Source organism: Prosthecobacter sp. (assembly GCF_046154365.1).
GTDB lineage: Bacteria > Verrucomicrobiota > Verrucomicrobiia > Verrucomicrobiales > Verrucomicrobiaceae > Prosthecobacter.
The window spans coordinates 1-45,468 of the sequence record NZ_JBJXFV010000056.1; the positions used below are offsets into that span (position 1 = coordinate 1).

42 protein-coding genes and 1 pseudogene are annotated in these 45,468 nt (G+C 60.5%); 10 read left to right on the forward strand and 33 right to left on the reverse strand.

The genetic code is table 11. The features are described 5' to 3' along the window. The 4 genes from ACKVY0_RS05830 to ACKVY0_RS05845 all read left to right on the forward strand — a co-directional run. A partial coding sequence (locus ACKVY0_RS05830; protein WP_409213852.1) for a PmoA family protein occupies positions 1-891 on the forward strand: 891 nt, incomplete at its 5' end. A gap of 13 nt (positions 892-904) precedes the next feature. Further along, positions 905-1,300, forward strand: coding sequence for a hypothetical protein (locus ACKVY0_RS05835; RefSeq protein ID WP_409213853.1), 396 nt, complete (start codon positions 905-907; stop codon positions 1,298-1,300). A gap of 123 nt (positions 1,301-1,423) precedes the next feature. Beyond that, the gene (locus ACKVY0_RS05840) at positions 1,424-1,693 is read left to right on the forward strand and encodes a hypothetical protein (RefSeq protein ID WP_409213854.1); all 270 of its coding nucleotides are present in this window, start codon (positions 1,424-1,426) and stop codon (positions 1,691-1,693) included. A gap of 54 nt (positions 1,694-1,747) precedes the next feature. Further along, entirely contained in the window at positions 1,748-2,239 is a 492-nt protein-coding gene (locus ACKVY0_RS05845) for a c-type cytochrome domain-containing protein (RefSeq protein ID WP_409213855.1), read from the forward strand. A 29-nt stretch (positions 2,240-2,268) separates the two neighbouring features. Here ACKVY0_RS05845 and ACKVY0_RS05850 read toward each other — a convergent pair. After that, positions 2,269-2,619: pseudogene (locus ACKVY0_RS05850) on the reverse strand (sulfatase-like hydrolase/transferase); the annotation flags it as partial. Between the two features lie 20 nt (positions 2,620-2,639). Here ACKVY0_RS05850 and ACKVY0_RS05855 point away from each other — a divergent pair. After that, a complete protein-coding gene (locus ACKVY0_RS05855) occupies positions 2,640-3,791 on the forward strand; it encodes a M14 family metallopeptidase (protein ID WP_409213856.1) in 1,152 nt (383 codons plus the stop codon). Between the two features lie 7 nt (positions 3,792-3,798). Here the strand turns inward: ACKVY0_RS05855 and ACKVY0_RS05860 are convergent, their stop codons facing one another. From ACKVY0_RS05860 to ACKVY0_RS05870, 3 genes are read right to left on the reverse strand one after another with little or no spacing between them, the layout of a single operon-like run. Next, positions 3,799-4,086: a YunC family protein gene (locus tag ACKVY0_RS05860; protein ID WP_409213857.1), complete on the reverse strand. Its 288-nt coding sequence runs from the start codon at positions 4,084-4,086 to the stop codon at positions 3,799-3,801. Then, positions 4,074-4,256, reverse strand: coding sequence for a hypothetical protein (locus ACKVY0_RS05865; protein ID WP_409213858.1), 183 nt, complete (start codon positions 4,254-4,256; stop codon positions 4,074-4,076). Before ACKVY0_RS05865 ends, ACKVY0_RS05860 begins: the two co-directional genes overlap by 13 nt. Next, positions 4,253-4,888: a DUF1080 domain-containing protein gene (locus tag ACKVY0_RS05870; RefSeq protein WP_409213859.1), complete on the reverse strand. Its 636-nt coding sequence runs from the start codon at positions 4,886-4,888 to the stop codon at positions 4,253-4,255. The genes ACKVY0_RS05865 and ACKVY0_RS05870 overlap by 4 nt, the downstream gene beginning before the upstream one ends. A gap of 45 nt (positions 4,889-4,933) precedes the next feature. Between ACKVY0_RS05870 and ACKVY0_RS05875 the strand changes: the two genes are divergently transcribed. Together ACKVY0_RS05875 and ahcY are read left to right on the forward strand one after the other, a co-directional pair. Beyond that, positions 4,934-5,638: a hypothetical protein gene (locus ACKVY0_RS05875; protein ID WP_409213860.1), complete on the forward strand. Its 705-nt coding sequence runs from the start codon at positions 4,934-4,936 to the stop codon at positions 5,636-5,638. Positions 5,639-5,724: 86 nt separating this feature from the next. Next, on the forward strand, positions 5,725-7,128 hold the full coding sequence (gene ahcY, locus ACKVY0_RS05880) for an adenosylhomocysteinase (protein WP_409213861.1): 1,404 nt from the start codon (positions 5,725-5,727) through the stop codon (positions 7,126-7,128). Positions 7,129-7,189: 61 nt separating this feature from the next. Here the strand turns inward: ahcY and ACKVY0_RS05885 are convergent, their stop codons facing one another. The 7 genes from ACKVY0_RS05885 to ACKVY0_RS05915 all read right to left on the reverse strand — a co-directional run bounded on the left by ACKVY0_RS05885 (position 7,190) and on the right by ACKVY0_RS05915 (position 14,196). Next, positions 7,190-8,656, reverse strand: coding sequence for a glycoside hydrolase family 130 protein (locus ACKVY0_RS05885; protein WP_409213862.1), 1,467 nt, complete (start codon positions 8,654-8,656; stop codon positions 7,190-7,192). Continuing rightward, positions 8,653-10,938 carry a glycosyltransferase family 4 protein gene (locus ACKVY0_RS05890; protein WP_409213893.1) on the reverse strand — a complete coding sequence of 762 codons (2,286 nt, stop codon included), beginning with the start codon at positions 10,936-10,938 and terminating at the stop codon, positions 8,653-8,655. Before ACKVY0_RS05890 ends, ACKVY0_RS05885 begins: the two co-directional genes overlap by 4 nt. A gap of 88 nt (positions 10,939-11,026) precedes the next feature. Then, positions 11,027-11,182 (reverse strand): hypothetical protein, encoded by a 156-nt coding sequence (locus tag ACKVY0_RS05895; protein WP_409213863.1) that lies wholly within the window; start codon positions 11,180-11,182, stop codon positions 11,027-11,029. Between the two features lie 36 nt (positions 11,183-11,218). Then, positions 11,219-11,440, reverse strand: coding sequence for a DUF3185 domain-containing protein (locus ACKVY0_RS05900; protein WP_409213864.1), 222 nt, complete (start codon positions 11,438-11,440; stop codon positions 11,219-11,221). Between the two features lie 62 nt (positions 11,441-11,502). Then, positions 11,503-13,146: a DUF6600 domain-containing protein gene (locus ACKVY0_RS05905; protein WP_409213865.1), complete on the reverse strand. Its 1,644-nt coding sequence runs from the start codon at positions 13,144-13,146 to the stop codon at positions 11,503-11,505. A 41-nt stretch (positions 13,147-13,187) separates the two neighbouring features. Next, entirely contained in the window at positions 13,188-13,337 is a 150-nt protein-coding gene (locus ACKVY0_RS05910) for a lmo0937 family membrane protein (protein WP_409213866.1), read from the reverse strand. A 79-nt stretch (positions 13,338-13,416) separates the two neighbouring features. Further along, positions 13,417-14,196: a BON domain-containing protein gene (locus tag ACKVY0_RS05915; protein WP_409213867.1), complete on the reverse strand. Its 780-nt coding sequence runs from the start codon at positions 14,194-14,196 to the stop codon at positions 13,417-13,419. Positions 14,197-14,298: 102 nt separating this feature from the next. Here ACKVY0_RS05915 and ACKVY0_RS05920 point away from each other — a divergent pair, with 102 nt between their 5' ends. Beyond that, entirely contained in the window at positions 14,299-15,096 is a 798-nt protein-coding gene (locus ACKVY0_RS05920; protein ID WP_409213868.1) for a transglutaminase domain-containing protein, read from the forward strand. Between the two features lie 64 nt (positions 15,097-15,160). On the opposite strand, the gene ACKVY0_RS05925 is transcribed toward ACKVY0_RS05920, so the two are convergent. The 13 genes from ACKVY0_RS05925 to ACKVY0_RS05985 all read right to left on the reverse strand — a co-directional run bounded on the left by ACKVY0_RS05925 (position 15,161) and on the right by ACKVY0_RS05985 (position 31,669). Beyond that, positions 15,161-15,304 (reverse strand): entericidin A/B family lipoprotein, encoded by a 144-nt coding sequence (locus ACKVY0_RS05925; RefSeq protein ID WP_409213869.1) that lies wholly within the window; start codon positions 15,302-15,304, stop codon positions 15,161-15,163. Between the two features lie 36 nt (positions 15,305-15,340). Then, entirely contained in the window at positions 15,341-15,544 is a 204-nt protein-coding gene (locus tag ACKVY0_RS05930; protein WP_409213870.1) for a CsbD family protein, read from the reverse strand. Between the two features lie 124 nt (positions 15,545-15,668). Next, on the reverse strand, positions 15,669-15,869 hold the full coding sequence (locus ACKVY0_RS05935; RefSeq protein ID WP_409213871.1) for a hypothetical protein: 201 nt from the start codon (positions 15,867-15,869) through the stop codon (positions 15,669-15,671). A gap of 20 nt (positions 15,870-15,889) precedes the next feature. Next, positions 15,890-16,105, reverse strand: a complete 216-nt coding sequence (locus tag ACKVY0_RS05940) for a hypothetical protein (RefSeq protein ID WP_409213872.1) — start codon at positions 16,103-16,105, stop codon at positions 15,890-15,892. A gap of 79 nt (positions 16,106-16,184) precedes the next feature. Then, positions 16,185-16,889 carry a hypothetical protein gene (locus ACKVY0_RS05945; RefSeq protein WP_409213873.1) on the reverse strand — a complete coding sequence of 235 codons (705 nt, stop codon included), beginning with the start codon at positions 16,887-16,889 and terminating at the stop codon, positions 16,185-16,187. A gap of 208 nt (positions 16,890-17,097) precedes the next feature. Next, positions 17,098-17,352: a hypothetical protein gene (locus ACKVY0_RS05950; RefSeq protein WP_409213874.1), complete on the reverse strand. Its 255-nt coding sequence runs from the start codon at positions 17,350-17,352 to the stop codon at positions 17,098-17,100. 73 nt (positions 17,353-17,425) lie between these two features. Further along, on the reverse strand, positions 17,426-18,220 hold the full coding sequence (locus tag ACKVY0_RS05955) for an outer membrane lipoprotein-sorting protein (protein ID WP_409213875.1): 795 nt from the start codon (positions 18,218-18,220) through the stop codon (positions 17,426-17,428). Between the two features lie 21 nt (positions 18,221-18,241). Further along, on the reverse strand, positions 18,242-19,357 hold the full coding sequence (locus tag ACKVY0_RS05960; protein ID WP_409213876.1) for an ABC transporter permease: 1,116 nt from the start codon (positions 19,355-19,357) through the stop codon (positions 18,242-18,244). A 1-nt stretch (position 19,358) separates the two neighbouring features. Beyond that, on the reverse strand, positions 19,359-20,090 hold the full coding sequence (locus tag ACKVY0_RS05965) for an ABC transporter ATP-binding protein (protein WP_409213877.1): 732 nt from the start codon (positions 20,088-20,090) through the stop codon (positions 19,359-19,361). 23 nt (positions 20,091-20,113) lie between these two features. Next, positions 20,114-21,685, reverse strand: coding sequence for an esterase/lipase family protein (locus tag ACKVY0_RS05970; protein WP_409213878.1), 1,572 nt, complete (start codon positions 21,683-21,685; stop codon positions 20,114-20,116). Next, positions 21,682-22,623 carry a fatty acid desaturase family protein gene (locus ACKVY0_RS05975; RefSeq protein WP_409213879.1) on the reverse strand — a complete coding sequence of 314 codons (942 nt, stop codon included), beginning with the start codon at positions 22,621-22,623 and terminating at the stop codon, positions 21,682-21,684. The genes ACKVY0_RS05970 and ACKVY0_RS05975 overlap by 4 nt, the downstream gene beginning before the upstream one ends. After that, entirely contained in the window at positions 22,620-23,963 is a 1,344-nt protein-coding gene (locus ACKVY0_RS05980) for a condensation domain-containing protein (protein WP_409213880.1), read from the reverse strand. Before ACKVY0_RS05980 ends, ACKVY0_RS05975 begins: the two co-directional genes overlap by 4 nt. Beyond that, a complete protein-coding gene (locus ACKVY0_RS05985) occupies positions 23,963-31,669 on the reverse strand; it encodes an SDR family NAD(P)-dependent oxidoreductase (protein ID WP_409213881.1) in 7,707 nt (2,568 codons plus the stop codon). Before ACKVY0_RS05985 ends, ACKVY0_RS05980 begins: the two co-directional genes overlap by 1 nt. A 170-nt stretch (positions 31,670-31,839) precedes the next feature. Here ACKVY0_RS05985 and asnB point away from each other — a divergent pair, with 170 nt between their 5' ends. Continuing rightward, entirely contained in the window at positions 31,840-33,810 is a 1,971-nt protein-coding gene (gene asnB / locus ACKVY0_RS05990; RefSeq protein WP_409213882.1) for an asparagine synthase (glutamine-hydrolyzing), read from the forward strand. 1 nt (position 33,811) lies between these two features. Here the strand turns inward: asnB and ACKVY0_RS05995 are convergent, their stop codons facing one another. The 5 genes from ACKVY0_RS05995 to ACKVY0_RS06015 all read right to left on the reverse strand — a co-directional run bounded on the left by ACKVY0_RS05995 (position 33,812) and on the right by ACKVY0_RS06015 (position 37,168). Next, entirely contained in the window at positions 33,812-34,582 is a 771-nt protein-coding gene (locus ACKVY0_RS05995) for a tetratricopeptide repeat protein (RefSeq protein WP_409213883.1), read from the reverse strand. Between the two features lie 4 nt (positions 34,583-34,586). After that, positions 34,587-35,852, reverse strand: coding sequence for an amidase (locus ACKVY0_RS06000; RefSeq protein ID WP_409213884.1), 1,266 nt, complete (start codon positions 35,850-35,852; stop codon positions 34,587-34,589). 69 nt (positions 35,853-35,921) lie between these two features. Next, positions 35,922-36,536 carry a peptidoglycan-binding domain-containing protein gene (locus ACKVY0_RS06005; protein WP_409213885.1) on the reverse strand — a complete coding sequence of 205 codons (615 nt, stop codon included), beginning with the start codon at positions 36,534-36,536 and terminating at the stop codon, positions 35,922-35,924. 27 nt (positions 36,537-36,563) lie between these two features. Then, positions 36,564-36,902: a hypothetical protein gene (locus ACKVY0_RS06010; protein WP_409213886.1), complete on the reverse strand. Its 339-nt coding sequence runs from the start codon at positions 36,900-36,902 to the stop codon at positions 36,564-36,566. Next, positions 36,899-37,168, reverse strand: coding sequence for a hypothetical protein (locus ACKVY0_RS06015; protein WP_409213887.1), 270 nt, complete (start codon positions 37,166-37,168; stop codon positions 36,899-36,901). The genes ACKVY0_RS06010 and ACKVY0_RS06015 overlap by 4 nt, the downstream gene beginning before the upstream one ends. Before the next feature lie 221 nt (positions 37,169-37,389). On the opposite strand from ACKVY0_RS06015, the gene ACKVY0_RS06020 reads away from it, so the two are divergent. Continuing rightward, the gene (locus tag ACKVY0_RS06020) at positions 37,390-39,891 is read left to right on the forward strand and encodes a PAS domain S-box protein (RefSeq protein WP_409213888.1); all 2,502 of its coding nucleotides are present in this window, start codon (positions 37,390-37,392) and stop codon (positions 39,889-39,891) included. A 277-nt stretch (positions 39,892-40,168) separates the two neighbouring features. Here ACKVY0_RS06020 and ACKVY0_RS06025 read toward each other — a convergent pair whose 3' ends face one another. From ACKVY0_RS06025 to ACKVY0_RS06040, 4 genes are all read right to left on the reverse strand, one after another. Then, positions 40,169-41,272, reverse strand: coding sequence for a PRC-barrel domain-containing protein (locus tag ACKVY0_RS06025; RefSeq protein WP_409213889.1), 1,104 nt, complete (start codon positions 41,270-41,272; stop codon positions 40,169-40,171). A 134-nt stretch (positions 41,273-41,406) separates the two neighbouring features. After that, complete coding sequence (locus tag ACKVY0_RS06030; RefSeq protein WP_409213890.1) at positions 41,407-42,273, reverse strand: YihY/virulence factor BrkB family protein; 867 nt, start codon at positions 42,271-42,273, stop codon at positions 41,407-41,409. 3 nt (positions 42,274-42,276) lie between these two features. Next, entirely contained in the window at positions 42,277-44,175 is a 1,899-nt protein-coding gene (locus ACKVY0_RS06035) for an AI-2E family transporter (protein WP_409213891.1), read from the reverse strand. Positions 44,176-44,753: 578 nt separating this feature from the next. Then, positions 44,754-45,317, reverse strand: a complete 564-nt coding sequence (locus ACKVY0_RS06040; RefSeq protein ID WP_409213892.1) for a hypothetical protein — start codon at positions 45,315-45,317, stop codon at positions 44,754-44,756. Positions 45,318-45,468: the final 151 nt, after the last annotated feature.

Consider the following 45,468-nt stretch of genomic DNA (forward strand, 5'->3'; position numbering starts at 1 on the left):
ACGGAGACGGCCGACACCCTTCGCATCAGCCAGCGCGACAAAACGGTGCTCGAATACGTCAAGACCGCGAGGCCGGTGCCCGAAGGCATTGAGAAGCACTTCAGCCGCAGCGGCTACATTCATCCCATTTACACCCCGACCGGGCAGGAACTCACCGGCGACTATCCCGAAGATCATGCCCATCAACACGCGCTGTTCTTTGCCTGGACAAAAGGGGGCTACGACGGTCAGGAAGTGGATTTTTGGAATCAGGCGAAGGATCTCGGCCGAATCGAGTTTCGCGAGGTGGTGGACCGGAAACAGGAGGAGCAAAAGGTCTCCTTCAGCGTCAAACACGCGTTCATGGTGAAGGTCGGCGACAAGTGGATCGATGTGATCCATGAGGTCTGGACAGTCACCGTTCATCAAACCCCGGCGGACCATTTTCTCTTCGACGTCGTCAGCGTTCAGCGGTGCGTGACCGACAAGCCCCTGAACCTGGCCCAATATCACTACGGCGGCATGTCGATCCGCGGCAACTACCAGTGGCTGAAGGAAAAGGACGATCACAGCATCAAGCCGGGCGACTTGCAGTTCCTCACCAGCGACGGCAAGGACCGCTGGGCAGGCAATCACACCCGCCCCAACTGGGTCGCCCTCTCCGGCCGGATTGACGGCCAGGAGGTATCATCAGCCATCTTTTGCAGTCCAAAGAACTTCCGCGCACCCCAATCCGTGCGGATTCACCCGAACAAACCCTATTTCTGTTTTTCGCCCATGGTCGAAGGGCCGTTCAAGATCGCGCCTGACGAGGAATACATTTCACGCTACCGCTATCTGGTGACATCGAAGGCAGCCGACGTGAACCTGATCCAGAAACACTGGGACAAATACGCGGAAACCGAGAAGTGATGAATCGAAGCATTTGAGCGAGATTCAAGATGAGCGACACGTCCTACGCCGACGCCCCGCAACCGACGGCGAGGCCGCAAAGTGCAAAGCCAACCGCGCGGCGAAGAAGGCAGCGGAGGCGAAGGAAACCGTGCCGAAGTTCCTCACCGAGACGCTCCAAGGCACAGGCTGCCAGTGCGTGAAGCTCACCTTCTACAAAGACAACCACATGGGCGTTTATATCGAAGGCCGTCGCGGCACCGGAGCCTGGGAGTTCCTCGCCATCGACACCGAAAGCCCCTACATCGACCAACGCCCGCTGCTCGCCGCCGGAACTCCCGAAGTGCGCGAATACCGCATGCGATTCTGGGACAAAGGCACCCCCAACGGCGACTGGACCGATGTGGTGAAAGTGACGGTCTCGCCATAGGCGAGCCAGACAAGGAGATGGGGAGACGATAAGACAAGGAGACTGGCTCATCGCTCCCGCATCGGCCTTCGGAAGTGTCTCCTCTTCTCCCAGTCTCCAAGTCTCATTGTCTTCTGAACCGCCATGCCATTCGATCCTACAAAGCCCGCGAACAACTCGCCAGCTTCCAGCGCGGAGATGCGCAGCCAACTCACCTCGCTCAACGCCGACATCCAGCAACGAGCGACCTTTAACGATCTCAACAACGCCATCGCGAATGCCTTGGCCCAAACGAGCAACAACAGCAACGGCGTCGGCACACTCGGCCAAGGAGCCGATGGCAGCTACAACCAGAGTCAGATGCAGGATGTGCTGAACAAGCTCGATGAGCTGATCAATGCGCTGCGGCGGTAGATTTTCAGCGTGGTGACCGTTAAGGATCGTCCGTCACGACGATTGCCTTTTGCCATGCAGAAACTCCTCATCCTCCTCGCGACCTCGACGCTCAGTGCGGCTGCTTCGGACCTGCGTGGCTATCTGGAGACGCATTGCTTCGACTGCCATGTTTCGACTTCCAAGAAAGGCGGGCTCGATCTGGAAGCGCTGCCCATGCAGTACGATGTGGCGGAGCGTTTCGACGTGTGGGCCAAGGCGCACGACCGCATCGCCGCTGACGAGATGCCGCCGAAGTCGCGCCGCGAGCGTCCTTCCGGAAAGGAAAACGTCGATGCGCTGAAGCTGCTGGATGACCGCCTGCACGACGCCGATTCAGCACGCATCGCGAAGAGCGGGCGCGCACTTTTTCGCCGCCTTTCCGCGCAGGAATACGAGAACGCGTTGCGCAACCTGCTGCATCTGCCCAGCTTGCGCATCAAACACCTGCTGCCCGAAGTGGTGATGTCCGGCATGGTGGTGCGCAGCGTGCGGCCGATTTCAAAAATGCCGGTGGTGGCCGGATAGCGTCCGCTGAGCATGGCGATGCGCGAGGGCGAGCACAGCGCCTGCTGCACATAGCTGCGCTGGAAGACCATGCCGCGCTTCGCCAATGCGTCGAGGTTCGGTGATTTCACCGTCGTGTCGCCATAGCAGCCGAGCTGCGGGCGCATGTCGTCGCTGGCGATGAAAAGAACGTTGGGCCGCTCTGCGGCTAATGACGAATGCAGAATGACGAATGACGAAAGAAGGAGGAGAAGCAGTCGCATGGCACGATGGGTTGGCTGAGCCTGCTTAACGATGGGGGATTCTGCAAGTTTCATGTGGCCGTGAGGAAGCTGGCCACAATCGCCTTGCCGAGCCGCACAGCCTGCGATGGAATGCGTGGATGAATGTTTCTTTTTCATGGCGCGGTTTTTTGTTGGTCGTGTGTCTGGCCCTGGCCGCGTCGTGTTCTCGCGAGAAGACGACGAAAGAGCAGCGCTGGTCGTTTGCGGAGGAGGGTGTGGTGTTTGATGCGGAGTTTTTGCGGGCGCGGCTCAGTGAGTGCGAGCGGATTGGCCCCGGCGAGTATGGTATGGTGATCCGGCCGGAGAACATGCCGGTGAACAACAGCCCGTGGTTCGCCTTCAAGGTCAGCGCGGCGAAGGAACGGCCCATCGTGGTGCGGCTGCGCTGTCAGGGCGGCAGCGTGCGTTACCGGCCAAAGATCAGCCTGGATGGCACGCAATGGGTGACGCTGCCGGCGGAGGCTTATGAAACGGGACCGGGCGAGCATGAATGCACGCTGCGACTGGAAGCGGGACCGCAAACGCTATGGGTGGCGGCGCAGGAACTGGTGTCCACGGATGAAATGATGGCCTGGGCACGCACGCTGGAGCGGCTGCCGTTTGTGACGTACTCTCAGTTCGGCCAGTCTATCAACGGCAGGCCGATGTTTCGGCTGGATGTGGGTAAAACGGATGCCGCGCGGCATGTGTCGATCATTGGTCGGCAGCATCCGCCGGAGACGACGGGATCGCTGGCGCTGATGCGCTTCGTCGAAGAAATCGCGGGCGATTCAGAGCTGGCGCGTACTTTCCGGCAGGAATTTCATGTGCTGGTGATGCCGCTGATCAATCCCGATGGCGTGGACGCCGGACACTGGCGGCACAATCTGGGGCATGTGGACCTGAATCGTGACTGGGGACCGTTTGCGCAGCCGGAGACGAAGGCGGCGGCGGAGCAGATCGCCGCTTTGTCGAAGCCGGGACGATTGTTCCTGCACTTGGATTTTCATTCGACGTTCAAGGATGTCTTCTACACGCAGGCGGATGACGAACCGAGTTCACCAGCGGGTTTCACCGCACGCTGGTTGGAGGGCATTCAGAAACGTGTGCCTGAATACGCGGTGAATCGCGAGGCGTCTCCCACACCGAAGCCGACGACCTCGGCGTACTGGGCGCATCACACATTTGGCATTCCCAGCATCACCTATGAGATCGGTGACAACACGGATCGTGCCTTGTTAAAGCGTGTGGCGGCCAACGCGGCGCAGGAAATGATGACGCTGCTGCTGGAAATGAAGGATGCGAAGTGACGGCGCTTCACGCGCCTTGCAGCAGCTTCAAGGCATCACGCCCGCTCATGCCTTCGGTGACTCCAAGTTCACGAGCACGATCACTGAGCCGCACGATGGGTGCGGCGAGCAGTTGGTCGATGTCTTTGACGCCAGTGACGATGGCCACGGCATCGCCGACACGGTTTGCCACAGTCACATCGAAGTAACCGCAGCCGACGAAGCCGCTGGCGGCTTTCACCAGCAGGATATTCGTCTTTGCCGTTGGAATGTGGACGGATTCAAAGGTGATGCCGTCAAGGATCAGGTCTGCCATGGGAGTGTGTCGAGGTCGAGGTTGCCGCCGGTGAGGATGAGTCCGACGCGGCGTCCGGCGAAACGCTCGCGATGCGCCATCAGCATGGCGAAAGGAACAGCGCCTGAAGGTTCGACGACGATCTTCAAATAGCGCCAGATGAGCTGCATGGCCTCGAGCAGGACCATCATTTCAGCTCCTTGATCCGCACGTTGCGATACCACACGCGCAGTGCCTCGTCCTGGAAGGCGATGTGGCCGGCGTTGGGGCAGAAGGCGAGTTTGATGTCGTCGAGGATGGTGTCGATGACTTGCTCGCCATTGAAGATGACCTTCACGCTGCGGCCTTTGACGGTGATGGTGTAGCGGTTCCACTCACCGGCGGGTTTGACCATGTTTTTGGAGGGTCCGGTGCCGTGGACGATGCCGCCGCAGTCGTGGTGGCCGGGTTTTTCCAGGCCGTAGGTGTCAAGGATCTGCACCTCGAAGCCGCTCTTTACATGATTCTTCAAATCGCCGACGCGCATGAACACACCGCTGTTGCCCTTGGCATTGATCTTGAATTCGAGGTCGAGCGTGAAGTCGGCGTACTGCTTCTCGGTGGAGATGTAGGCGTCATAGCGCTGCCAGCCTTTCTCACCCTCACGCGGATGCAGCGAGAGGCTGCCATCAGGCTCGACGAGCCAGTTTCCGGTGGTTTTCCAGCCAGCGAGGTCTTTGCCATTGAAGAGCGGCACAAAACCAGCGGCATCGGCGGCGGGGTGGAGGTCTTCGGCGTGAAGGGAGCGGGCGAGGAGGAGGAAGGCGAGGCAGATGGTTTTCATACAGCATGGTAAACGCCGCGAGGAGGAAACTCTCTTGCCAAGAAGTTGCCAAGACATGAGAATGCCCGGCATGACCACCACCCAACGAACCGCGCTGAAAGCCGCACGCTCCGCGAAGCAGCCGCGCACCTCCGCCGAGGCCTACGCGCAGATGGACAGGATGCTGGCGGCCTCGGCGCAGATGACGACTTCGACCGCCCGGAGCGCGAGTGGCAAACCCTCCGCGAGTGGGCGCAAGACGGCGGCCTGATCCTGTCGCCGGATTTTCCGCCGCCATCGAGGATCGGCGGCCGCGAGCACGATGTGCGCTTCGATGAAGGCGAATTGCTGTGGTGGAAGTACACCAAGGCGCATCTGGCCGGCTATACCGTCGAGTTCGACTCACAGGCACAGCCGTATCTGCTGAATGCGCTGCCGTTGCAGTATCTTGAGCGCTTGCTGCTGCAAAACGAGGTCTTCGGCGATGACATTCGGCTGCAAGGGCTTTGGCAGGATGCCGCAGGCTGGCACATCGTCACCTCGCAGCCTGACATCGCAGGACGTGCGGCCACTTTGGATGAAATCCACGCCGGCATGACCGCGTTCGGCTGCCGCGAGCTGCCATGGCGCGGCATCGGCTATGAGAACTCGCTGGCGTTTCAGCTCGGAGAGATCGGCGTGTGGGACGTGCATCCGGCGAACATGGTGGTCACAGCAGCGGGCCTGCTGGTGCCCATTGATGTCATTATGACCGGCCAAATCCCCGTTTGACACTGCGGGGAGCCTTTGGCACATATGAACGCATCCTGATACGTTGATTCGTTCCATTTTACCCCAAACCTGAACCTAAAACACCCATGACTGACTACCTCGTCAAAGACATCTCCCTCGCCGAATTCGGCCGCAAGGAACTCGACATCGCTGAGAGCGAAATGCCCGGCCTCATGGCCACTCGCGAAAAATACGGCCCGCTGAAGCCCCTCAAAGGCGTGCGCATCACCGGCAGCCTGCACATGACCATCCAGACCGGCGTGCTCATCGAAACGCTGAAGGAACTCGGTGCTGACGTGCGCTGGGCCTCCTGCAACATTTTCTCCACTCAAGACCACGCCGCATCCGCCATCGCCGCATCCGGCACGCCGGTGTTTGCCTGGAAGGGCGAAACACTCGAAGAATACTGGGATTGCACCTGGAAGGCCATCATGTTCCCGAAGGACAAAGGCCCGCAGCTCATCGTCGATGACGGTGGCGACGTGACCCTGCTCATCCACAAGGGCTATGAGATGGAAAACGGCGACAAGTGGGTCAAAACCCCCTCCGACAACCACGAAGTGAAGGTCATCAAAGACCTCCTCCTCAAGATCGGCAAGGAACAGCCCGGCATCTTCCACAAGATCGTCAAAGACCTCAAAGGCGTCTCCGAAGAGACCACCACCGGCGTGCATCGCCTCTATGAAATGGCCAACGCAGGCAAGCTGCTCTTCCCAGCCATCAACGTGAACGACAGCGTCACGAAATCCAAATTCGACAACCTCTACGGCTGCCGCGAATCCCTCCTCGACGGCATCAAGCGTGCCACCGACGTCATGATCGCCGGCAAAGTCGGCGTCGTCTGCGGTTATGGCGACGTGGGTAAAGGCTGCGCCGCTGCCCTCCGCGGCATGGGTGCTCAGGTCATCGTCACGGAAATCGACCCTGTGTGTGCCCTTCAGGCCGCCATGGAAGGCCACCGCGTCATGCCGATCGAGGACACCCTCGGCGTCGGCGACATCTACGTCACCACCACGGGCAACAAAGACATCATCACCACCAAGCACATGGAGAAGATGAAGGACCAGGCCATCGTCTGCAACATCGGCCACTTCGACAACGAGATCCAAGTCGATAAGCTCAACACGATGAAGGGCGTCAAGCGCCTCAACATCAAGCCCCAGGTGGACAAGTACACCTTCCCGAAGGGCAACAGCATCTTCATGCTGGCTGAAGGCCGTCTCGTGAACCTCGGCTGCGCCACCGGCCACCCGAGCTTCGTCATGAGCAACAGCTTCACCAACCAGACCCTCGCTCAAATCGAACTCTGGGCCAGCAAGGGCAAGCGCAAGATCGGCGTCACCGTCCTGCCGAAGAAGCTCGACGAAGAAGTCGCGCGTCTCCACCTCGCCAAGATCGGCGTGAAGCTCACCAAGCTCACCCAGGAGCAAGCCGACTACATCGGCGTGCCCGTCGAAGGCCCCTACAAGAGCGATCACTACCGCTACTAAGCGCGAGCGAACAATTACACCCCCCAAGACCACGAGGGCGGCCAGCAATGGCCGCTCTTTTTTACGCCGCGCTCGCCAGCAAGGCCGCGAGCAGTTCATCCACTGACATGCTCGCAATCGCTGATGCTTTGTCGCTCATGGCATAGGGCAGGATCAATTCGCGGCCATGGAGCAGGGAGCCGCAGCTATAGACGACGTTGGGGACGTAGCCTTCGCGTTCGTTGCCTTCGGGGCAGAGCAGCGGTTCACGCAGGCGGCCGATGACCTTGGTGGGGTCGTGCAAATCGAGCAAAGCTGCGCCGATGCAGTATTTGCGCATCGGGCCGACGCCGTGGGTGATGACGAGCCAGCCGGCGGCGGTTTCGATGGGCGAGCCGCAGTTGCCGATCTTGACGCACTCCCACATCGCGGACGGGCGCAGGATGATCTGCGGGTTGCTCCAGTGGTGGAGGTTGTCGGAAAACATGATGAAGAGGTTTTCGTCATCCTGGCGCGACAGCATGGCGTAACGGCCGTCAATGCGGCGGGGAAAGAGCGCCATGCCCTTGTTCTGCACGGCGCTGCCGTTGAGGGTGAGCACGCGGAAGTGCAGGAAGTCCTGCGTTTCGATGAACTGGGGCAGAATGGCGCGGCCATTGTAGGCAGTGTAGGTGGCGCAGTACATGGCGGAGCCGTCGTCGTCGATGAAGCGAACAAAACGGGCATCCTCGATGCCGTTGGTCTCGTTCGCGGAGACGGGGAAGATGATGCGCTCGCTTATGGCGATCTTGGAGGAGAAGTTCAGCTCGTAGTTGGAGTCGGCGAGCCAGCGGAAGAGCTCCAGGGCGCGGCGCAGGTCGCGGCTGACGGGTTTCGACTCGCGGCGCACACGGCGCATGCTTTCGTCCAGTTCATGGAGGGTAAACACCTCCGCCAGCGGCTCCATCACGGCAGTCGCATGGACGCCCTCAAAACCCATCTCCTGGAGTTTCGCGATGAAGCGCCGCTTTTTATAAGTGGGATTGGGCACGATCTCGGGGACCGTGACGAAACGCGAGATTGGTTCCACGCTGATGGTGCCATCCGGGGCGATGATGCCGGTGCGAAACTCGATGGATGAGATGTGCCCTTCGCCCGTGGCGCGCAGGCTCATGATGAAACGCTGGCCGCCCTCGGGCACGCCGCTCTGGTCGGGATGCGGCACGATGGAGGGATTGAACAGCGCGGCGGACTCTAGGGCATACTCGCCGGAGAACAGCGCGCCGATGAGAAGCTGCCGCACGCGGGAAAGTGGCGGCTGCTGGGAGATCTGCGGGCGCACCCGTTCATAATGCACGAGCAGGACTGATTCGATGTCGAAGTGCCGGGAGGCAAATTCCACGAGGATCCCCTGCAACTGGGCATCGGCCTCCGCCTCGCTCAGCGCGAGTGCGCGGGTCAGGATGCTGGTGACAATCTGGGGCTTTCCAGGAATGAACGGGCGGATGATGACGCGCGCGCTATCGGGCTGGAAGGTCACATTGTGGCGGCGAATTTGAATGGGATTCATACGGCAGGCGGCAACGGGTCAGTGATCAAGTGTTCGGCGTAGTTCATTTCGGCAAGGGAAAGCTGAAAGGCCAGCGTGGACTCGGCGCCCTGATTTTCGTTCACACGATCGTGATGGAGGCCGTCACCGCAGCCGCCGGTGGCGGAATCATAGAGCGGAGTGCCCAGGTCGTTGCGGCCGAGGAACCATTCGAAGGCGCGCTTTGCCTCGCGCAACCAGGCGGCGTCCTGCGTGGCGCGAAACGCCTCCAGACAGGCGGAGACCATCGCCTGCGCCTCCACCGGTTGCTGATCGAAGTCCGCGCGCGCGCCATCGCGCTGGTAGAAGCCATTGCTGCCGATGGGCCGGAAATGGCCGGCCTGCGTCTTCTGGATGGAGGCCAGCCAGCGCAGGGACTTGAGGCCGATCTCAAAGGCCTCGGGATGCGGCATCCACTGACCGCTGAGGATCAGCGCCTGGCAGAGCCGCGCGTTGTCGTAGGTGGCGGTGGCCTCAAACCAGGGCCAGATCTCGGTGGCGCAATCGTTCCAGCGCACCACGAGTTTTTCCGTCAGCACGACGCGCGCCGCGTTGACGGCGGCATTGCTGGCGGACTGGCGCAGATACTCGTGGATGCCCAGCAGGGTGAACGCCCATGCACGCGGGGAGGTGAAGGTCTCCACCACCGCCAGTCCGCGCTCAAAAAGCTGCGCGGCGAGTCTGCGATGCCCGTCATTGCGTGAGCGTCCCGCGCCGGTGCCTGCCGCCCATAGCGCGCGCGCATGGCTGTCCTCGCTGCCGGCTTCTTCCAGCCAGCGGCGCTCATGGCTCAGGAAATTGCGGAAGCGCCCGCTGGAGTAATCCAGCGCGGCGGCGAGGAAGGCGAGGTAGCTCGTGGCGAGCTTCCCAAGATTTTCCGCCGGGGGCTGGCCGCCGAGTTCATCCAGCAGGTTGCACAGGATGAAGGCCCGCGCGTTGTCATCGGTGCAGTAGCCTTCGTGGAAGTTCGGCACATTGAAAATGGCGTGCTGGAAGATGCCGGTGCCGTCGCTCATGCGCACGATGTGGTCGAGGCGCAGCGGCGGCAGCTCGTAAGGCCGGATAGCGAGCGTCCAGCCAGCGAAGGCCGTGCGCGGCGTGGCCTTGCGGTCAGAGCGGGCATGTTGAAACGATTCGAGATAGCGCTGCGCCACGGCGGGCCAGATCATCTCGCGCCCTATGGCATAGGCATCGTGCCTGATCTTCTCCCTGAGCGGCGGATCGTCGAGCAGCCTGCACACGCCTGCGGTGATGGCCGTTGGATCGCGGAATGGCACGAGCACACCACGCCCGTCCGCCAACAGCTCTTGTGCGTGCCAGTAGGGCGTGGAAACCACCGCTTTCCCTGCACCAAAGACATACGCCAGCGTGCCGGAGGTGACCTGCGCTTCATTAAGATACGGCGTCAGATAAATGTCCGTGGCACCAATGAACTCCTTGAGGTCATCCAGCGACACGAAACGGTTGTAGAAGATCACATGCTCCTTCACGCCGCGCTCTTCGGCGAGTCGTTCGAGGCTCAGACGATAGCGTTCGCCCTCACGCGCCACGAGCTGCGGATGCGTGGCACCGAGAATGAGATAAACCACGTTCGGATGCTGCCGCACGATCTCCGGCAGCGCCTCGATGACATGTTCGATGCCCTTGCCCGGCCCGAGCAGGCCAAAAGTAAGCAGCACCTTGCGTCCTTCGACGCCGAACTGCGGTTTGTAGAAGCTGGAGTCCACAAACGGCATGTCCGGGATGCCGTGTGGAATGATGTCCACCTTCGCGTCCGGCACGCCGTAGGTCTCGCGCAGAATTTCCGCGCCTTTGTGCGCCATCACCACCACGCGGTCGCTGCGGCGCACGAGTTCCTCCATCACCTTGCGCTGCGAGGCATTGGGCTCGCGCAGCACGGTGTGCAGCGTGGTCACCACCGGCATACGCACCTCTTTGAGCAGCGCCAGCAGATGACTGCCCGCCGAGCCGCCGTAGATGCCGAACTCGTGCTGCACGCAGAGCACGTCCGTGTTGTTGAAGTTCAGAAAATCCGCCGCACGCCGGTAGGAGTCGAGGTCTTTCTCCAGCAGCTCAAAGCGCACGCGCTGCGGATACTCATAGCCCTCCACGCGATCATTGACCGCGCCGACAAAACAATCAGCATCGGGAGCCGCGCCTGCCACTGCTTCGCTCAGATCATGCGTGAACGTCGCAATCCCGCAAAGCCGGGGCAGATAGTCCCCAAGAAAGGCGATGCGCTTCGACGGGGTGGAAGTGCTCAGGATAATCCTCTCAAGTGCTGCGACATGTCGCAGCAGACAGCTTTGACCGCAGTTAAGCAACCCGGGTTCTGAAAAATCACTGGTCGCATTATCTGCCGATCAAAATCAAGACACCAGCGGCGAGGGCAAGGATCGGCACCGCGATGCTGAGCTGGCCGAGATTGAAGCCGAAGGCACCGCTGAGGCCCACGAGCAGCAGATAGATGGCAAGCAGGAGCATGCCGAGGTTTTTGGTGATGGTCATGGTGTTGTTGTTGAACCGTTGGTTGTTCGCGGCAGCTCAAGCCCGCTTCCCGCCTGCAACCAGCAGCAGGATGCCGCCGACCAGAGCAATGCCGCCAACGATCGGGGGCAGTGGGAAGGTATGAGTCTTTTCGGCGGTCACCTGAATGGGGCCGAGGTCGATGGCCTTCTCGGTGGTGGTGTAAGTGAAGCCTTGATACGCGAAGGCTACGACGCCAAGGATGATGAGCAGGATGCCGACGATGGAGGGTGTTTTCATAATATAGGATGGCTGGTGAAGCGATGGGTGATGTGCAGGAGCGCTGGTTTGGAACAGATTTTTTAGGGTGGCGGACGTTCTGATTTTTTCTTGCCATTCGGAGCAGGGTTGTCCCGGTCCCGCTGCTTCTCGCGCACCGGTGGTTGAGCCGAGGGCGGTGCTACTGGTGGCAGCGGAACGGGTTGCACGACTGGGGGTGGCGTTGGCACCAAGGGCGGCACTGGTGCCGCAGGAGCGGGTCTGAATTGAGGACGTTGTGATTCCGGGCGCTGTGGCGGCTGTGCTGTGGGGGGTATTTGAGGACGTTGAAACGGCCGCCCTGATTCGGGGCGAACAGGGGCAACGTTTGGCGGGACCATGGGGGGTGTCTGGGGAGGTTGCACGGGCCTGACGAATTCAGGACGCTGCGGAGTGGCTTCAGGAGGTTTGGGCAGCATGCGTTGCTGCGGTGGCACGATGTTCTGGTTACTAGATTTCCGCTCCACCTTTGGCGGTGGTACGTTTTTGGGAGGCGGATCGCTCATCTTGTTTCTGCCGCCTGGATTGGGTGCGTCGGCAGGGCGTTGGGAGCCTGGAATGGGTTCACGATTCGCGCCGGGAACTGATGCTGGTGGGCGGTCTGATACCTGCGGTCTTTTCTCAGGCGTCATGGGCGGTGCGTTTGGATTGCGCGGAGTATCGTTGCGGCTGGTGGTGGCTTTTGGCGGCTGTTCGACCGGTTGTGCGACGCGCACTTCATCGCGTGGCATTTTTGGGATCGCAGAGCGTTCAAAGCGTGGCTTGGATGGCAGTTGATCGGGCACGCTGACTTTGCTTTTCAGCCGTTCCCTCAGCGCGATGACTTCAGCGGGAGAGCCGGCATTGTTCCAGCCATGGTTGATCTCAGCTTTGCCGATTCTTTGGGATAACTTCGGCGGAGGAGCTGAAGCGTGGCCGCTGAAGGGCAGTGCGAGCATGCTCAACGAATCACCCCGCACCTGGGAGCGCAGATGGTCGGCGGTTTGGTGACGCGGATCGCCATCGAAGCTCTGGCGGCGGTCCAGTTTATAGCGATGAATGGGTGCGGTGCTCTGACGTGCCATCTGATCATAACCGGGTCCGCCATTGTAAGCGACGTTGTTGACGTAGGTGATGTTGGTGATGTTCGTCGTCTGATGAATGATCTGGAAGTTCTGCCGCTGATCGATGAACACAGAGTTCAGAAGCGGTGAGCCGAAGTTTTGATTTTCGACGAAGCGGTAGTTGTTGGGGCCGATGTTGTAATAATCATCCACCCAGCCGCTGAAGCCGATGGCACGGAGGAAGAGTGCCTCTGGTGGCAAGGGCGCCCAGCCGACGTAGCGTGGACTGTGACGCCATGAAACCCAGCCTGGCCCCCACTCGGTGCCTGGTACCCAGATCCAGCCGAGTCCATTCAGATTGGCCCAACGCCCATAGTGATACACGGCCCAGCCAAAGGGTTCATAGGAATCCCAGGTCCAGCCGACGTCGGTATAAACCCAGCGGCCGTTGCTGTAGGGCTGCCAGCCGGCATCGACATCATAGGGCTGCCAGCAGTAGCCATAGTCGCCCACGTCCTGCCAGCTCCCGTAGGGGGCGAGATTGTCATAAAAGAAATCCAGCGGGACCGACTCCTGGGCTTCAGCGGATGGCATGGCTGCGCCGAGAAACAGCGCGATGGCAAAACAGGACAGAATGGATTTCATGATGGGCAAAGATGAGGGGCGGGGCATCGCAGGACGGCACTTCAGATGACGCGGCGCCCTTGAATGACGCGCAACAGGACAATGATGATGGCGATCACGAGCAGGATGTGGATGAAGCCGCCGATGGTGGTGCTGGTCACGAGTCCCAGGAGCCAAAGGATGAGGAGGACGACAGCGATGGTGGTGAGCATGAGATGAATGCCTTTCTTGGTGATGGGAAAAACCGCCGACCGATGCGTTGCCGCATCAGCAGTCAGTTTCCGGGTGGTTTTAGTTCGTGGTGACGGCGGTTTCGACGGTCATGTTATTCACGACGCTCTTCACGCCGTTGATGTCGGTCACAAGCTTGGTCACGAGATCCTTTTGAGCGGCGTTTTTGGCAGCGCCACCCACGGTGACGACGCCTTCGGTGGTCGTGACGGTGGTTTTAAAAGCGTTCGTCGAGCGATGTGTGAGCAGGGCCATCCTTACCTGGGCGGTGATGGAGGCGTCATCAATCAGCTCGGCCCAGGTTTCCTTTGGCTTCGTAGTTGTCGCCGCCACCGTCATCTCATTTTTCACGTCTTTGATGCCGGCAACATCCTTGGCGTATTCGGCGGTCAGATCTTTCTGGGCCTGGCTGGCGGCTTCACCGGTGAGTGTCACCACGCCTTCTTTCAGCTCCACCTTCGTGTTATAGGCGCTGACGCTGCGATGAAACGCGAGCGTGCTCTTCACTTTCATGTAAAGCCAGGTGTCCGAGTTTGCCGGTGGGCTGGCTTTGACTTCAATCATGTTGTTCACGCTCGTGACACCCGGCAGACCGGCGACGGTGTCCTGGGCGAGCTGTTTGTGCGAGTCTTCACTGACGTTTCCAGTCAGTGTCACAGCACCATCCTTGGACTCAGTCTTGATCGCATCATCCACAAGGAAGGTTTTGAAGACATAGGAATTCTTGGCGGCGGCTTCGATTTTGCCGTCCATTTCGGACGCGCGCAGGGGTGACTGAGCGAGCAGCATGGCTGACAGCGTCAGGCAGAGAGTGAATGCATGGGGAATGATTGGTTTCATAGGCTGCATGCTAAGGTTCATGCTGCGCCGACGCGATGGGGTGTAACCCTACTCATGCGGCAATTTCGGTTGCTCATCCGCCGTCACGAACGAAGTGCCTGCATGATTCTCGATGCCACCTGCCAGCTTGACTACCAGACCATGGAGGACGTGCCAGTCATCTTCATGCTGCGTCCGCGCAGCGGCTGGGCGCAGTGGATCATGCGCGAGGAGTTTGACATCCATCCCCAGGTGCCGGTGGTCGAGTTCACCGATGTGTATGGCAATCTCTGCCAGCGCATGGTCATGCCGCAGGGAAATTTCCATCTCTCGGTACAGTATCGCGTCCAGGTCGAGGACAGGGTGGACGAAGATCCATTCGCTCCACTGATGCTGGTGCAAAACCTGCCCACGGATCTCCTGCACTACCTGTTGCCCAGCCGCTACTGCCAGTCCGACGAGTTGTCAGCGCTCGCCACGACCCTCATCGGCAACCTGCCGTCGAACTACCAGTGCGTCGCCACGATCCGCTCCTGGATTCATCAAAACGTCCGGTATGAACTCGGTTCCAGCAACAGCCTCACCACCGCGCTGGAAACCTTGAACACCCGTCGTGGTGTCTGCCGCGATTTCGCGCATCTGGGCATCGCCTTATGCCGTGCGATCAATGTGCCTGCTCGCATGGTGGTGGGTTTTTTGCATCAGCTCAACCCAATGGACCTTCACGCTTGGTTTGAGGCATTCATCGGCGGCCGCTGGTTCACCTTTGATGCCACCGAGTCCGCGACGCGAGGCAACCGCATCGTCGTCGCCTATGGCCGCGATGCCGCCGATGTGGCGCTGGCCACGATGTTCGGCCATTTTACGATGCAGAACATGCAGGTCTCGGTCACCGAGCACCAGCCACAATTCCGGGCATAAAAAAAGCGTTGCTGCCGACCGGCCTGGTCTGACAGCAACGCCGCAACTTCAAAGCAGCGGGCGATTAACGAGCTGCGCGTTCGATGTGTCCACCTACGTGTTCGACGTCTCTGCCGAAGCCTTGAAAGGTTCTGCAACTGGTGCCAACAACGGTCCAGAGCGCGGAGGCCAGGAGAAGAATGACAAGATGTTTATGTGATGTTTTCATGTGTTTGTTTGGTGTGGATGGTTTACTGACGGGCGATTATGCGGCGAGGGCGTCGCGGTATGCTTTGATGGCGGCTTCCACTGCCTCACGAGTTTCGCCCGTGCGCTTCTGGATGCGGCCCAGCAGCTCATCCTGCTGGCCTTCGATGAACTGGAGGTCATCATCGGTGAGCTTGGCCCACTTTTGTTTGAGGTTGCCCTTGATGATGTTCCAGTCGCCTTTGATTTCGAGTGTTGTCATAGGGCTGACTCTAAGGCGGCGGCTGGCGCTGAGGCTATGGGGTGTAACCCTACTGCCGTGCGGTCAGCTTTAAAAGCACAGCGGCCTGGCTCGCGCCAGACCGCCTGCCTGGAGTGGCGCGAGGTTAGTAGGACCGCGTGGTCTGGGTTTCCACGGTGGTGGAGAGGGGCGTGCGGGTGAGCGGAGTGCTCACGGTGGTTTCTTCCGTTGTCGTGGTGGTGGTGCCGCCATGGTGGTGGCGGTCATCGTCATCATCGTAGGTCTCGCAACTGGAGAGGGACAACAGGCTGGCAGTGGCAAGGCAGGAGAGAACAAGGTTTTTCATGAGATTGGTTCTGTGGGTGGTTATTTTTTCGTTTCGGTGGTGGTGGTCGTGGTCTTCTTTTCTTCGATCGTTGCCGCAGGCGGATTGATGATGACCGTTTTGTTTTCCACCTTGTCTGGCGGGTTGATGATCGTGGTGTTCTTCTCAATCACCTTCTCGGGGGTAGAGGTGTTGACGCGGGCGTCGCAGGCGACAAGGAGCGCTGCGGCGGCAGCAAGGATGAGGTACGTTTTCATGATATGCATAGTTTTGAGGGGTGAATTGTGGCTGGGAGTGCTCCCGTGAGACACATCCTGATCGAGGTGTGACGGAGCGTTAATTGTTCCTAGTGGTGGTCGTGGTTGTTTTGGTTTCAATGACCGGGACTGCGGTGACCACGGCTGTTCTCACGATGACTTTGTTAGCCACCAGCGTGCTCCCCACCCTAGTGTAATACACCGTGACCGGGAGGCCGGACTTCACCGTGTCTCTGGCAACCGGCGTGCCAGTTTCATCCACATAGGTCGTCGTCTTGCTGTAGGTGTAACGGAGAGGGTCGGGAGACGATTCCGTCCGGATGATGATCTGCTCCGGCCCGAACTCGCTGATGATTCCTGCTGACGTGGTGGTCTGGGTGGTTGCGAGCGTGGTGACTGGGGCGCTAATCACTGTGGCAGGAATGGCGACCACTGTGAGCGGGGCGACCGGGGCTCTTTTCACCATGATCTTAGAGGCGATCAATGTGTCTCCCACCTTGGTGTAATACACGGTGACAGGCAGGCCGGACGCCACCGCCGCAGCAGTGATGGGGCTGCCGTTTTCATCCACATAATTCGTCGTCTCGCTGGAGATGTAGCGCACCGGCTGTGTGCCTGCGGCGGTCTTGATGACGATTCCCTGCGGGCCGAACTCGCTGACGGTGCCCTCGGACGTAGTGGTCGTGCTGGTTGCCTCGATGCTCTGTGCAAGAGTGATGCTGGCGGTGATGAGCGTCGCTGTAATCAGCAGTGCCCCGACGGATTTGTGGATCAGTTTTTTCATGGCCCTGACGCTAGGTGCTGCGCTGACACCACACCATGGGGTGTAACCCTACATCCAGAAGTCGATCTCGTGGGAGCTGACACCGGGACTCAAATCGAGTGCCAAATGATGATGCAGCCAACGCAAAGCGGCCCACCGTTCGCCAGACCGCATGCAGCGGGACTCGTGTCCTTCGCGAGGGTTGAGATCAAACCAGAAACAACCGAACTTATTTCCGCATCGTTACATCCATGACGTTGATGGCGCGTGGTTGTGGCAGTGGCAGCGGTTTGATCCCCGCAGTGTTCGAGCTCCCTGGCGGGTAGATAATGATCGTCATGTCTTCCAGCTGCTTTTTCTTTCTGGCTGGCGTGTTGGCGACTGTTGGGTTCGGCTCGACCGCTTTGTCTGTGATCGAGGTGTTGACGCGACCGTCGCAGGCGATCAGAAAAGCTGCGGCGGTAAGGAGAATGGGTGTTTTCATTGCCGCGATGCTATTGGATCGGCTTCTGTCCTGCTATGAGGTGTAACCCTACCGTGCATGCATCTGGCATGCTTTAGGGTGCCGAGCTTGGTGTGGTCACTTGCTTGAGGCCTTCGGGAGTGAATTCAGCGTCGGTATAAACGACACCATGTTTGAGTTTGGAGCCATCCAGTTCGGTGGTGGAGTTGGTGCGCAGGTCGCTGATCGTCAGACCGGCTGGGACGTGACGTTGGATGTCATCGGTCACGACACGCCCAGAGTCGATGCGGCGTGTGAGCTGACCTGAAGCGAGATATTTCTCGACACGCAGAGGGACGATACGACGCGTATCCACCCAGGTGCGGACGCTGGCATGGCTGGAGCGCTGACCTTTGCCGGGTTTGGATTCGAGGATCTGGCAGCTCACGCGGTCCACGACTTCAGTGCCCACAATGTTCTGATTCTCCCAGGCGAAGAAGTTTTCGAGGACATCGGCATAGGACAGATCGCTGCCAAACAGTGCGTCCTTCATCTGCGAGCTGTTGAGCGAGCGCACGGTGTTGGGCGGTATGAAGATCGAGCCGGTGGCGGATTGATTCGCGGTTTTGCGCAGGAGTACCGATTCGCCGAGACGCTCTTTGGGCCAGAGGATTTGGTAAACGACCTCGGTGACGGCTTTGGTGCGGCGTTGCTTGATCTGAAGTTGCAGCGCGACCTTGGTGGCACCCTTCACATCCATCTTCAAGCGCACAAAGGACGAGCCGTCCTGCTGCAAGGCGCTGAGTTTGGCGGCAAGGTCGGTGGCTGAAATGGTAGGCGGGGCGGTATCGGCAGCGCTGGCGGAGAATGCGACGAGTGCGAAGGAGATCAGTCTGAGAGTGGGCTTCATGAGGATGTATTTGAGTGAATGTCAGCCTTGCATGGCAAAGCCGGGGGTGAGTCGTGAACTGCGCCAGGCAGAATAGAGGCCACTGATCACGCCAACCGCGACGGCGATGGCCACGGAGATGACCATGAGGCCGATGCTGAGGTCCGGCTCCAGCATGCCGCGGATCGAGGGCAGTTGCTCCATCAGCTTCACGCCAGCGGTGCCGAAGATCACGCCAGTGATGCCGCCGAGCAGGCCAAGCAAGGCCGACTCCCACAAGACCATGCGGATGATGCGAGCACGCTTCCAGCCGATGGCGAGCAGGATGCAGATCTCCTGCTTTCGCTCAAAGACGGTCATGAGCATCGTGTTCATGACACCGAGCACACCGACGATCACCGCGAGCAACGAAGTTCCCCAGCTCATGGCGCTGATGAAGCGATACGCCTGGCTGCTGCCAAGATGCTCGCCCGCCACCATGGCGCGGGCTTCCGGGACGACCGCGTTGATCTGCGCGCATAGTTTTTTCACCTCGTCTTCACTCATGCCGGGTGTGGCGCGAAGATCGATGACGTTGATCTTGCCTTCATTCCCCGAGATTTCCTGAAACAACGGCAGCGACAGGATCACCGAGCCGTTTTCCACCAAGGCACCGCCATCCACGATGCCCACCACGGACAATTCTTTGGCTTCGAGCTGAATTTGATCGCCGACTTTCTTCTTGAGAACCTCTGCCGCCGTCCGGCCTAGCACGACGGCGGGTTCCATGGCATCCTTGGGCATTCGCCCGGAGACGATCTTGAGGTTCTGCCACGAGAAGCCGCCCCACTCGCGCGAGGAAACAACCATCATCGAAGAATCCTCAATGCTCGTCAGATCCACGAAAATGGCGCAGGTGGCGGCAACATTGGGCAGGCTGGCGATGTGATCGCGCACGGCGATGCCAAAGGCCTTCGGCGTGAGCGTGCTGCCCATGTTGGTGACCACGATATCCGTGCCACGCGATTTCATGCCGGTCGCCCAGCTTTGCTCAAAACCCCGCGAAATGCCGACCAGCGCGACGACGGCCGCGATGCCGATGGAGATGCCCACGAGCGTGAGTCCGGTGCGCACGGGACGTCGCAGCAGGCCGCGCACGATGATGGTGAAAAAAGTCATGTCAGGGTGCGGTGGGAGTTGTTTCGAGGTCGGACACGATCAGACCGTCCTTCATCTGAATCGTCCGTGATGCCATGCGCGCGATGTTCAGATCGTGCGTCACCAGCACCAAGGTCATGTCCTGCTCACGCCGGAGCCGGATGATGAGTTCCAGGATGTGCTTCGTGTTTTCACTGTCGAGATTGCCCGTGGGTTCGTCAGCGAGGAGCACCGAGGGGCCGTTGGCGAGGCTGCGGGCGATGGCGACGCGCTGCCGTTCGCCACCGGAGAGCTTGGCAGGAAAATGATCGAGGCGATGCTCCAATCCAACGGACTTGAGCAGTTCAATGGCCCGGTCTTTCCGATCAGCGGCCGTCATCTCCGTTTCAAACATCGGGATCTGCACATTTTCCAGAGCGGTGAACGTCGGCAGCAGATGAAATGCCTGAAAAATGAAGCCGATCTCACGGGCACGGTAGGCCGAGGGATCTGGCAGATCAGGAAGTGAACTGCCACGATATTGCAGGATGCCCCCGCTAGGCACATCAAGCAGTCCCAGCATCTGCAGCAGCGTCGTCTTGCCACAACCGCTCGGCCCAATGACAGCCACAAAATCGCCATGGGTGATACGAAAATCCACACCACGCAGCGCCTGCACGCGCCCGTCATCGAATTCTTTTTTGAGCCCTTTGGCCTCAAACACACAGTCGTGGGTCGCGCAAAAGCCAGACAAGGGCACAGCGGTGTCCTTCATGTTTGAATGGGAGTGTTGGCTGCTCATGGGGTAGCTTTCAGGATTTTCATCACCGCCTGCACGGTTCCAGGTTTCTCCAGGCAGCCGTGTGGATAGGGCACGATCGTTTCTGAAACCGTTCCATTCAGATGCGAACTCCAGTAGGGCACGAGGCCATCGCTACCATGACGAAAATCAGCCATATGACGCGTGGCGATGATGGAATGAAACGGCACACGCACCGGGTGCTTCGACAGCGCAATAAAGTAAGGGTGCTTGGTGGTGAGATTCTGGACGCCGTCCACGCCCCAGGACTGAAACGTGCGCAAGGTGGGGTGAATGTAGGCAGGTGGCAGCGCCGTGAGCGCCTTCAATCGTTCGCGAGTTGTCTTTGGCACGAATAGAATGATCCGCACCAGTGTGCGCAGAAAATTGTTATCGGCGAGCACGCTGCCCTGATGCGGTGTGCTGATAAACACGACGGTGCTCACATCAATCTGGCGCTTGAAGAACAAAGCTCCCTTCACCATGCGTTGCGTTTTGGCATCGAGCTGACTTGCCGTTTTGGCTGGCGAGGCGGTGAAAAACGCACGCCAGAAGTCCTCAGCGGAATCAATCACTTGCATGCGTGCCAGCAAGCCGCCCATGCTGTGCCCAACGAGCACCATGCGGCCATAGCCGGCATTATGATGATCAGGATCGAGTTGATAGCGCGAGCGCTTGAGCAGTTCGCGAAGACGTGCGGCCGAGGCCGGGATCGGCAGCTTGGTGGGATAGATGAAGCACACCGGCTGATAGCGATGGCGCAGCTCAGGGTCGGCATACAGTTCGTTGACCGCGTTTTTCCAAACACTCGGCCCTGAGCGCATGCCATGCACGAACACGACCGGCACCTTGGTCTTGTCGTAGCGGTTGAGGAAAAACAACTGCGACTCATCCTCGCCAGAAGCCGAAGGGGACAGTCTGTGCGGTCCATTTGCGTCGAGACTGGCATCCGTCAGCGAGGCTTGCAGCGCGGCGGTGAGATTCTGCGCCAGCGGCTGAGAATGCTTGCCCACCGACACTGCTGACACTGCCAGCGGGTTGTAAAAGCGCAGCCTCGCCTCGGCGGAATGTCCTGGAACATTGGCCGGAAACTCCAATACCGCAGTGGCGGGCAGGTATTCACCGTGCGGAGGATGAAACGGCTGCTTCACACGACGCGGCTCATCCTGTGCCAGCACCACTGGCACGCCAAGTCCGCTACGTTCGACCACACGATCAAATCCGTGCAACTTCACGTCGGCAGCAGGCTGGCAATGCGCGAATTCCGACAATGCCAGTGTCTTTGATGAACTTTGTCGTGCGGGAGCATCGAACGTCAGCCGCCATGGCCGCGCTCCACTCAGTAGAATGTCTTTGCCCCATGCCGCAGTGCCTTCCTTGGCACGGAGGGACTGCACCACTTTGGCCACAATGCGATCATACTTCTTCAAAGCTTTCTGCGCAGTCGCCGTGCCCGGTTTTTCCTGCTGCAGCACCTGCCACGCCTGGTGAGCTTGCTCCAAACTGGCGTTGCGCAGCCCTTGGCAGGCCGGAAGCACGCTGGCAAAGATAACGATGAATAATCGCTTCATGACGGTTTGGCCGAAGTGTGCCATTGCGCACCCACGCGTGGATCCGCAAGGCAGCGGAGCACATCCAGCATGGCATGTCGATAGCTCGGGAAAGGCGGTCGCTCATCAGGGGTTGTCGGCAGCAGCTCCGCCGCGCGCTGGGGCAGTTCCGCGTGCGACAGGCCCACATGCAGATGATGCACGCCATGATAAGGCTCATGCAGCAGTGTGAAGGAAACAATTCTCCCCAGCCATCCTTCCGAGATGATATGGCGCGTCGCGCTATTCACCGTGCTGCCGGTCAAACCAACGTGTTCAACGTATTTGCGCCAGCTTTGCAGGTTCGCCGCCAGATAAGCCGGAGCCAGATACATCCACAAAAAATAATGCCACACCTGCCAGTACGAGACGGCGGTGATAATCCCGATCCATACGACGATCATCAGTGCCAGCTCTTTCCAGATGCGCCGCCGCACCTTCTTGCTTCGAATCGGCGAACCGGCACGCAGGAACGATCGCAGAAACAAAAACGGCGTGAACAACAGCCCGACGGTGAGTTCGAGGACCGCCGCGAGAATCCTGGCCCAACGCGGCGTTTGCGTGAAGACAAACGGCCAGAGTTCTTCATCACGCTCCGTGGCGAAGTAGGCGTGATGCGTTTGGTGCGCTGCCCGATACAGGCTGAAGCTCATGAAGCTGAAGATGCCCAAAAGCACACCATCGAACTCGTTGAAGCGCCGATTCCGCCTGAGCAGACCGTGAGTCGCCTCATGAAAGCCAACCGCCGCCCCATGCATGAGATGACTGGCCAGCAGCACCAGCGGCACAGCCCACCAGAGCGATGCGCCGCTGCGCAAAACTGCCACCAGCGCAATTTCAGTGAACAGAAAAAGGAACACCACGATTTGGAAAGCCGAGCGGCTCACCCAATGCGGTTCGATGGTGGGTGCGGTGTTCATCGCAGCGTGGTCATGAGGGCGGCAGTCAAGATTTCGGGGGAACGGCAAACGCCTGCGAGCACGGCGAGATACAGGCGGCCCACGTTTTGAATGTCTTCGAGGGAAAACTGATTCTCCCGGAACAGCCAGGCGACCTCCATGGCATCGCCTTCCTCGTTGATCTCGCAGGCGAGATTGAAACGGGCCGTGCCCGTGCAACGCATGCGGAGCTGGAGCGACAGGCCAGGCACCGCAACATCAGGAATCGGATGGTTTTGCAGCGCGAAACGCACTTCAAAGAGCGGATTGTGTGCGGACGATGTGGGTTCACCCAAGACACGCACAAGTTCGGCAAAGGGCATGGCATTGGCGAAGGACTCCACCGTGGTCTGATGCACAGTGCGCAGACTTTCCGCGAAGGAGCGCGTGCGATCAATCTGGCCGCGCAATGGCACGATGCCGGAGCAGTAGCCCATCGTCTCGCGCACGGCCTGCGTGCTGCGATTCGCCACTGGCGTGCCGACGACGATGTCATCCGCGCCCGTCCACTTCGACAGGGTGATTTGAAACGCGGTCAAGAGCGTGCTGAACAGCGTGGCACCATTGCGGCGGGCCAGTTCACGCACGGCGCGGCCAAGTTCGGCAGAGACTTGAGTCACGCAGCGTTGCAGTGTGCCGCTGGCAGGCTTGTTCCAGAGCCGTGGCGCTCCAGCGAGATGCATTTTCCAAAAAGCGGCACGCGGCTCCAGTTCCGCAGGCTGCCAGAACGCACGTTCGGCGGCACCCCACTGGGAATAGGTGAGCGGCACGGGCGGCAGGGCAGCGTGGTTGCCTCTCACGCCCTGCATGTACGAGGCGAACAAATCCTGTACGAAGACGCCCAGCGTCCAGCCGTCGGCAATGGCATGATGAATCACCAGCACCAGCACATGGTCGTCAGCGGAGCGGCGGAACACCTCGGCGCGATAGAGCGGGCCTTGCACCAGATCGAAGGGCTGGCTGGAAATTTCGCGCGTGAGTTCTTCAATCGCTTCCGGCTGTCGTTGTGCCGATGGGAGTTCATGAAAGCGCAACGCGGGCGTGCCGGTCTTGCGAATCATCTGCATGGGCTGGTCTTTGCCGGGCAGGATCGACAGGCGCAAGACCTCCTGCCGGTCCACGACTTTTTGCAGCGCGGCTTCACTGCCTTGTGGTGTCAGCAGCCCGCGCACTTGAATCAGGGCGCAGATGTTGTTCGACACATCGGCGGCGGGCATGGGTGATGCCTCCCACAACTCGCGCTGGGGGAAGCTCAACGGCTGGAGGCGGATCTCGCCGCTTGCCAGCCATTGTTTCAGACGTGCTCGATTGTCTTGGGACATCAGGCTTGAGTTTCCAGCACCCGTTGTTTGCCAACCGGCACCTCAACATCATCGAGCAGCCGGTCGATCTCCTCATCGGTGAGCGCTTCCAGGTCCACATCATCCGTTGGGACCGGTTCTGCGGGCAATGCAGGCGCTTTAGGCGCAGATGCCGCCGCGCCACCCATGTGTTCGGCGATCAATGTTGCGATCTGACCGATGGTGCGTGCACGCATCAGGCTGGCGGGCGGCAGGGCAACACCGATGGAGCTTTCAATCGAGTTCTCGATCTCGACAGCCATCAAAGAATCAAGGCCCAAGTCGGTGAGTGGCTGATCGAAACGCAAACCCTCGGGTTTGACGCGCAGCACCGAGCCCACGACATCGCGCACGGCCTGGCCGATGACTTCAGTGCGATCCGCAGGTGCGGCGGACTCGATCTTGAGCCGCCAGTCGCTTTTCGCACCGCTGGCTTCCGGTGCATCGACGCCTGCGGCGTAAATGCGCTCCAGCAGCGGACTTTCCTGGCTGCCACGGAATGACTGCCGCCATTTCGACCAATCCACTCTCAGCGCCATGGCCTGCGTGGCTCCGGCATTGAGGAAGAACTCCATGAGGAAGACCACTTCCCGCGGTGACAGCGGCGTGGTGCCTTGTCGTGCAAGATATTCGGCCACCCGTTCATTGCGGGCCACATAACCTTCACCGCCGAGCGCGCCCCAATTGATCACCAACGCTGGCAGCCCCATGGCCGCGCGATGATGCGCGAGTGAATCGAGGAAGGCGTTCGCCGAGGCGTAATTGGCCTGCGCTGAGTTGCCAAAGATGCTCGAGACGGACGAGAACATCACGAAGCAGTCCAAGCTCATGCTCAGCGTGCCTTCATGCAGCAGCCATGCGCCGTGCGCCTTCGGTGCCAGCACCGTGCGCATCCGTTCGCGTGTCAGCGCCGCCATCGGCGCATCATCAATCGCCATCGCCAGATGAAACACGCCTTTGAGCGGAATCTTGGTCGCCGCGATGTCCGTCAGCAGCCGCTTGATGTCTGCCGGTGCTCCGGCATCTGCCAGTGTCACCTGCACGTCCACGCCGCGTGCGCGCAGCTTCACCAGGAAAGCTTCTGCTGCGGGTGTGGTGGGTCCGTTGCGACTGGTGAGCACGAGATGTTTCGCGCCGCAGTCTGCCAGCCATTCGGCCACCACTTTGCCGAAGCCGCCGAACGCGCCCGTGATCAAGTAACAGCCATCTGGCTTAACTTCAAAAGCAGGAGTCAACGGCTCGCCGCGTCGCGCGACAAACGGTTCGGGGAAGGACACGATCACTTTGCCCGTGTGTTTGCCCTGCGCCATCAACCGGAATGCTACGTCAATACGGCAGGCCGGGAACGAGCGGAACGGCAGCGGATGCAGCGCTTTCTGTTCGACCAGCACGGCAATCTTTTCCAAGAGCTGGCGGGTTTGATCTTCATCGCCGCTGAAGATCGCGTCCATCGCGACCACATGGAACGACGCGTTCTTCCGCAGGTGCCACAGCGGGATGCGGCTGTTCTGATAGATGTCGCGTTTGCCGATCTCGATGAAGCGACCGGACTGAGCGAGGCACGAGAGACCCATCGGGATGGCTTCGGCGGCGAGTGCGTTCAGCACCACATCCACGCCTTTGCCGTTCGTGAGTTCCATGACCGCTTCCGCAAAGTCAGCGCGACGCGAGTCGATGACATGCTTCACGCCAAGGACGGTCAACAGCGCGCGCTTGGCCGGACTGCCGGCACTGGCGATGACTTCAGCGCCTAGGTGATGCGCAATTTGAATCGCCGCCATGCCCACACCGCCTGCACCGGCGTGAACCAGGACACGTTCGCCCGCTTTCAAGTTCGCCGCTGTCTTCAGCGCATACCAGGAGGTCATGAAGACCACCGGCAGTGTTGCCGCTTCTTCAAACGACAGACCCGCAGGGATGACACGCACATCGCCAGCCCGTGCCATCGAATACGTCGCGAGTCCGAATACGGCGAGACCAAAGACACGGTCGCCCGGCTTCACATGGGTGACACCATTGCCGACAGCTTTGATGATCCCGGCCACTTCATCGCCAAAAACGCGCGCATCGGCCGTTTCGGCGGGATAAAGCGCCAGCGCCTTGAGCACATCGCGGAAATTCATGCCTGCGGCCTTTACTTCGATGACCACTTCACCCGCACCACATGGCGGCAGAGAGAATGGCACCAAGCGTAGCGCGTCGAGCAGGCCACGTTCGCGGGATTCAAGCCGCAGCGGCACGGCGGGATCAAGCAACTGCTCACGCGACTGCAATCCGCGATTGATGCGCCGCACGTAACGAGCTTCACCTCGGAACGCGATCTCACGTTCGGCGTCTTCCTGCAGCAGCTCGTTCCAGAGCATGCCGTTGTCAGCAGCGGATGCCGCAGGCGGCAGATCAATGCCACGGCAGGTGTAATGGCTGTGCTCATTGGCAATCACGCGCATCAAGCCGATGGCAGGCCCTTGGGCCAACGCCACCATGTTGTTCCGCCCAACCGCCTGCGCGCCACGTGTCACCACATCAATGCGCAGCTTTGCCGCTGGATTGAGGAGTTCGAGCGCCTGCGTCAGATGAAACAAACCATCGGTGCCCAGCATCGCGGCGTCCTTGCCTGCGCCGGGTTCGGTTTCGTCCAGACTCCACAGGAAGACAAAACGTTCCGGTACATCGTCCGCGCATGATTGCAGCAGTTGCTGCCAGTCTTCGAGGGACTCGGCACGCAGAGCAAAGGCGTCGGTGCCTTCCGGCTCGAAAGGATTGCCACGATGAGCGACACGGCAGCGCACACCGCTTGCACGGAGCTGCACGGCGAGCTGATCGCCAAGACCGCCCGCATCCGCCAGCACGAGCCAGGATTTCTCCACCGGTGCATCGACCAACGGCGCTGCCATGATGACGGGCGCTATCCATGGCTTGCGCGCCATGAGACCGATGAGGCTTTCGCCGCCTTGTGAGCGGATCAGGCCGGACAACGATGCCGTCTCGTTAAAACCCGATTCGAGCAGCAGTTTTTGCCATTGCGAGCGTTCCAGCAACGGATGGTTTGGACGCAGATCGCGATCGGTGAAACGCCACCAGCCGCTGGTGAGGCCGAAGACGGCGTTCAACCACAAATGCGGTGTGGCGACATCGACGAACATCAAACTGCCACCAGGGGCCAGCAGATCGTTGATGTGGCGCAGTGCCACGCGCACATCGCTCACGGCATGAATCACGTTGGTGCCGAGAATGATGTCGAAGGAGCCGAGTTCGAACTCTTGTTCATTGCCCGGTTTCTCCAGATCGAAGGTTTTGAATTCAACTTCGGGGAAAGCCGCGAGTTTTTGCCGTGCAGCCGGAAAGAACGCGGCGGAGACATCGCTGAACACATAGGAATGCTGTCCGCGCTCGATCAGCGGCAGCACTTGGGACGCGAGTCCGCCGGTGCCTGCACCGATTTCCAGAATGCGCAGTCCGCGCCCTTCAGGAAGCTGGCTGGCGGCTTCTGCGACCGCCGCCGCGATGGCAGCGAGCCAGGGACTCGTGACGAGGCCGTCGCCGTAGAATTGATCGAGCAAATCGGCACCACCGCTGGTGAACAAGACCTGCACGGCCTCTTTTTCACCGCGCATGATGGGACCGAGATCGGCACACGTTGCGCCGCAGAGCAGCGCTTCGGGCAGATGGCCTGGATATTTCGCAATACAGGTGCTCAGCAGGCTTGCTGCGGAGTCCGCGGCCTGGATGAACGCTGGTGTGGTCCGGTAGCCAGCACCGTCGCGGACGAGCAGTTTTTGCAGCGCCAGATTGTCGGCCAGTTGCACGAATGACCGCTGCATGGAGTCGGCGATGCCAAGCGATTTTGCCGTGAAGCTGCCTTCCGCACCCATGACGCGCAAACCGCTCGCGACTTGCGCTGCGGTCAGTTCATCACCAGCGGCACTGGCGGCATCAAGGTTGTTCCGACCGCGCAGTTCGAGCACTTCATTGAGCGCATGCTGCGCGACGTCATGCAGGCGGCTCAAAACCACCGGTGCTGGTGACGTAGGCCGTGACCCGAGCGAACGTTTTTCCCACGCGACGTGGTAGGTCACATCGCGGCCTTTGCCAGTTTTGCCAGAGCGGCGTGCGCCTTCGACGCTGATGGCGCGGAAGCCATCAATGCGCACGCAAGGGCGGCCTGCCTCGTCATACAAGTCGATGCCGCCTTCGACAAATTCATCGTTGGCCTGCCTCACACCGGCACGCACCAAGCTGGATGCGCCAGGCGAACGCAGAAACAAGATGCGCGAAAAGCGCACGGGCAGTCGCAGACCGGCGGTGCGGCCTTCAACCGTCGCAGCACCGGCGGAGAAAATTTGCAGCGCGCCATCAAAGAGCACGGGATGCAGCGGATACTCGCCCGCACGATGCGCAATCGTCTCAGACAACGACACGCGACCCGCTGACTTGCCAGCGCCTGCCGACAGTTCGCGAATGGGCCGGAACTCTGCGCCGTAACGCAGTCCCATGTCGCTCATGTGGCCGTAGAAGGTGTCGAGACCGACATTGGGTAAAGCAGATGTCTCCCAAGTCGAGGTGGCGAAGGATGATTCAGTGCGCTCGCCGCGCATGGAGCCGACAACATGTGTGGACCATGAAGCGCCGCTTTCAAACCGGCTCTGAATGGTGAACGTGCGTTCCGTGAGATCATAAGTCAGCTCCAGCAGCAGCCCGGAAGGCGGATCTGGCAGGATGAGCGGCTTGCGGATTTCAAAATCTTCCACGACGAACGGCTTGCCCTCGAACAACTGCACGCCTGCCTCAATCACCATCTCCACAAAGCCTGCGGCGGGAAAGATGATGAGGTTTTCGACCTGATGGTCCTTCAGGAAAGCCATGTGGCGGCCATCGAGCCGCGTGATCCATGTTGGCGTGGCGCGTGACAGCCGGATGTCGAGCAAACCACGACCGCCAGGGGCCAGACGACCTTCGCGCATTTCGGCGGATTCATTCCACCAGCGGCTTTTGTCCCATGCATAGGCCGGCAGATCCAGATTCCGCCGTGAGGGCGTCAGTGCTTTGAAGTCGAGCACCACGCCAGCGAGATGGAGGTCCATCGCGGTTTCCAGCAGCGACTCATGTTCGCGTTCGCGACGCGTTGAGGCCAGAATGGTGGTCTTGGCACCACTTTCGGCGAGGCATTCCTGAATCGAGCGCACCAGTGCGGGATGCGCGCCAATTTCTAGCCAGGCATCGACGCCGAACTCCTTCAACGCACCAATCGCTGAAGCAAATTCCACGGGCTGCCGCACACCACTCGACCAGTGACTCGAATCGCAAGCAGCACCGTTGAGACGCTTGCCGGTGACTGTGCTGAAGCATGGCATGGTTTCAGCCTGTGGCTTCAGATCGCTCAGCGCTGCCTTCAAGGCATCCGCAGCGGGTTGCATCATCGCATGATGGAAGGGATGACTCACTTGCAGGAATCGGGCGAAGATGCCCTTCGCTTCCAACTCGGCGGCGATGACCTCCAATGAAGTCTTCAAGCCTGACAACGTGAGCGAACGCGGGCCGTTGAACGCGGCGATGCTCACGGTGCGGTCATGCTTGGCAATGACCGCCAGGGCTTCATCCGCGCTCATGCCAACGGCAAGCATGGTGCCGCCCGCCGCCGAGCATTCATCCATGAAACGTCCACGCAGGACGATGATCTTGGCCGCCTGTTCCAGAGTGATGATGCCAGCGACACATGCTGCGGCGACTTCGCCAACACTGTGACCGACAACAGCGGCAGGCTGTACGCCCCACGATTGCCACAGTGCAGCAAGACCCATCTGCATGGCAAAGATTGCCGGTTGCGAGACTTCCGTGCGCTGCATCTTCGATTCGGCCTCAGGACGGTTCAGTTCATCCATCAGTGAGAACTTTGCCCATGGTTTCATGGCCTTGTCACAGGCCTCGATCATGCGTTTGAAGACCGGCTCATGCTGCATGAGTTCGCGGCCCATGCCCTGCCACTGCGGTCCCTGGCCGCTCATGACGAAGACGACGCGTGCCGCTGCCTCACGGCGTGGTGTGAAAGCGGTGCGCATGCGCGGACCCGGCTGTCCCGTGGAGAAAGCACTGAGTTCCTGCACCATCTCGCCAATCGTGCGCGCTGTGAGTGCTAGGCGATGCGAGTGATGATTGCGCCGTGCTCCCAGCATGTAAGTGAGGTCCGGGAGCAGCGGCGAACTGCCATTCAACTTCGAATGGTCATCTAGCCAGATGCTCAACTGCCACGCTGAGGCACGCAGCGCCTCCTCCGAACGTGCGGAAAGCATCAAGGGCCAGGCGCGGTCCGCAGCAGGTGCCGCGTGCGAGATCGGCGGACACACCGGTGCCTCTGTCAGGATGACGTGCGCATTGGCACCGCCAAAGCCGAATGAATTGATGCCGGCCATGCGGCGGCCAAGCGTTCCTGGAAAAGGTTCCGAGGTGGTGGGCACGCGGAGCTTCAGCGCGGTGAAGTCAATGTGCGGGCTGGGCGTGGTAAAATGCAGACTTGCGGGAATCCGGCCATGCTTGAGCACCAGCGCCGCCTTGACCAGTCCGGCCACACCTGATGCGGTTTCCAAGTGACCGAGATTCGTTTTTACCGAGCCGATGATGAGCGGTTCATCCGCTTTCCGGTCTGCGCAGAGCGCTTCAGCAAGAGCGTGAGCTTCAATGGGATCACCCACCGCCGTGCCAGTGCCATGCGCTTCGACGTAGCCGATTTCCGATGGTTTGACGCCAGCGTCCACGCATGCATCACGCACCAGCCGTGCCTGGGCTTCAGGGCTTGGCAGCGAGATGCCATTGGTGTGGCCATCCTGATTCACCGATGACCCAAGGATCACCGCATGGATCGGATCGCCATCAGCGATGGCATCGGAGAGTTTTTTCATCAGCACCATGCCCGCGCCTTCGCCGCGCACGAACCCATTGGCTGCGGCATCGAAGGCCTTGCATTTGCCTTCGGGTGAGAGCATGCCGGATTGAGAAAAGCCGATGAAGCCGTCAGGTGAGATCATCACCGTCACGCCGCCGGCCATCGCTGATTTGCAGCGCCCTGCCAGAATGTGCTCACAGGCCACATGCACCGCTGTCAGCGCGGAAGAACACGCGGTGTCCATCGCGAGGCTCGGGCCGGTCAGATTCAGGCAGTAGGAAATGCGGTTCGCCGCGATGCTGTGTGCGCTACCGGTGGGCGTGTGTGCGCTGATGCCTGCGCGATCCGTGGCGGTGTGCTGCAAGCCCTGGTAATCATTGTGCGAAATGCCGACGAAGACGCCAACATCCGTGCCTTGGTCGAGATCGAGGACCATGCCAGCATCTTCAATCGCCTCCCAGGCCGTTTCGAGCAGCAGCCGTTGCTGCGGATCAATGTAAGGCGCCTCGCGTGGCGAGATGCCAAAGAACTGCGGGTCAAACTGATCGATGTTGTCGAGAAAGCCGCCACGCTTGGCGATGGTTTTGCCCACCAGTCCTGGCTCCGCATCATAGAAGCGCTCCACATTCCAGCGATCCGCCGGCACATCACCCACCGCCTCACGACCTTCTTCGAGCAGCTTCCAGAACGACTCCACATCCTTCACGCCACCAGGGAAGCGACAGCCGATCCCGATGATGGCAATACCCTCCTTGTTTGAAATGGGCAGTGCAGGCGAAGGAGGCGGAGCGGAGTGTTCGAGGGTGGGCATGTTTGATAAGGAAAAGAGTTCACGGCCCCGCTGCATGAAGCCGTCTTGCCGCTGGTCCACAGCGGTTGTGCCTCTCATTACCTGATGCCCCGCTGCATCGCTATGGGGTGAAACCCTACCTATGGAGATAATGATTGCTTGTTGGTCTCAAATGGAACGATAACAGGCGCATGTGTGGCATTGCTGGTGTGATGGACCTGGCCGGGAGGCGAACGGTGCCCGAAGGTGTGGTCGAACGGATGGCGCGGGCGCTGCTTCATCGTGGCCCGGATGAGGAAGGATTCTTTCGCCGCCCAGGGGTTTCGCTGGCGTCGCGCCGGTTGAGCATCGTGGGCCTGGCAGACGGGCAGCAGCCGATGAGCAATGAGGATCAAAGCGCGTTCACGGTCTTCAATGGTGAGCTGTTTGACCATGTGGAGAAGCGCGCCGAGCTGGTGGCGCGCGGACATCGTCTGCACACTCACTGCGACACGGAAATCATTCCGCACATGTGGGAAGATCATCAGGAAGGCATGTTTGAGCGGCTGCGCGGCCAGTTCGCCATCGCCCTCTATGAGGTGAATCGTCATCGTCTGACGCTGGGGCGCGACCGCTTCGGCATCGCACCGCTGTACTGGACGCGCCAAGGCGACTGGCTGCTCTTCGCCTCCGAAATCAAGGGCCTGCTGGCCTCCGGCATGGTCACGGCCAAAGCCGACCTGCACGGCCTGGATCAAATTTTCACCTTCGCCGCCATGCCGGGGCCGGCGACGTGCTTTGAAGGCGTGCAGCTCTTGTCTCCCGGCCATTATTTGCAGATCACGCCGGGCGAAAACGGCACGGCACCCGTCATTGCGGACCACGCCTACTGGGAAATGGACTTTCCGGATCGTGGCGACGAAAACATCGAGACCGACCCGCGCAAGCTGGTGGATGAGTTCGAGCAGTTGCTGCTCAACGCGGTGGACAAGCGCCTGCGTGCCGATGTGCCGGTGGGCGCGTATCTCTCCGGCGGTCTCGACTCCAGCATGATCGTGGCGATGGCCTGCAAGCTCAAGGGCACCGCCATCAACACCTACACCATCCGCGTGGACGATCCCGCGCTCGACGAACTCAGCGCGGCGAATAACACGGCCAAGCACATCGGCACCAAGCCGCCCATCGTGCAGGAGTTTCGTGCCAGCGACGCGCTGGCGACCTATCCGGAACTCATCCAGGCTGCCGAGTGCCCGGTGATTGACACTTCCTGCGCGGCCTTGATGCAACTGGCGCGGCGTGTGCATGCCAACGGCCAGAAAGTCGTGCTCACTGGCGAAGGGGCCGATGAATGGCTCGCCGGCTATCCCTGGTATAAAATCGCCAAGATCCTCGGCATCCTCGATCTCGTGCCGGGCATGCGGCTGAGCAACACGGTGCGCCGCGCGTTCCTGCGCTTCAGCAAGGTGCCGCAATATCCCGCCGCGTTTCGCCATCACCTGGAGGAATGCGTCGGCGGCCCCAACGCCTGGATTGATTCCTATGGCGTGCTCGGCCTTGCCAAGCTGCGCTTTTATGCGGAACCGATGCGCGAGGTGCTCGCGCACGCCCGGCCCTGGGCCGGACTCGGCATCAATCTCGAACGCGCCAGCCGCTGGCATCCGCTCAATCGCGGTCTCTGGGTCGGCGCCCGCGTCACGCTGGCCGGACACCTGCTACAGGCCAAGGGTGATCGCGTGGCGATGCATTCCTCCGTTGAGGTGCGCTATCCGTTCCTCGATGAAGCTGTGTTTGACTTCACCGCCAAACTCCATCCGCGCTGGAAGCTGCGCGGCTTCCGCGACAAACATCTGCTGCGCCTTGTTGCCGAGCGCTGGCTGCCGCCCGCGATTGCCCGCCGTCACAAAGTCATCTTCCGCGCCCCGCTCGACAGCTTCCACATCGAGCCCGAGCCGAAATATATCGGCGAGCTGATGAGCGATGAATCCCTGCGCCGCACCGGCTACTTCGATGTCGCCGCCGTGCGCCACTGGCGCAAAGCCTTCCGCCAGATGCGTCCCGGCTCCCTGCCGCGCCTTTCCGTGGAAATGGGGCTCGCGGCAGTCGTTGCCACCCAGCTTTGGCATCACACCTTCATCGACGGCTCGTTGGCGGATCTGCCGACTTCGGTGGTTGCCTCAAAATGATTCATGGCAGCTTCGCCAGGGCCAGGCGGCCGCGTTCCTTCAATTCAGGATCGTCATGCTCTTTGTTCGGCATGGCCATGCCTTGGGTGATGAACTTTCGCGCCTCATCGGTGCGCCCCATTTGTGCGTAGGTGCGGCCGAGTTCGATGTAGTGCCGGAGGCGGTTGGGATTGATGGCGATGGCCTGGTCAAAGCACGCCACCGCGGCTTCGTTCGTGGAGGTTGGCAGTTTGCCGTAAATGAGGCCGCCCAGAGTGCGCTTGAGCACGCCGATGTTAGCGAGCGCCTGGTGCCAGCGGCCGAGCACATGCCAGGCCACATCGTTGCGCTGATCGAGTTTGAGCGCCTTGTCGGCTGCCGCCTTGATGCGTGGCGAGGCATCCACCTGTTCTCTGGTGCCTTGAAACGGCAGCATCTTCCCATAAGTGATGGCGGGGGAAAGCTGCGCTTCAGAGTCGTTCGGCGCGAGCGCCGCCGCACGCCGCCCATAGCTCAGAGCACTGCCGCCGAGACGAAGTTTCTCTGCGCTCGTCGTGGCGTCGGTCATCAGATGACGGTACTGCCGCGCGATGCGCACCAGCAGGGGCACGTTCTGCGGCTCCAGTTTTTCCGCCGGCAGATAATACTCCAGCGCCTTGCCGGCCTGGAATTTGCGGTCAAAGACATCGCCGCTGCCCATAAGGTCGCTGGCGGACTGTGCCCGGACCGTTGCGCTGGTCAGCAGCAGTGCCGTGGCCATGGAGATGGCGTGGAGAAGAGAAGAGAGGTGCATGGTATTAGGATTTGGTTTCGATCAAGCGGCCCGCATTCAAGAGTTCCGCCTCGCTCAACCGCGGCCCCACCAGTTGCAAGCTGGTCACGGGAACGGTCTTGCCTTTGGCTGGCATTGCGATCGGCAGCGCCAGCGCGGGATTGCCCGCGAAATTCACACCCACGGTGTTCTGCATGTCAAACACCCGCCATTCAAACACGGCATCCGAGCCCCAGAACGGCATTTTAGGCGGCAGGCCTTGCAGCGTCGGCACGGCAATGAAATCCACCCGCTTGAAGACCTGGCGAAGATCACGCTGCCATGCGGCTTTCCGCTTCAGCGCCTCTTTGTAATCACCTTTATAATCCAGCTCACCCGAACTGATGACGAGCTTCGTCAAGAGGCTCACGCCCTTCTTGTCGGCATACTTTTGATCGTTCAGCCAAGTGTCGGCCAGCGCCACCACCTTCCCGTCCTTTTCCGCCTGCTGCCATTTGGCCTGAAAGCTCTTGTTGAGCTTGATGACCTTGAAGCGCTTGGCGGCCAGCACGTCGTCGAGGGCCTGGTCGATCGCGGGATCGGTGCCATCCAGGTACAGCCGCCCGATGGTGATGTGCCGGGCCGATGGTTTGTCGGCGACGGCCTGCTCATAGCGAGCCGCAAAGCCGCGCTGCAACAAATCCATGCCCTGCACCAGATGGTTCATGTTCCTGGCCATCGGTCCGACGGTGTCCAAATGTTTGGGTGAGATCGGAAACACACCCTTGGTCGAAACTAGGCCAAAGGTCGTCTTCAGGCCGTAAATGCCGCAGCAGGCCGCCGGCACGCGGATCGACCCGCCAGTGTCCGTGCCAAATGCCACATCTGCCATGTCCGTGGCCACCGCCATGGCCGAGCCGCTCGAAGAACCGCCGGGGATGACGTCGTTTTTGCCATCCAGACGGCTTCGTGGGCTGCCAAAAAAGCGGTTCTCACCGGAAACTGTCACGGCAAACTCCGTGAGATTGGTTTTGCCCACGATCCGCACCTTCCGTGCCCGCGCCAGCGCCAGACACGGCGCATCCCGCGCCGCTGGGGCGCTGGTCTTCGCGATATACTCCGATCCCGCCGAGGTGACCCGGCCTTTCATGTCGATGTTGTCTTTGACCGCCAGGCGCAGTCCTGCGCTGTTGGCAGGCGGCGGCCAGTAGGCAATGAAGGTGTGTTCACGAGCATACTTTGCCTGACGTTGCTGCGATGAGGAGCAGGCGCTGAGACAAATCAGCAGCAGCAACCTGGGAAGATATTTCATGCTTCGATGAAGGGTGCTGGCTGCCGCAGTGAACTCCTAAAAGTCACACAAAGCATGCCGGTGGATGTGTCATTGCAGTCCCAGCGAGCGCAGCAGGAGGGCGGTGATGGCGCCGGTCACTTGCTGGCCCTGCGACTGTTGGTAGTTGTTCATCGCCCGCATGGATTGCGGGCCAAATCTGCCATCGACGGAACCTTGATAGTAGCCAAGCCGGGCGAGCGCCTGCTGCACGCGGGCATCATCGGAATTCATGCGATAGGCGTCCTGGTTGTAAAAATCCCGTGGGATGGCACCATGGTTGGCAAAGTAGCGGACGTCAGGACGCTCATAGTAATAGGGCGAGTTGGGCGGCCCGTAATAGTAGCCCGGACCGGCATAGCCATCGCCCTTCGACAGCTTGAATTTCGAGCCAGGATGCGTGAGGTAAACTGGGTGGTCCTTATCCTTGAATTTGTTCCCTGGAAATCCGAAGGCAGGAACTTTCACGCCATTGTTACCTTGGTTGCCTGAATTGCCTTTGCCGGCTGAGTTGCCTGAATTGCCCTTTTCGCCTGAGTTACCCTTGCCCTTGCCGTTCCCGCCTTTGTCTTTGGCTTGGGTGGTTGGCGCAAGTGCCAGCACACCGAGAGCCGCGATGGTGGCAGCACTCAGGATTTGGCGTGAAATGATGGATGGTGTTTTCATGATGTGTTTGAGAATGGATGGAGTTGCTTAACGAAACAGGCCTTTGATGCTGCGGCTGAACTTGTTGAGTTTGCGGTCGAGATGGAGATCGCCCAGGCTGTTCATGCCTTGGTCCACCGCCTGCACGCTGTCTTCCGCCAGACCGGCAAGGCGCTGCTGGATGTCTTCCAGCAGACGCACGGCACGGTTACGCGGCGGCGCTGGAGCCAGCGCACGGGCGATCAAGATGACGGCGATGCCAAAACCCGCCGCCGCGAGTAGCGTGCCACCCGGATGCTGACGCACACACGTTTCGAGTTGGTTGACGGTTTTGGCCACGGCAGGCGGCAGGGGCGAGTCAGCGATAATATCAGGGAGAGGATTCACGATGGGATCAGGGGTGGATTTTTTTGACAGCAGAGTTCCATGGCCTTGGTGACGCCGAGGGAAAGCAGGACGGGGCGCACGAGCGCCGCGCCGACGACTGTGACCGTGCCGGCCAGAACCCTGGTCGGCAGCAGGTTGATGAGCAGCCCCACGCCGAGTGCGGCGGCCACTGCGGTGCCGGGTTCACGCCGTGCGAAGGCTTTGATGTCATCCAGCGTGCGCCGGAGGCAGAATTCAACAGGTGCGGCGGGTGATGGGTCGTTCATAGGAGCGCAACGTGCGCTCGGCCCGGCGCATTCACCATGGGGTGAAACCCCACCGCGCCAATCACTCCACACCACTGCCAAAGGTAGGGTTTCACCCCATAGAGGAACGCAGCGCCCTGCCGGACCCTCATCTTGGAGAGCCAGCCATTGATCACATCCGGAGAACTAACGCCATCACCACCAAACCTGCCCTGCCCACACCGCCTGCTGAAGCTGCAACGATGGGGACCATCGCCGAAGTTCAACGCAACGAAGCTCTTCTGAAGACGGGCGCGTTGCAAAACGCGATCCTCAACAGCGCCAACTTCTCCAGCATCGCCACGGACGAGAAGGGCGTGATCCAGCTCTTCAATGTCGGCGCCGAGCGCATGCTGGGCTACACGGCTGATGAGGTGCTCAACAAGATCACTCCAGCCGAGATTTCCGATCCGCAGGAAGTCGTCGCACGCGCCGCCGCATTGAGTCTGGAGCTGGGCACCACCATCGCGCCAGGCTTCGAGGCCCTGGTGTTCAAGGCCTCGCGTGGCATCGAAGACATCTATGAACTGACTTACATCCGCAAGGATGGCAGCCGCTTCCCCGCCGTGGTGTCCGTCACCGCGTTGCGTGACAACAAGGGCGGCATCATCGGCTATCTCCTCATTGGCACCGACAACACCGCGCGCAAGCAGGCGGAGGAGGCGCTGCTCAAAGCGGGAGCCTTGCAGAGCGCGATCTTCAACAGCGCCAACTTCTCCAGCATCGCCACGGATGCGAAGGGCGTCATCCAGATCTTCAATGTCGGTGCCGAACGCATGCTGGGCTACACGGCTGCCGAGGTGATGAACAAGATCACCCCGGCCGAGATCTCCGATCCGCAGGAAGTCGTCGCGCGTGCGGCGGCTTTGAGCGTCGAGCTATCCACGCCCATTACGCCGGGCTTCGAAGCCTTGGTGTTCAAGGCCTCACGTGGCATCGAGGACATCTATGAACTGACCTACATCCGCAAGGACGGCAGCCGCTTCCCCGCCGTGGTCTCGGTCACGGCGTTGCGTGACGATCAGGGTGGCATCATCGGCTATCTCCTCATCGGCACCGACAACACCGCGCGCAAGCAGGTGGAGGAGGAGCGCACGAAGCTCGACCAAAGTCTGCGCGATCAGCAGTTCTACACACGCTCGTTGATTGAATCCAACATCGACGCGCTGATGACCACTGATCCCTCCGGCATCATCACTGACGTGAACAACCAGATGGAGTCGCTGACCGGACGCTCGCGCGAGTCACTGATCGGAGCCCTGTTCAAAAACTACTTCACCGACCCGGCACTGGCCGAGGCAGGGATCAAGCGGGTGCTCAGCGAGGGCAAAGTCACCGACTATGAACTCACGGCGCGCGCCAAGGACGGCAAGGAAACCGTGGTCTCCTACAACGCCACCACCTTCCATGATCGCGATGGCGTGCTGCAGGGCGTCTTCGCCGCCGCGCGCGACGTCACGGAGCGCAAGCGTTGGGACCAGGCCCTGCGTGAGAACACCATCGAACTGGAGAAGGCCAAGGCCATCGCGGAGAAGGCCAACCTCGCGAAATCCGACTTCCTTTCCAGCATGAGCCATGAGCTGCGTTCGCCGCTCAACGCGATCCTCGGCTTTGCCCAGCTCATGGAGTCTGACTCGCCAGTTCCCACGGCCAGCCAGAAATCGAGCATCGACCAGATTCTGCACGCCGGCTGGTTTCTGCTGGAATTGATCAACGAGATTCTCGATCTCGCCGTGATCGAGTCCGGGCGGCTGTCGCTTTCATTGGAGCCAGTGTCGCTGCCCGAAGTCATGATGGAATGCCAGGCCATGATCGAGCCGCAGGCGCAGAAGCGCGGCATCAGCATGTCGTTTCCGAAGTTCGAGGCCCCCTGCTATATCAAGGCCGACCGCACGCGCTTGAAGCAGGTGCTCATCAATCTGCTGTCTAACTCGATCAAATACAACAAGGCCGGCGGCACGGTCGTGGTGGCCTGCGTTTTGAGCACCGGTGGTCGCATGCGCATCAGTGTCCGGGACACGGGCGCGGGACTTTCGCCCGAGATGCTGGCGCAGCTCTTCCAGGCCTTCAATCGTCTCGGGAAAGAAGCCGGCGGCGAAGAAGGCACCGGCATCGGCCTCGTCGTCAGCAAGCGCTTGGTGGAACTCATGCAGGGCGCGATCGGCGCGGAAAGCACCGTGGGTGTGGGCAGCGTGTTCTGGATCGAACTGATCCACGACACGGACCCCCATGCGGAATACATCAAAGCCGCCAGCACTTCGATGGCCGCCTCCCACATTCCGGCCGGCGCGCGCACCCGCCTCCTGCTGTATGTCGAGGACAATCCCGCGAACCTGAAGCTCATCGAGCAGCTCATCGCCCGCCGCACTGATCTGCGCCTGCTTACCGCGCAGAATGGCAGGGACGGCATCAACCTCGCCCGCGGCTATGTGCCGGATGTCATCTTGATGGACATCAATCTGCCCGGCATCAGCGGCATTGAGGCCATGAAGCTCATCCGGCTTGATCCAGTCACGGCGCACATCCCCATCGTGGCCCTGAGTGCCAACGCCATCCCGCGCGACATCGAGAAAGGACTGGAAGCGGGCTTTTTTCGCTATCTCACCAAGCCCATCAAGGTCAATGAGTTCATGGAAACACTCAACGTGGCGCTGGAGTTCGCCGAAAAGGCCGTCCAGAGCGAGGCGTTCATGGCTAAGCCGTAACGATGCAGTCAAAGGCAGTGGACGAAGACAGACTCAAACACCCGCAGGTGAAAGCTCGCGGCAGCGCTCAGCGCAAACCCAACTGCATGGTTACGGCTAAGGTAGAAGACGCGTTGGAGAATGTCGAGATCGTGTCCGTTCCGGGCACGTGATGCATGGTAAGATGGTGGATGTGGAGAGTTTCCTGCGGGAGGCCAGTCCCAACAACCAACCGGAGGTCGTTGCGAACCTCCGGCTGATCTTGATGCAAATCGTGCAGACTTATCGTGAACCGTGATCAGTGCGGCCTGACTTCGATCAGATTGCTCACATTTTCCGGCCTGCCTGCCTGCTTGGCGATCTCACCGATTTTGCGTTTGCCCTCGATGGTGTTGACGTGGCCGCGCAGGGTGGTCTGCGCGTTGACCGTGACGACTTCCACGCCTTTGGCATGCCCGGAGAGGCTGGGATCGGCCTGGATGGCCTGCTTGATGCGGCTGGTTTTTTGTTCGTCGCGGAAGTTCAGCCCCTGCGCCATCGGGATGGCGTTGCTGACAATGCCTTCCTGCGCGCTTTGCTTGGAATGGAGGCCCTTGTCGGCCTGCACCTCCCGGTTCACATAGGCTTCCTGCTGGAAGGATCTACGACTGGCGTCGCTCCACTTAAAGCTCGGCTCGCCCTTGAGTTCCGCCCGGGTGTTGTCCAGCACCAGACTGGTGTGTGCCGGAGTGTAGCGCAGCGCTCTGGGCTGGATGACGTGACTGCCGTTGCCACCCATGGCTTGAGTATCAGTCACGACGTGGGTGATGTGGCCCTTGGCAAAATCCATCATCAGGCTGGACACCTTGCCCATATACTGCCCCTGCGTGTTGTTGATTTGCATCCCCAGGATGGCCTCGGTGCGCTTGACATCTCCAAGCTGCAAAATCTCGGCATTTTTTTGGACTGCCTGGCCCTCCAGAAAGAACCAGGGCTGCAAACCGAAGTAACGGATGATCGATGCCACACGACTGCGATTGGAATAGGCCGCCACATCGGAGGTCTTGAACTTGGGAGCGGCATTGAACCGTGCCCTGCTCATGTCAACACGGAGCACTTTCTGGGCTGCATCCAGCGTGAGTGCGCGCGGCGGGATGGAGGTGGTCCTGCCACCGAAGCCCAAAAAGCCGCCGCTGGTGGTCACGACCACTTCGACCAAGCGTGCATTTTCCAGATCAGCGGTGATGAATTTAACCTTGCCGAGCCTTTCATTCTGCAAGTTCCAGACTTCCAGGCCGATGAATTCCGTGAAGCTTTCCTCCTGCCGGAACACATTCACGTTGGGTTTGGGCGTTTCGACTGCCTGCAGACAGAAGCATGACGCAGCGAGAACGCTGGTGATAAGGATAGGTTTCAAGTTCATGAGGGGCGTTCGTGTTGCCTTGGTTGGCGGCTTGTGGGTTGAGGATGCGCGTCGCAAAGTGTTTCTGTCGCAATGATCGTGCCGGCACCCCGCAGATGCTATGGGGTGTAACCCCACGAGAGGCTGCCGTGGGATCAGCCAGCTTTCACCGCGTCTTCATCATTCCGGTGTGAGCCGAAACGCATGGCGTAAACCCGGGTGAAAGCCGCGCCGAAAAACAAGATCTGCGCGGAGTAGAACACCCAGACCAGGATGATGATGAGCGATCCTGCCGCACCGTAGCTGGAGGCGATGGCACTGCGCCCGAAGTAGAAGCCAAGAATGAACTTCCCCAGCTCGAAGAGCACCGCCGCAATCACCGCGCCGATCCAGACATCCCGCCAGGTGATGAGCGCATCCGGCACTAGGCGAAAGATGAGCGCAAACAACAGTACGACGACCAGCAGGGAGATCGCGGCGTTGCCCCATTCCCACGGGCCGCCCAAGCCGGGATACCGCGCCAGCAGCCAGCCGCCCGCTGCGGCGAGGGCGGCGGAGAACATGAACGAGACGAGCATGAGAAAGCCCATGACGAAAACCATCGCAAAGGAGAAGACGCGCTCTTTCACCAGGATGAAGACCGGGTGGCGCTTCGAGGACACGCCCCAGATTTGATTCAGCGAGTCCTGCAATTCACCGAACACGCCAGAGGCGCCGATGAGCAGCACGATAAAACCGACGAGGGTGCCGAAGATGCCGGTGCTCTGCGCCGCAGTCTTCGTCAGGATCATTTCCATCATTTCCGCGCCTTCCGTGCCGACAAAGTGCCTGAACTGTCCGACAATTTCAGCGCGGGCGGCATTGTGCTCCACCACCACACTGACCAGCGACAGCACCAAAATGGCCAGCGGTGCGAGCGAGAAGACGGTGTAGAAAGACAGCGCTGCGCCCATCTTCGGCACGCGGTGCGCGTCCCATTGGCGGAATGTTTCTGCCAGGAGTGAACCAAAGGCTTTCATCATTTGTTATTTTTTAGCCGAAACTGGCGCGTCGGCTGGGTTGGTTGCAGCAGGGGCATCGATCATCCGGCCAGAACACTTCGAGAGCTGCGTGACGGCCTCAGCCAGTGAGACGACGACTGCATCCGCCCCCGAGGTGCGGAGGCGCTCGGCGGCAGTGGTCACGTTCTCCGTGGCACCCCACAGACCGACCACAATGTTCAGACGCGGCAGGCGCGCGCGCAGTTTCGCGCTCAGATGGCGGGCATGGACAATCGTGCTGGGTGCAACCACGGAAATGCAGACGGCGTCCACGGTGGTGGTGGCCGCCAGATCGATCAACTCACCGGTCATGAGAGTGCGCGAGGCGTTTTGCGCCTCGACGGCCGGCGGGCGCAGTAACTGCACCAGCATCAGGCCAGCCAACTCATCGCGCTCCGCATGCGCGGGGAGGCAGAGGATGCGGCAGGGCGGTGACCAGGGCGGCTCGACGCTTGCAGTCGCGACGGCCTGTGCCGCTTCCACCTTGGGTGCCGGTGTCGGCGGCCGGAGCTCGATCTCTCCGACGAGATCGCGGACGGATTGCAGCACTTCAAGGCGCTGCTCGTCATCGAGCGCCTCGCGCCGGCAATCCATCTCCACCGCACTGATCACCGGAATGAGGACGGCATCGTAGAGCGTGGTGGTGGAGTTCGTTTTGAGATAGGTCTCCACCAGCTCATCGGCCTTGTTCAGATCCTGCGCGAGCAGCCGGTAGTAGCATTCCTCGTGAGGTGCCAGCGCCTCCTCGTCGCTGAGCAGCACGCTGAGGAATTCCAGCTTCGGCACATGCCGCCCGATCACGACGAGACAGACCGTGAGGGGCGTCGAGAGCACGAGTCCCACCGGCCCCCACAGCCAGGTCCAAAACACCGCCGCGACGATGAGCGCGATCGGGGAGACGCCCGTGCTCGAGCCGTAGAGCCACGGCTCCATGACGTTGTTGCTCAATAATTCCAGCACGACGAACAGGCCGATGGTGAGCAGCGGCACCGTCCAGCCTGGCGAGACGGCGAGTGCGAGTATGATCGGGAAGGCGGCCGCGATCCACGGCCCGATGTAGGGGATGAAGCGCAGCACGGTGGCGAACGCACCCCAGAGCACGGCATTCGGCACGCCGATGAAATGAAGCCCGAATGCCACCGCAACGCCGTAACTGACATTCACCACCAGCAGCATGAGCAGGTAACGCGAGACGCGCTCGCCCGCGTCATCCATCGCGTGCGTGGTGGCGCTGATCCGGCCCTGACCGATGAGGCGGATGAGTCGGCTGCGCAAATCCTCGCGCTGGTGCAGCATGACGATGACCAGCAAGAGCACGAGCGCCGCAGTGCCCAGCGGGCCGAGCAGCGGCGCGATGATCGACTGCGCGACGTCCATCGCACTGGTCCTCAATGCCTCGACCTCCTTGGCGGGGGCGGCGGGCAGCGGGATCCTGGCCGGCTCGGGCTCGCTCGGCGTCGCGGTCACGACCGGCGCGGGGGTTTCAGCGCCAGTCAGGTCTTTCTTTAACTCCTCGACGGTGTCGGAGAATCGGGTAAACACGCCGCCCTTCGGGATTTGAAAGGAGCGCAGCTTGGTTTGGATGTTGACCTTGTAGTCGGGCAGTTGCCGGGCCAGATCGATCACCTGCCGGGTCAACACCCAGCCGGTGAAGCCGGTGACGGCGAACAGCATCAGCACGACCATGAGCACCGCCGCGATGCGCCCGATCCAGCGCTCCAGGCGCGTGACGATGGGGGCGAGCAGGAAGGTGAGCAGCGTCGCGAGCGCGAGCGGTATGAGGATGTCCTGCGCCAGATAGAGCGCCGCCATCACGAAGGTGGTGAGCAGGAGGAGCCAAGTCCCGCACAGCGCTATCGCGGCTGAATTCTTCGTCACTTGCATAAGTCAGCGTGGCCTAGCTGCGGCCTGCCGTTGCTCAGACCTTCATTCATCGCTGGCGGCGCTTCCGGCTTGATGAGTGTTGCAGTCATGAGTGGCAAAATTTGAGGTTGCTGCCGACGCGGCGGTGCTGACCGGACCTTGACTCAACGGCGCGTGGGGGTGGCGGTGATGCAGTTTGTCTGTGTGCTCATTTTCACCGTAGTGGACGCTAGGCCATGCGCCGACCCTGCCGCTATGGGGTGAAACCCCACCCTCGTCCGCTCAATGTCCGCAGCGGCCAAAACGACAGATGCGCGCCTCCGTTGTCATGACTTGGCAGCTGTTTTGGCCCTCCGAATTCGTTTGGTCTGAAGTTCCGCCTCTTTTTCCAAACCCAGCGTGTCCCCGCCTGCTGTGGCCAGCGTGGCGAGCCGATCTTGGAACTCAAGATCACGGCCCAGCGTGCGCAGCGCACGACTGACCGGCAGAGGCTGGGATGGGGATATGGCAGACTTTACGGCTTCACCCCAAACGCCGCGAGTTCCTTGCCTGCGCTGTTCGACACGCGAAGCGCGCCGCCAACCGGTGATGGAGTGCTCTCAATCCTCCACGTCATCGCTTGCCTGTTTGTTCGCCGCCAGAATGGCGGCAAGCGGATCGGGAGCAGTGAGGATTTCATCAGGCAATGAAAAGAGGCGGCGGAAGGCGCGCTGGCGTTCGGCATCCGCTCCGATGCGTTCAGGTTCCGGCGGGCGCGTGAGGTGCTCGTGCCAGCGCGAGACATCGCTGAAGAGTTTGTGGTAGTTCCGCGACCAGCGCGCGGCTTCTCGCTGCGCTTCATCCAGCCAGGCGATGAGGTCAAGACGGTCCACGGCGGCGAGGCGTGCCTCGGCCTTAGCGAGATCCTGCTCGACACCAGCGAGCAGCGAGTGCCAGATGATAAGGTAAACGGGTGAGTCTGCCGGTCGCTTGCCAGCCTTGTAGCACGCATCACACCACAGGGTATCCTTGATGATGCCGGTCAGCACGGTTGACCCGGACAAGACGGAGCCAATCTTGAAATGCAGCATGCAACAGTCGAAGTCCTTCGTCTGAAGCGAGGACTGCTCGGCACCGCAGTCGGGACAGATCAGCGGCTTCTTGAAATGGATGGTGTCGAACATTCCCATGCCCGAATGATGCGCAGAAACGCACGCCGGGACAAGGGCGTTCTCTGTTTACGATACGAGGGGCCGCTTCTTGAACCGTGACAAGGAAGTCAATGAGCCTCTGCGACCGTCCAGCCTCTGCGGTTAAAACCAGGTAACCGCAGAG

Coding starts and splice junctions, on each gene's coding strand:
- ACKVY0_RS05840 (WP_409213854.1), top strand. CDS start 1,424: ATGCCATTCGATCCTACAAAGCCCGCGAACAACTCGCCAGCTTCCAGC.
- ACKVY0_RS05845 (WP_409213855.1), top strand. CDS start 1,748: ATGCAGAAACTCCTCATCCTCCTCGCGACCTCGACGCTCAGTGCGGCT.
- asnB (WP_409213882.1), top strand. CDS start 31,840: ATGTGTGGCATTGCTGGTGTGATGGACCTGGCCGGGAGGCGAACGGTG.
- ahcY (WP_409213861.1), top strand. CDS start 5,725: ATGACTGACTACCTCGTCAAAGACATCTCCCTCGCCGAATTCGGCCGC.
- ACKVY0_RS05920 (WP_409213868.1), top strand. CDS start 14,299: ATGATTCTCGATGCCACCTGCCAGCTTGACTACCAGACCATGGAGGAC.
- ACKVY0_RS05985 (WP_409213881.1), bottom strand. CDS start 31,669: ATGCCCACCCTCGAACACTCCGCTCCGCCTCCTTCGCCTGCACTGCCC.
- ACKVY0_RS06020 (WP_409213888.1), top strand. CDS start 37,390: ATGGGGACCATCGCCGAAGTTCAACGCAACGAAGCTCTTCTGAAGACG.
- ACKVY0_RS05930 (WP_409213870.1), bottom strand. CDS start 15,544: ATGACAACACTCGAAATCAAAGGCGACTGGAACATCATCAAGGGCAAC.
- ACKVY0_RS05960 (WP_409213876.1), bottom strand. CDS start 19,357: ATGACTTTTTTCACCATCATCGTGCGCGGCCTGCTGCGACGTCCCGTG.
- ACKVY0_RS06000 (WP_409213884.1), bottom strand. CDS start 35,852: ATGAAATATCTTCCCAGGTTGCTGCTGCTGATTTGTCTCAGCGCCTGC.
- ACKVY0_RS06035 (WP_409213891.1), bottom strand. CDS start 44,175: ATGCAAGTGACGAAGAATTCAGCCGCGATAGCGCTGTGCGGGACTTGG.
- ACKVY0_RS05870 (WP_409213859.1), bottom strand. CDS start 4,888: ATGAAAACCATCTGCCTCGCCTTCCTCCTCCTCGCCCGCTCCCTTCAC.
- ACKVY0_RS05895 (WP_409213863.1), bottom strand. CDS start 11,182: ATGACCATCACCAAAAACCTCGGCATGCTCCTGCTTGCCATCTATCTG.
- ACKVY0_RS05950 (WP_409213874.1), bottom strand. CDS start 17,352: ATGAAAACACCCATTCTCCTTACCGCCGCAGCTTTTCTGATCGCCTGC.
- ACKVY0_RS05905 (WP_409213865.1), bottom strand. CDS start 13,146: ATGAAATCCATTCTGTCCTGTTTTGCCATCGCGCTGTTTCTCGGCGCA.
- ACKVY0_RS05995 (WP_409213883.1), bottom strand. CDS start 34,582: ATGCACCTCTCTTCTCTTCTCCACGCCATCTCCATGGCCACGGCACTG.
- ACKVY0_RS05900 (WP_409213864.1), bottom strand. CDS start 11,440: ATGAAAACACCCTCCATCGTCGGCATCCTGCTCATCATCCTTGGCGTC.
- ACKVY0_RS05970 (WP_409213878.1), bottom strand. CDS start 21,685: ATGAAGCGATTATTCATCGTTATCTTTGCCAGCGTGCTTCCGGCCTGC.
- ACKVY0_RS06015 (WP_409213887.1), bottom strand. CDS start 37,168: ATGAACGACCCATCACCCGCCGCACCTGTTGAATTCTGCCTCCGGCGC.
- ACKVY0_RS05910 (WP_409213866.1), bottom strand. CDS start 13,337: ATGCTCACCACCATCGCTGTCGTCCTCCTCATCCTTTGGCTCCTGGGA.
- ACKVY0_RS05955 (WP_409213875.1), bottom strand. CDS start 18,220: ATGAAGCCCACTCTCAGACTGATCTCCTTCGCACTCGTCGCATTCTCC.
- ACKVY0_RS05965 (WP_409213877.1), bottom strand. CDS start 20,090: ATGAAGGACACCGCTGTGCCCTTGTCTGGCTTTTGCGCGACCCACGAC.
- ACKVY0_RS06025 (WP_409213889.1), bottom strand. CDS start 41,272: ATGAACTTGAAACCTATCCTTATCACCAGCGTTCTCGCTGCGTCATGC.
- ACKVY0_RS05935 (WP_409213871.1), bottom strand. CDS start 15,869: ATGAAAAACCTTGTTCTCTCCTGCCTTGCCACTGCCAGCCTGTTGTCC.
- ACKVY0_RS05980 (WP_409213880.1), bottom strand. CDS start 23,963: ATGTCCCAAGACAATCGAGCACGTCTGAAACAATGGCTGGCAAGCGGC.
- ACKVY0_RS05865 (WP_409213858.1), bottom strand. CDS start 4,256: ATGATGGTCCTGCTCGAGGCCATGCAGCTCATCTGGCGCTATTTGAAG.
- ACKVY0_RS05945 (WP_409213873.1), bottom strand. CDS start 16,889: ATGAAAAAACTGATCCACAAATCCGTCGGGGCACTGCTGATTACAGCG.
- ACKVY0_RS05860 (WP_409213857.1), bottom strand. CDS start 4,086: ATGGCAGACCTGATCCTTGACGGCATCACCTTTGAATCCGTCCACATT.
- ACKVY0_RS05940 (WP_409213872.1), bottom strand. CDS start 16,105: ATGAAAACGTACCTCATCCTTGCTGCCGCCGCAGCGCTCCTTGTCGCC.
- ACKVY0_RS05975 (WP_409213879.1), bottom strand. CDS start 22,623: ATGAACACCGCACCCACCATCGAACCGCATTGGGTGAGCCGCTCGGCT.
- ACKVY0_RS05885 (WP_409213862.1), bottom strand. CDS start 8,656: ATGAATCCCATTCAAATTCGCCGCCACAATGTGACCTTCCAGCCCGAT.
- ACKVY0_RS06030 (WP_409213890.1), bottom strand. CDS start 42,273: ATGATGAAAGCCTTTGGTTCACTCCTGGCAGAAACATTCCGCCAATGG.
- ACKVY0_RS06005 (WP_409213885.1), bottom strand. CDS start 36,536: ATGAAAACACCATCCATCATTTCACGCCAAATCCTGAGTGCTGCCACC.
- ACKVY0_RS05915 (WP_409213867.1), bottom strand. CDS start 14,196: ATGAAACCAATCATTCCCCATGCATTCACTCTCTGCCTGACGCTGTCA.
- ACKVY0_RS05925 (WP_409213869.1), bottom strand. CDS start 15,304: ATGAAAACATCACATAAACATCTTGTCATTCTTCTCCTGGCCTCCGCG.
- ACKVY0_RS06040 (WP_409213892.1), bottom strand. CDS start 45,317: ATGTTCGACACCATCCATTTCAAGAAGCCGCTGATCTGTCCCGACTGC.